We start from the raw sequence: 45,174 nt of genomic DNA, 5'->3' as shown, positions 1-45,174 counted from the left end.
CCGACCTGGTGCAGGAGATCGCCGCCGCCTCGGAAGAGCAGACCACCGGTGTCAGCCAGATCAACACCGCCATGAGTCAGTTGAGCGAGATCACCCAGCAGTCGGCCTCCTCCTCCGAGGAACTGGCCGCCACCGCCGAGGAGATGAGCGGTCAGGCCGAGCAACTGCAACAGCTGATGGACTTCTTCAAGGTCGGCTCCTCGAGCAAGGCCAGCCATGAAGCCGTAGCCAAAGGCAAGGTCGGCGTGATCCGCAAGGCCCCCCGCCGCGGCGTGGAAACCCGTGATGACGACATGTTCGACGACACCGTTCCCGCCGGGTTCGTCCGTTTCCAGCATTGATCCAACCTTTCGATCCCGTGACCGGGGCACCCGCCCGTGCCCCCAGGAGCGCAGCATGTCCAGCTTCCTCAGCCGCTGCGGCGACGCCGCCCTGCCGGATGCCCCCCAGCAGTACCTGACCTTCACCCTGGCCGGGGAAGTCTTCGCCGTCGGCACCCGCAGCGTGCGCGAAATCATCGAGTGCACCAGCCTGACCCCCGTCCCCATGATGCCGTCGTGTGTGCTCGGGGTGCTCAATCTGCGCGGCGGCGTGGTACCGATCATGGATCTGCGCCAGCGCTTCGGTGCCGGACAGACCACCCTCAACCGGCGCAGTTGCATCGTGATCCTGGAGGTGGAACGTGACGACCTGCACCAGGTGATGGGCATCGTCGTCGAGGCGGTCAACGCCGTCATCGAGATCGATACCCAGGACATGGAGCCCGCTCCCAGCTTCGGCGCCCACATCCGCACCGACTTCATCCACGGCATGGCCAAGCTCGATGGCCGCCTGGTGGTGATGCTGGACATCGGCCGGGTGCTGTCCCTGGATGACCTGCAGCGTCTGGCCGAGGCCGGCCAGGCCGGCAACATGCCGCTGTCTGCCTGACGGGAGTTCGCCATGATCGACCTCAGCCTCTCCACCCCCGAATTCCACCAGTTCCGTGCCATGATCCACGAAATCGCCGGCATCGCCATGTCCGAGGCCAAGCGCCAGTTGATCGCCGGTCGGCTGAGCAAGCGCCTTCGCCACTTTGGCCTGGGCAGCTACGGCGACTACTACCGCTTGTTGATGAAAGACAAGGACGAGTTGCAGATTGCGGTCGACCTGCTCACCACCAATGAGACCTACTTCTTCCGCGAGCCCAAGCATTTCGACTTTCTGCGCGAAAAACTGAGCACTGAGCTGCAACGTGGCAGCGGTCCGTTGCGTATCTGGAGTGCGGCCTGCTCCAGCGGAGAAGAACCCTACACCCTGGCCCTGCTGTTGGCCGACACGGTTCGCAGCCGGCCCTGGGAAATCCTGGCCTCGGATATCAGCACCCGCATCCTGGACAAGGCCCGCGCCGGTCTCTACCCCCTGGAGGATGCCAAAGGCATTCCAGGCGAGCTGCGCCAGCGCTTCTGCCTGCAGGGCACCGGACGCAACGAGGGCCTGTTCACCCTGGAACCGGCGCTGAAGCAGCGCGTGCAGTTCCGCCAGATCAACCTCAACGACAGGCTGCCGGAAGTCGGTACATTCGACGTGATCTTCCTGCGCAACGTGATGATCTACTTCGACGCCGACACCAAGCGCCAGGTGGTGCAGCGCTTACGCGCGCGCCTGCGTCCGGGCGGTTACTTGCTGATCAGTCATTCGGAGAGCCTCAACGGCATCAGCGATGAGCTGCAGTCCGTACGTCCTTCGATCTACCGGAGGTCCCATGCGTGAGCCCAAGGACAGCATCACCCTGCGCCAGCCCCATCCTCAACAAGTTGCCAGTCGGCATGACGAGGACCGCTCATCATGAAGAACATCAAGGTGATGATCGTTGACGACTCGGCCGTCGTGCGCCAGGTACTGACCGCCAGCCTGTCAGGCCACAACGGCATCGAGGTGATCGGTGCCGCCGCCGACCCGCTGTTCGCTCTGGAGCGGATGAACCGGAACTGGCCGGACGTGCTGGTGCTGGATGTGGAAATGCCGCGCATGGACGGCATTTCCTTTCTGAAGAAGCTGATGGCCGAACGGCCCACGCCGGTGGTGATCTGCTCGACCCTGACCGAAAAGGGCGCCGCCACCACCATGGAGGCCCTGGCGGCCGGCGCGGTCGCCATCGTCACCAAGCCCCAGGGCAACCTGCGCCAGTTCCTGGTCGATGCCACCGAAGAGCTGGTAACGGCCATCAAGGCGGCGTCCCAGGCGAGCCTGAAGCGAATTGCCATTAACGCGCCCACCCCGGCCACCGTCCCCCCCAAACTCACAGCCGACGCGATCCTGCCCGACAATGGTGCGGCGGCCATGACCCGCACGACCGAACGCATCGTCGCCCTCGGCACTTCCACCGGTGGCACCCAGGCCCTGGAATACGTGCTCACCGCTCTGCCCCGGGTCTGTGCCGGTATCGTCATCGTCCAGCACATGCCGGAGAAATTCACCGCCGCCTTTGCGGCACGCCTGGACAGTCTGTGCCAGATCGAAGTGCGCGAGGCGCGCCACGGTGACCGTGTGGTGCCCGGCCGCGCGCTGATCGCCCCCGGCGGCCGCCACATGCTGCTCAAACGAAGCGGCGCACAGTATGTGGTGGATATCGTCGACGGCCCTCCGGTATCCCGACATAAACCCTCCGTCGATGTCCTGTTCCGCTCCGTTGCCCGTTCCGCCGGCGCCAATGCCACCGGCATCATCATGACCGGCATGGGCGACGACGGCGCGCGCGGGCTGCGGGAGATGTACGACGCCGGTGCCTACACCCTCGGTCAGGACGAAGCGTCCTGCGTGGTCTATGGCATGCCCAAGGAAGCCCGAAAGCTGGACGCGGTGCACCGGGAGATCCCCCTGGAGCAGATCCCGGCCTATATCCTGAAGGGTAACCGTGCCTGAGTTCACAGGCCGGCGCCGCGTAAAGATCAGCGTCCCTGCCCGGCAGGGACGCTGAACACTGCCAGGGGTGAGGCGCGCCCGCCCTCACGACGGCCCGTTCACTTGTGCAGAATCGCCTGGTGGATGTCCTGCAAGGCCATGATCCGCTGCGCGGCATTGAGCTTGATGGCTTCCTTGGGCATCCCGAATACCACGCAGCTGGCCTCATCCTGGGCCACCGTCGTGGCGCCGGCGTCGAGCATTTCCTTGAGGCCCCGCGCCCCGTCGTCGCCCATGCCGGTCATGATGATGCCGGTGGCGTTCTTGCCGGCGAACTTGGCCACGGAACGAAACAACACATCCACCGACGGGCGATGGCGGTTGACCAGCGGGCCGTCGATGACCTGGGCATGATAGAAGGCACCGCTGCGGGTCACCATCAGGTGCTTGCCGCCCGGGGCGATCAGCGCCAGGCCGGGCAGGATACGGTCGTTGTTGCGGGCTTCGCGCACTTCGATCTGGCACAGGCTATTGAGGCGCTCGGCGAAGGACGCGGTGAATTTTTCCGGCATGTGTTGCACCACCACCATGCCCGGGCACACTCTCGGCAACGCTGTCAGTACGGTTTCCAGGGCCTGGGTACCGCCGGTGGAAGTGCCGATGGCGACGATACGCTCGGTGGTCTGGGCCATGGCGTGACCGGTGGCGGCAGGCAGAATGGCGTCCGCCGTGAGCCTGCTGGGGGGGATCGGCGCGGGCGCTGCCGGAGCGCTGCGCTTGCCCAGGTTCCTGACGTTGGCGTTCGCCGCCGCGCGAATCGCCGCGACCAGTTCGCCCGCCGAGTCGATCAGGAAGCTCTTCAAACCGGTGGTCGGCTTGGTGATGATCTCCACGGCACCGGCCGACAGCGCCTGCAGGGAAGTTTCCGCCCCCTTCTGGGTCAGGGACGAACAGATCACCACTGGCGTCGGCCGTTCGCTCATGATCTTGCGCAGGAAGGTGATGCCGTCCATGCGCGGCATTTCCACATCCAGCACGATCACATCCGGCCATTGCCGGGTGAGCTTTTCCATGGCGAAAATCGGGTCGGAGGCGGCTCCCATGACCTGGATGTCCGGCGTGTCGTTGAGGATCGTCAGCAGCACCTGCCGCACCACGGCCGAATCATCGACCAGCAACACACTGATTTTTCTGTTAGGCATGCTCTAGAGGGTTCCCATTGGTTGGTGCCGGACCCAGACGTTGCCGTTCCACAGGTCGAACATGATCGTGCGGTAGCCGGTACTGCCCATGTCCTGGGCAGCCAGATGCAACCGATGCTGCTCGGCCAGTTCCAGCGCCGCGCGGATATTCAGACGCGCCACGTCCTGCGTCGACACGGCGCGGCGCTGCTCGGGAAACATCTCGCCACCGCCGAACAGCTTGACCTGATAATCCTGCGGCGTGGTGCCGTGGGCGCGGGCGTGACGCAACAGCAGCTCGACCGCCTCATCGGCATATCGGCCGTCCAGGCACTGGTCGCGGCGCAAGCGTGCTGGCAGCATGAAATGGCACATGCCGCCGATCAGCCGTTGCGGGTGCCAGAACGTGAACGCCACGCACGACCCCAGCAAGGTCCGCAGGCGCGTCGTCCGGGAGGCAAAACTGACCTGCCCTGGCGCCAATATCACTTCACTCACATCTACGGGCTTTTTCATGGTTTTCGATAAATCGACGGAGCCACCAGCTTGAGCGTGTCATTCACGCCGTGGAGGCTTTCCGAATGGCTGATGATGAAGTAACCACCGGACTTCAGGCGCGGCAGCAGGCGGGCCACCACTTGGCTCTTGGTCTTCTGGTCAAAGTAGATCATGACGTTGCGCAGGAAAATCACCTCGAACTCGCCCAGCTCGGGCAGATTGTCGTTGAGGTTGACCTGGACGAAACTGACCCGGTTGCGCAGCGGCTTGTCGATCAGGAAGGTGCCCTCCTGGCGACCGACGCCCTTGAGGCAGTACTTGGTCAGCAGCGGCGTGGGCAAGGTACCGGCGCGCTCCATGGGGTAATGCCCGGTGCGCGCACGGGCCAGCACCTGGGTGCTGATATCCGATCCGACGACCTCCCAGGGCGTGGTGCCCAGGTGTTCGGCCAGGGTCATGGCCAGGCTGTAGGGTTCCTCGCCGGAGGAGCTGGCCGCGCTCCACACGCGAAACACCTTGCCTGGCACGGCCCTGGGCAGGACCTGTTGGCGCAGGAAGTCGAAGTGCTTGGGTTCGCGGAAAAAATAGGTTTCATTGGTGGTCAGCAGGTCCAGCGCGACCTGCCGCTCGCCCTTGTGCTGATCGCTCATGATCAGCTTGAAGTACTCCCCGTAGCTCTCCAGTTCGAAGTGCTTGAGGCGTTTGAACAGGCGCCCGGCCACCAGCGCCTTCTTGGCTATCGACAGATTGATACCGGCCGCACGGTACAACCAGGATTGGAACTGGCCGAACTCACGATCATCCAGAGAAGCAGTGTCTGACATGTTCGAACCTTAACGCACGTCCAGGTCGAGCCCCGGCGCCTGGGCGACCTCGGCGAGGCTGGACATTTCGTCAATGGACAACACCTTGTCCACGGCCAGCACGATCACGAACTTGCCGTCGACCTTGGCCATGCCGCTGATGAAATCGGCGCGAATCCGGGCACCGAAGTTGGGCGGCGGCTCGATCTGGTCGGCCGGTATTTCCTGCACCGCGGAAACCGTATCCACCAGCAGCCCGATGTCCTGGGGCTCACCCTCTTCGCTGCGGGCCTCGATGATGATGACGCAGGAACGCCGGGTGATCGTCGAGGTTGCCCGGCCAAAGCGGGCCGACAGGTCAACCACCGGCACCACGGCGCCGCGCAGGTTGATCACGCCACGCACGAAGGCCGGCATCATCGGCACCACGGTCAGGCTGCCGTACTCGATGATTTCCTTGATGCCCAGAATGCCGAGGGCGAACATCTCGCCGCCGAGAATGAAGGTCAGGTATTGCGCATCCTCACTTGTCGCGACCGTGGTTTGACGGGTCGTCATGACTGTACCCATGTCGTTCTCCCTTTGAGCCCGCACCGATCCTGGAATCAGAAGCGGGTGAATTCCGATTCGTCCAACGCACCTGTCGTTTCCTGGGCGAACGCCTTGCGCGAGGCCGGTGCCACCGGGCGTGGTGCCGGGCGATCAGGCTTGCCGCCGACGCCCTCCACGCCGCGACCGGATACGGCCTTGGGCGTGGCATCGAGGACGAAGAAGCTCATGGCCAGCTGCAACTGCTCGGCCTGGCTGCTCATTTCCTCTGCGGTGGCGGCCAGTTCCTCGCTGCTCGAAGCATTCTGCTGGGTGACCTGGTTGAGCTGGGTCATCGCCATGTTGATCTGCGAGACACCCGCGGCCTGTTCTTCGGAGGCGGCGCTGATCTCCTGCACCAGGTCGGAGGTCTTGGTGATCGACGGAACCATCTCGTCGAGCAGCTTGCCGGCCTTCTCGGCCATCTCCACGCTGCTGGAGGACAGTTCGCCGATTTCCTGGGCGGCCACTTGGCTGCGCTCGGCCAGTTTGCGCACCTCGGCCGCCACGACCGCGAAGCCCTTGCCGTGCTCGCCGGCACGCGCCGCCTCGATGGCGGCGTTGAGTGCGAGCAGATTGGTCTGATAGGCGATGTCATCGATGATGCTGATGCGCTGGGCGATTTTCTTCATCGCCACCACGGTCTGCTGCACCGAGTCGCCGCCTTCGGTGGCCTCCTTGGCGGCCTTGCTGGCCATGCCGTCGGTGACCTTGGCGTTCTCGGTGTTCTGGTTGATGCTGGCGCTCATCTGCTCCACCGAGGCACTGGTTTCCTCGACGCTGGCCGCCTGCTCGCTGGTGGCCTGGCTCATCGACTGCGCGGTGGCGCTGACCTGCTCCGAGGCACTGGCCAGGTTGTCGGCGGCGTTGCGCACCTCGCCGATGATCTGCGCCAGCTTGCCGACCATGTTACGCATGGCGTTGAGCACCATGCCGGTCTCGTCCTTCGCGCCCGGCTCGATATGTGCGTTGAGGTTGCCATCGGCCAGTTGTTCGGCGGCGGCCGCGGCATGGCGCAAGGGTCGCGAGATGATGCGGGCGATGAGCAGTGCCAGCCCCAGGCCGACCACCAGCGCGACGATCAGGGCCGAGACGATCGACAGGCGCGAGCTCTCGTACAACGCCGAGCCCCTGTCACCCGCCGCCGTGGCACCCGCGTCGTTGAGCTCGATCATTTTCTGCAACCGGCTGGTCAGCTCGTCAAAATGCACCTTGGACTCGCCGCGCAGCACCCCACGCGCCTGGGCCTCCTCATTCTGCCGGGACAGTTCGAAGAGTTTCTGGCTGCCCACCAGGTAAGTGCTCCAGGCGCTCTTGACGCTATCGAGAAGCTCACGGTCTTCGTCGTTCGAGAGCAGTTTCTCGTAGGTGTCGAGCCGGGTTTCGAACTGCTGGCGCGCCTCGACGGCCTCGCGCTCCGCCTGGGCCTTTTCCTCGGCGACCTCAGTGGAGAGGTGACGGTTTTCCTTCAGGCGATAGTTGGCCGCAAAAAAGCGCATGCCGGACGCCGCACGCATGGAAGGCATCCAGTTGCCCCGGATCTCCTGGGCCGCCTGGTTGACACTGCCAAGCTGGATGATGGCGAAGGCTCCCATGGCCGCGGTCAGCGCCAGGACCACCAGGAACGAGCTGATCAGCTTGATGGAAATCTTGAGATTGTAAAACCATTTCATCGGGGAACCTCCATGGAATGCAAATACGTCAGCGACCAACGACAGGAGACGATTGCGGGGTCTGGGCCTTGCGGGCTTCCAGTTGCACGATTTGGTTGAGCAGCGCCGGTATGTCCAGGATCAGGGCCACCGCGCCGCTGCCCAGGATGGTCGAGCCGCTGATGCCACGCAGTGCGCCGAAAAGCTTGCCCAGGGGTTTGATCACGATCTGGAACTCGCCGAGCAGTTCGTCCACCACCAGGCCGGCCTTGTGTTCGGCATAGCGCACTACCACCACGTTCTGCCGCCTGGCGGCGGGACCTTCGTGCCGGAAGTGATCGCGCAGGTCCACCAGCGGCAGCACCTCGCCGCGCAGCCCCAGATACCCGCGGTCACGACTGGACTGGCGCTGGTGTTCGTCCAGCTCGATGCATTCCTGGACCATGTCCAGCGGAATCACGTAAGTCGCGTGGTCGATGCCCACCAGGAAGCCATTGATGATCGCCAGGGTCAGCGGCAGGCGAATGCGCACCACGGTGCCCTGGCCGGGACGGCTGTCCAGGTCGACCGTGCCGCGCAACAGCGAGATATTGCGCTTGACCACGTCCATGCCCACGCCACGCCCGGACAGATTGGTCACCGCCTCGGCCGTGGAGAAACCGGCTTCGAAGATCAGGTTGTAGATTTCCTGGTCGGTGAGCACCGCGCCACTGGCGACCAGCCCGCGTTCCTGGGCCTTGGCCAGGATGCGCTCGCGGTTCAGGCCGGCGCCGTCGTCGGCGATCTCGATGACGATGCTTCCCGAATCGTGATAGGCATTGAGGCTCAGGTGGCCCTTGCCCGGCTTGCCGGCGGCACGCCGGGCCTCGGCACTTTCGATGCCATGGTCCATGGCATTGCGCAGCAGGTGCATGAGCGGATCGCCGATCTTCTCCACCACCGTCTTGTCCAGCTCGGTTTCCGCGCCATTGATGATCAGCTCGATGTCCTTGCCCAGCTCCTGGCTGACATCGCGCACCACACGCCGGAAGCGATTGAACGTGTCGCCGATCGGGATCATGCGCAGGTGCAGCGCGCCATCGAGGATCTCCTCCACCAACCCGGACACGCTCGACGTGGCCTCCTGCAGGGAGTCGTTGTCGCAGGAGCGGGCCAGCAGGCTCGCGCCGGCGCTGGCGATCACCAGCTCGCCGACCAGGCTGATCAACTCGTCGAGCTTGTCGGCATTGACCCGCACATAGTTGCCATCCCGGGGTTTGGCTTCGCTGGTCGACGGCAACCGCTGCGCGGCGGCCATCGCGGCCGGTGGCTCCGGCAGCGTCACCAGGTCGGTGCTCTGGCCCGCGTCGCTGCCTGGGGCGGATTCGACCGCGCTGATGTGCACTTCGCACTCGTCACGCACGAAGTCGAAGACTTCATTGAGGGTGGCATGGCTGGCGCTCGAACGCAGGTCGATTTCGAAACCCAGGTAACAGCTTTCCGGATCCCAGCTTTCCAGGGCCGGGAGGCTATCGGTCAGGGTGGTCACCTGGACCATCTGTCCCAGGGTTTCGAGGTAGCGCAGGAACGACAGCGGGTCCATGCCATTGCGGAACACGTCCACGCCAAAGCGCAGGGAGAGGTGCCACAACACCTCGTCCCAGGTGTCCGGATCGGCCTCGGCAGCGGCGGCTTCAACGCCGTCGCCGGCCTCGGCAGGCGCCTGGTAGACACTGAGCGCCGCCCGCAAGGCCGCCTCCCTCTCCAGCGCGGCCGGCCCGAGCGCTTCGCCACGATTGGCGACCACTTCGATCAGTTCGAGCATATGGTCGCCGCACTTGAGCAACACCGCGATCAGTGCGGCGTCCACCGCCACGCTGTCATCGCGCAGACGGTCGAGCACATCCTCGACGATATGGGTAAAGCTGACGATAGGCGTCAGGCCGAACAGTCCGGCAGAGCCCTTGATGGTGTGCGCAGCGCGGAAAATCGCGCCGATCGCGTCCTGGTCGCCGGGCTCGTTTTCCAGTTGCAGCAGGGATTGCTCCATGGCCTGCAACAGTTCCCGCGCCTCCACAATGAAGGTCTGCTGTGCCTGATCGAGATTGATGCTCACCTGGGACGTTCCTTGTCGATCAATAAACGGTCGCGGCGCCGGCTACAGGGCGCCGCTGCGACAGAGTTGAAGCGTTTGCGTGACCGTCTGGCTCTTGCCGGTCAGGCTCAGTGCCGTGCCGGCCAGGCCTGCTTCACGCTCTATCACCGCCAGCAACTGCAGCCCGGCGCCGTCCATCTCGGTCACCTGCGACAGGTCCAGTTCCAGACGTGGCGCCACTCCCATCTGCGGCAACAGCGCGGCCGCCAGCTCGGCGACGGTGTAGATCGTCAGCTCGCCGTCAATGCCGACACGGAGCGTGTCGTCGACAGTTTCACGGGTGACGGACATGGCAATCTCCTGGTGTCCGGGTATCAGGGCAGGATCAGTTTGGAAACCGCCGCCAGCATCTGGGCCGGCTGGAACGGCTTGACCACCCAGGCCTTGGCCCCTGCGGCCTGGCCTTCGGCCTTCTTCGACTCCTGCGACTCCGTGGTCAGCATGATGATAGGCGTGAACTTGTAGTTGGCCAGTTTCTTCACCTCCTTGACGAAGGTGATGCCGTCCATGTTCGGCATGTTCACGTCGCTGATGATCAGGTGCACCTTCTGCCCGGTGAGCTTGCTCAGCGCGTCCTTGCCATCGCTCGCCTCGATCACGTCGTAACCGGCCCCCTTCAGGGCAATGCCGACCACCTGCCGCACACTGCTGGAATCGTCGACCACTAATACATTCTTCGCCATGATGATGGGCTCCTAGAAAAAGGTGATGTCTTGTGAAGTCTGGTGGGTGGCGACCGCGCCATGGTGGGTGCGCCGCTGCTCGTCGGTGGCGTAGGTCGACTCCATGCGCGCCAGCCATTGCCGGACATCGATGCTCTCGGCACGGTCCGGCGACTCGCTGACCTGCAACAGGTGGTCGTGCAAGGCGTTGATGTTGTCGCGCACGTGACTGAGTATCTGGCTGACCCGGTCCTGGAACTGCAGGTTGACCAGCACATCGGTCAACTCGTCGCGAATCCCGTAGCTTTCCTGCTTGAGCAGGTCGGCGGAGTCGGCCAGCCGCCCGGTGATGTTCTGGAAGCGCTCGAGTACGAGTTGAATGCTCTGCTCGGACTCGCCGACCGAATGGCTGTCCTGGTCGGCACTGCTGGATGCGGCCTCCACCAGTTGGGTGATGGCGTTATTGATGATGTCGACCTTGGCCGACATCTGCTGGCCGGTTTCGCTCGACTTGCTCGACAGATTGCGCACCGCATCGGCCACCACGGCAAAGCCGCGGCCGGCTTCACCGGCACGGGCCGCTTCGATGGCGGCGTTCAGGGCCAACAGGTTGGTTTGCGCGGCAATCGCCGCGACGTCGGCGGCCATGGTGCGCAACTCGCCGGTGTAGGCCGTGAGCCCGCGCACCTGGCCGAGCATCTGGTCACGGCTGGTCTGGGTGGCCTTGAGCGAGTCGATCACCTGGCTCAGTTCGCTGTCGCTGCGTGCCAGGACCTTGAGCGCGCCGTCCGCCGCCTGCCCATCCAGTTCGCCGGCAGCCTGCTGCGAAGCCTGCACCGTTTCCTCCAGGCGTGTGGCGATGCCACTGAAACGATTGACCAGGCTGACAATGGCTTCTTCGGTCTGCTGGCGCGAGCTTTCCACCTGCTTGGCCCAGATCGGCATGGCACCGAGCAACACCTCATCGAGCCGCGCCCGCGAGGCCAGAAGGTCTAGCTCGGCTTGGGTGCCGCCCTGCTCAGCCAGGCCCGGGGCACTGGAACGACGCATCACCTCGCGCAAAGAGCCGGCACTCCAGGCACAGGCCCCGAACCCGATCAGCACCAGCACCGCGCAAGCCGCCAGGTTGGCCGGGGACGTCGATTGCAGCAGTATCCAGCTGACGGCAGGTACCACCGGAATGAACGCGAACCAGCGAAAACGCGGATGACCCGAAACGGAACCAAGGCTGGACTGAGGTGGAGTCATGAGTTCGATCCTTGAATATCACTGCCGATGTAGACAACATAGGAGTTATCTGTGAGATATGCCTCAACTTTAGATTGTTCCCTCTACCTTCCGTCCGGTTTATGACCGATAGATGGCACGGTCGGCTGAACCCGGATACGGAATCGCGCTTTGCGACCGCGACGGCCAAGGGCAGGAAAACGGCGCCCATGGGGTCGTCGCGGCATCGGCCAGCCGACCGAGCGAATGTCCTGTCAGGGCATCCAGCATGGACAGAATGCCAGTAACCGGCTCGACTCAGGCTGTAGTAGCGTTATCCGGTCAACCATCATCAGGTGAGGGATCGAAAGATGGCCATGGCACTCATGGGTGACTCGGACGAGTGGAATCTGAGTTACGAATTCGACGCGACCGTACCGGTCTCCGGCATCTATCTCTGTACCGGCTGCGGCAAGGAGCTGACCGCCCGCAAGGGTGACCACTTCCCTCCCCGGAACCAGCACCGGCACTCGGACCAGAAAGTTGGCGTGCACTGGCGCCTGGTGGTCAAGACGGCGGTGAACTAGCCAGGTACCTGTGTCCATAATTCCAGACCTTAAGATATGACCGGTCAACCGGCGAAGTCGACCGAAAATCCAGCAGATCGCGAAGCGTTCGAGGATTGGAGGCGGACTATGACCCTCCGGGGCTGAACACCTGATAAGACCCATCAACTCCCGCCTACGCGAACGGGTCGACGTGTTTCCCCACGGCAGTTGGCTCATTGAAAATAAATCTTTCCCCGTTTCGAGCCGGCCGTTGTCGAGGCTTGCGTCAGGGAATCGGGAGCGCCGCAATGAACGGCGATCCACGGGCCGCGCCAGGCAGCGAGGGCGGCAGCCTTATCAACGATGAGCCCGTGCCGCTGGATCAGCCGGGGCCGTCACTCGCGGCGGCGAGCAGCGGTACCAACACATCGCTGATGGGCGTCGGAACGCCTCGGGCCCGGCCGCGACGCGCGATGATACCGTTGCGGATATCCCATTCGAGTGGCCGACCGGCTTCACGATCGGTGAGGATGGAAGTGCTCATGTCGGCGGGGGAGGCCTGGAACTGCTCGAGAATTTCCTGTGGCACCTCATCGCCCAGTTCGGCCCCTTCGGCGCGAGCCACGGCAAGGCACTCGCGCAGATAGTCCAGGGCAAGCCTGGCAATGTCGGACCGGGCGAACATGCCCAGCCGACGATGCGTGAGTGCCATGAGTCCGGCCGCCGCGTTCTGCATCAGCTTGCGCCAGGCCAGAGATTTGAAGTCCGAGGCCAGGTCCACCGCGCACCGGGTGCCTTGCAGCGCCCGTGCCACCACGCCGGAAGCCGGTGCGTCAGGCAGGCTGATGCGCACGTCGCCGCGCAAGCGGACCGAACCGTCGGATTGCGCCTGGGCAGGGAACCACACGACAGCGGGAACGACGCATGCCTGTGAGCAATGCGGCATGACGCTCTCCAACTGCTCGACCCCATTCTGCAGAACACACACGACGGTTTGCGGACCGCTCAATGCCGCAAGCCATTGTGCAGCCGCCGCCGTTTGAGTCGTCTTGACGGCAAGAAAGACCAGGTCGACCGTTCGCTGCATCGGTGCCGGATCCGTCCGGACCGGACCGGGCACGACGATAAGCCGATCGCCATCGTGCAGCGTCAGGCTGTCGTGGGGCGTGCGGCCACACAGCAACGGTGTGCGACCCACTTCATGCAGCGTAGCGGCGATCGTGGTACCGATCGCACCGGGCCCCAGGACAGCGACGCTTGTTTGACCTGTTGCATTCATTGAATACGGACTCCTTCGAGTTCGAAGCCGGGCAGCGGCTCATGCGCTGATTGTGCGGTCAACCGTAAAACTGTAACCTATTACCTATGAATGAACATAATGGTAATTACATTACAGTCGACACCGAACGATTGGGGCAATTGATCGGAAGCATTCAGGCGCGCAGTGGCGGTCTCGCCGCCAGCGAGGCGAAGGTCGTCGCGGTGCTGCTCGCCGACCCTTTGTTCGTCGGTGCAAGCACGACTGCACAGGTTGCCGCCCGTGCTGGCGTATCGCCGCCGAGCGTGATTCGCGCGGTACGGGCGATCGGGTTCGGCGGGTTCACCGAACTCAAGATAGAGATCGCCCGTGCCCGCGGCACCACCAGGTTCTTCGCCCCGCCCGAGGCACTCGCCGCGGACGCGACATCGGCCGCCGTGCTGGAAACGTCCATCCGCGCCGGCACCGATGCCCTGACCGCACTCGCCGGAGCCATCGAACCCGCGGCGCTCGACAAGGCCGTCAATATGCTCCTGTCTGGGCGCCAGGTGATAGCATTCGGAGCCGGCCCCTCTTCCACGGTCGCCGCCGACGCCTTTTTCCGCCTGCGCGCAGTCGGCATCACCACCATCAGCATCCCGGACCACCTGTCGGCGATGATCGCCACGCGCCTCCTGGGCCCGGGAGATGTCGTCATCGTCGTCAGTTCGACCGGACGCACCTCATCCACGCTCGCTATCGCCGATGCGGCGGCCTCTGCCGGGGCCTCGCTCATCGCCATCACCAACCAGTACGGCACGCCCCTGGCGACCCTCGCGGATATCGCGCTGGTGGTCGGCGGTGCGCCACTGCCGGCGCAGATGGCCGCCGCAGGAAGCAGGCTGGCCCAACTCGTGGTCATTGACGCATTGGTCGCGGGCATTGCCCTGCGCGATCCCGAGCGGAGCCGTCGGGCAGAGCGGGCAGGCATCGACCTGCCCGATATCGACTGATGAGTCCCGGTAATGTCGGACTCGTCCTCATGGCTGCGGCCGCTCATGCGCTGTGGAACATCGCCTCCAAATACAAGCGCGAAGACACCTATCTATTCGTCTGGGCCTATACCTGCGCCTCGGCGCTGCTCTGCGTGCCGATTGGGATTGCGCTCATGGTCAAGGGCGAGCAGGCGCCCGACTGGCGACTCGTGGTCGGTTCCGCCGTCTCGGCGGCATTGCACATCGCCTACTCCCTTATCCTGCAGGCCGGTTACGCGCGCGCAGAGTTGGGGGTGGTCTATTCTGTCGCCCGCGGCACAGGGCCCATGCTGACGATGCTGTTCGCGGTTCTCCTGCTGGGGGAACGGCTCACCGCAGTGGCGATGTTCGGAGCGCTGCTCATCGTCGCGGGCATACTCGTCGTTGTCGGCAACCTCTTCAGACGCGCAGGCAACTCTCCGCTACCGGGAGTGCTCTGGGGCGCAGCGACAGGTGCCACCATTGCCTGCTACACCCTCTGGGACAGCTATTCGGTCACCTCGTGGCACCTGGCGCCGCTGAGCTATTACGCCGGCACACTGCTGCTGCAAAGCCTGCTGCTGACCCCCATCGCGCTGCGCCGCCGGCAGCGGATCCCTGCCGTCCTGCGTGCCGACGCGGTGCCGATCCTCATCGTCGCCATACTCTCACCGCTGGCCTACGTCCTCGTTCTCACGGCCATGCTGAGCGCGCCGGTGGCCCTTGTCGCGCCTTTGCGCGAGTCATCCATTGTCATCGGCTCTTTCCTCGCGTACTGGCTCTTTCGTGAGGGCCACCTCGCGCGCCGCGTCACCGGGGCAGCGATCGTGCTGGCCGGGATCGTGGCGATCAGCCTTTGATGCAAGCCCGACGATGCCTTGCCCACATCTGCACCCCGGTCTGTATCAGCGCCAGCAACTCATGAGCGACGGAATGCACGACCGACGGTGATCATGATCGAGCAGATCATCATCACGCCAGCCAGCATGAAGGTCAGGCGCATTCCTGAGGCGATCGCCGAAGCGCTGGCTTGAGCGAACGCTTGCGTTCCGACACCGAACGAAAAGACAGTCCCCATCACGGATGCCCCCGCGATCAGGCCGACATTGCGCGACAGGCTGAGCAGCCCCGACACGGTGCCGTGCCGATCCTTGGGCACGTCTGCCAATGTGGTGGTGTTGTTGGCCGCCTGAAAAAGCTGGTAGCCCGGCGTCAGGATGATAAGGGAGATCAGGTAGCCCGCAACGCCGATCATGTCCGGCAAAAATGTGAGCATGAAAGCCCCCGCGGCCAACAGGATCAATCCCACCACCCGTGCCCGGCCATTGCCCCACGCATCAACGAGACGTCCCGACGGAACCCCGCTGAAGATCGAGATCACGGGGCCGATGGCCATGACGAAGCCGACCTGAGCCGCTTTCAGACCCAGACCGAAGCCCAGATAAAAAGGCCCCACCACCAGCGTCGTCATCATCACGGCGGCCACCAAACCATTGACCAGCAGGTTAGGCATCAGGCGCCAGCCCAACACCGACCACACGCTTGCAGAAGGGGTAGCGCCCCTGCCGGTGCCGCCCGGCAGCGTCACGGCAGCCAGAGTCAAGGCGATACCCGCCAGCGGAAATTGGACCCAGAAGATACCGCGCCATCCGGCGACCTCGATCAAGAGCCCGCCGAATGAGGGGCCGAGGGCCGTGCCGAGCGCCGAGACGGTACCGAGCAGGCCCATGGCACGCCCCATGCGCGCCTCACTGGCCGTCTGGCGCATCAACGCCATGGCGAGCGTCATCAGGAAGGCGGCGCCGATCCCCTGGAGCGCCCTCGCGCCGATCAGCAGCCACAGGTTGGGCGCGACACCGCACAGTACCGAGGCAATGCCGAATACCGTCAACCCCACCATGAGCATCGGTTTAAGCCCGTGGCGGTCTCCCAGCCGACCGGCGATCACCACGGAGATTGTCAGGGTCGCCAGATAGGCGACGACCACCGACTGCACCTGGGCAAAGGGTGCCGAAAACACTTCGGCCAACGTGGGCAGAGCGATGTTGGCGATACTGGTGCCGAGCGAGGTCAGCAGCATCGACAAGGCCAGTGTGAACGTGATGCCCGTTTGTGTTCGGGTCGGTGGGAGCGATTGCGCCAGCTTCATCCGCTTGTCCTCTTTCCAGAATTTCAGATTGGGCGTAGCTTGCAACTTCAAGTCGACTTGAGGTCAAGCATGAAACTTCTGGATATTGGAGAGGTGTCGGCCAAGAGCGGGGTCAAGCCCTCGGCACTACGCTATTACGAAGAAACCGGGCTGATCGCGTCCATCGCACGGCATGGACTGCGCAGGCAGTTTTCACCCGAGGTGCTGTTGCAACTCAAGCTGATTTCGATGGGCAAATCCGCGGGCTTCTCGCTGGAAGAGATTGCCGGCATGTTCGGCAAGGATCGCCTGCCGGCTCTCTCGCGTCCGCTGCTCCATCACAAGGCGGACGCGATCGACCGCCAGATCCGCGAACTGACGGCACTGCGCGACACCCTCCGCCACGTTGCCGACTGCCCGGCTCCGTCGCACCTGGAATGCCCCACGTTCCGGCGACTGATAGAGATGAGCGGCAAGCGCGATATCAAGCATGCGAAGAAGAAAGAGGTCGCCCGAAGCTTGGCACGGGCCTGATGGTCACCGACTCCGTGCGTGCCTGCCCGACCGGCCAGCGCCCGCATCCGACCAGCCGACGTAGCGGCACATCGGGGCAGCCGCGCTGTGCCGCTCAGGCCTGGACACGCCATTTTTTGTTCCACGATCGCCCTTCTCCACCTGAAAAGCACTCCCTTCCAATCCAGTTTCCTGGCAGCGAAATCTGCGCCGATTTGCAACCGTGTCCTCACCACTGCGTGAGGACACCTGCATGCTTGTTTGCACCACCCGGCCATTGGCCGGTATTTTAACCATCGCCCTCCCACTGACGGCGGTCACCCTTGGCGGGTGTATCGCCTCAGGGCCCGATGCCCCAGTCTCCCCGTCGCCACCAGCACAAGCGGCGCGGTCAGCACCAGCGCTATCGTCCCACGACCCAGTCCGCCGATTACAACCTGGCCTCTCGCCCGCACTTCGGGTCGGGCGGTACACCCTGGCCAATACGTCCCCTCGCGCCGATCAACTGGACCTGCTGAACCAGGTGATCGATATCCGCATCCCCGATCAGGTGAATCCCACCGTCCATGACGCGATGAACTACGTCCTTCGCCGGTCGGGGTATCAGTTGTGTGCGGGAATTGGCTCTGGAACAGACGGTGTGCAAGGGCTGTACGCGCACCCGCTGCCCGCCGCGCACTATCGTCTGGGGCCCATCAGTATCCGTAATGCCCTCCTGGCATTGGCGGGCCCCGCCTGGCAGATGGAGGTCGACGAACGTGCCCGGCGTGTCTGCTTTGCGGCGCACAGTGACGACAGGGTGCGTTTGCCGACGGTGGCGGCGCCCACCTCGGTGAATGCGGTCACATTCCCGGTGCCTTCGCCAGCAGGAGATCGGCCATGAGGCGCCCCTCTCGGCAGACGATGATTCTGGGGGCCGCCGCGGTGCTGTGGGTGGGCTGTTCGGCATTCTTCGTCGGCAGACTCTCGACGCTCGATGCGCTGGTGAGGTCGCAGCCCTCGGCCGTTCAGGTGCAGGCTCTGCAGGCGCAATTGCAAACCGTTGAAACCGAACTGGAACGCGTGCGGCCATTGAACGATGTCCTTAAAGAAGATTTCCAACGCACCGAGCAATCAATCCTCAAGCGGCTGACCGTACTCGAAACCACTGCCGATACCGTCGAGAGCCTCACCTCAGGCCTTGCCGCCATAGCCACCCAAGTGAAACACACCGAAGCCGCCATGCTGGTGCTCAAGGCCACTCTGGAGAAATGTTCCTCCGGCTGCTCGCTGGCCTCAGATTCTGCGGCTGTATCGGGTGCCTCCGCTGCCCCTGCACCCCGCGCCAAAGCCCAACCCCAAAAGCCCGCCCCACGCAAACCGACTCGCCCCCCCTTCACCCTCGTCGGCCTTGAGTCACGTGCAAGCGAGCTATTTCTGGCAGTGGCCCCGACTGGCCAATACCTGCTCAAGGACGTGCATTTGCTACGCCCCGGCATGCAGTTCCAGGGCTGGAGCCTGAGCGCGCTGGATGTCGCACAGGCCCGCTGGGTAAGACCGGACGGTACTGTCACTTCAACATCGGCGCCTTGAGGATGCCTCCATGAGCCCCCATTCGTTCTGGTTACTCTTGAGCAGTGCTGCCCTGCTGCTACCCGCGGCAGTGCACGCCGAACCGACTTTCCGCGCCACGGTCGAACACGCCTCCCGGCAGGACAGCCAGATGCCCCCACTCGACCAACAGCGAGCCGCTGACTGGGGGTTGCAGCAGGAGGAATGGCAGCGCTATCGCCGACTGATGGAAGGGCCGCTGGGGGTCTACTCTCCCAACCTGGACCCCTTGACCGCGCTGGGCATCGAAGCGCGAGACGCGGCCGAGCAGGAGCGCTACGCGCAGAAGCAGGTGCAAGCCGAGTATGCCCGCCTGCGGAAACTGATGGATTACCAACGCGCCTACGATCAGGCGTACAAGCGCTTGTACGCCGATCGGTTGCCGGTGAACCTGATCGGCGCCCAGCCCGCGCCCCTGGCCTCAGCGGTGCGAAGCCCCCATCGACTGAACGTGTTCGTGACCACCGGATGCAAAGACTGCCCGGCCAAGATCAGGCAGCTCCAGGGCGAGGGCCAGCCCTTCGATCTCTTCCTGATCGACGCCCAGGGCAGCGACAGCCTGATTCGTGAATGGGCCAGCAAGGCAGGCATCGATCCGGAGAAGGTCCGACATCGGCAGATCACCCTCAATCACGACGCTGGGCACTGGGCCCGCCTGGGTGACAAAGGAACCTTCCCGGCCGTCATGCGCTCGGTCAACGGCCAGTGGAGAAGGCAATGACCCTGAGCCACACGCCTGGCCGCCGGCATCATCTGTATTTGCGCGCGCTACTGATTGCAGGTGGCCTGCTTTCCCTGCCCGCCGCCGCGTCATCGCTACCCCTGGCCTATCAGTGGGCCACGCAGGGCACGCCGGTACCTCCCCAGGTGCTCTATGCACTGGCCCAGCAGGAAAGCGGTGCCTGGCTACGCGGCCGACTGGTCCCCTGGCCCTGGACCCTGAATGTCGCAGGCCAGGGCCAACGCTTTGCCGATCGGCAGTCAGCGTGTACGGCCCTGCTGCTGGCCATCAGCGACGTGGGCGCCAAACGGGTGGATGCTGGCCTGGGTCAGATCAACCTGGGCTGGAACGGTCAGTACTTCACCCACCCCTGCCAGGCGCTGGATCCCTATCGCAACCTGAGGGTCGCCACGACGCTGCTGCTGACCCACAAACACGCCGATATCGGCTGGGAAACCACCGCCGGTCGTTATCACCGCCCTGCCGGTGGCGAACCCGCCGAACGTTATCGCCAGACCTTTGCTCGCCACCTGGCGCGTCTCTCCCCGGAAACGTCTCAAGGAACGACCAGCCCATGAAATCCCTCTCGTTGTCGAGTGCAGCCGCGCTGTTCCTCTGCCACGCGGCCATGGCTGAACTCACGGTTGTGCAGGATCTGGGAGGCACCTCCGCGCTGGCGTATTACCGCTCGCTCAACTTACCCCTCAAGGACGCGCCGACCGGCGCCATAAGCGTTGCGCCCAGGCGGGTAAAACCCTACAGCGAGGCGGACATGCTGCCGGTCAGGTCCCCTTCCATGAGCCCGGGACGCGTCGCTCCAAGGGCACACAGCCTTCCTGGACTGCAAACGATTTTCCTGGTGGGCGATGACCCGTTGTCGCGACAGTGGCTGCGAGAACGCGTCGAAGTACTGCGCGACCTCAAGGCCATGGGCCTGGTGATCAATGTACAACGCCCACAGGCACTGACCGAGTTGCGCCAGTTGGGTGAAGGGTTGCAAATGGCCCCGGTCGCCGCCGATGACCTGGCCCATCGACTGGCGATCACGCATTACCCGGTGCTGGTGACCGCCACCGGCTTGGAGCAGTGACCATGGCTGGCTTCAGCACTCAGCAGCAGGGGCCGACCCTGAGGTGACGCTCAACCGAGGGCACGCCAGTCATGACGAGCACCACGCAAACAGCCAGAGACCAGCCACCACGGCGTGAAAAAGGGCTCATAGGCAAAGTCCTGGGACTGCCCTTTGCCCTGCTCGGCCTCTTGCTGACGGCGTTGTTCTTCAGCGTGCTGAGCGAATGGATCGGTCTGTTTTTCTTCTGGCCGGAAGAAGGTTGGCACCACTCACGCGACATGCTCAACAGCGAGCTGGACTGGGTCTCGGTGTCCTTCACCCAAAGCCTGCTGCTCGATCGACCGGCGCACACTCTTCAATGGGTCGTCGCCCAGGCCTATGAGTGGGGTTTTGAGAAAACCGGACTGATCGGCTGGATCAAGCACGCGACAGAACTGGCCCAATCGAGCAACCACTCGACCAGCGCCCCGCAACACTACCTGGGCAGGGCCTACGAACAGGTCGAGGACTATGGCCTGGCAGCGGTCTATGCCGTGCTGACGTTGCTGGTGCGGGTAACGATCCTGGTGCTGACACTCCCTCTGGTGCTGACCGCCGTGCTCATCGGCGCAGGGGATGGTCTGGTGCGCAGGGATCTACGGCGTTTCGGTGCCGGGCGGGAGTCGGGGTTCATTTACCACCGGGCCAGGCAGTTGATCCTGCCCGTGGCGGTAGCGCCCTGGATTATCTACCCAGCCCTGCCGATCACGGTGAATCCGATGCTGGTGATACTGCCGGGGGCCCTGGCCTTGGGGCTGGTGGTGAGCATTACCGTGGGCAGTTTCAAGAAATACCTGTAATGAGCCTCGTGGCATCCTTCAGATCAGGGAGTCGCATGCTCATTTTCATAGAAAGCCGATCGTAGGCGGGCAGCACGCAAAAATGGAAAACTGAGCGGTCCAATCCAGTTTTCCTGCTGTCACTCCCCTGCTCCTACGGCACGCTCGTCGAACATTCTTCGAGCGGAACGCCCCGATGCCTGCTGCCTTTCCCCCCCGACGATACCTCGTGCTACCCCTGGCCTTTGGCCTCAACGCGTCCTTGGCACAGGCCGAGACCACGGCCCAGGAGCGTGCGCGCCTGAGCACACTGCTGCGTCAGCTCGACACGATATCCCGCCAGGTCAACACCCACGCGGCGCTGCCCATCGATGAACAGGCACGCTTTCACTTTGACTATCAACGCCTGGCCGGCGACCTGGAGCTGATTCACCAAGGCATCGAGCGCTATCTCACGCCCTTGCGCGCCCAGCCCCGGGCGCTGCCGGAATTGACCGGTCACTACACCCGGTCCACCGAGGCCGTGCAATGAGCATGACGGCCCAGCAGCTTACGGCCTTTCAAACCATGGGCGGTTTCACCCCTGCTCAGTCCACCACCCTGCTCACCGGACTGGTCCTGACCATCGCCCTGGTGTTTGCCGCCTGGGCCATTGGCAGCGCTTACCGCGGCTGGGCCCGTGGGCAGCTACCTCAGGGCAGGTTGGCGGAGATCTCGATCAAGGTCGCCCTGATCTACCTGCTCCTCACCCTGCTTCTGCTCAAGTGATTTTCCCCACCACCTGTTGTGCCATGGAGGCATCCGATGAACATCCTCTCCCAATTCAAGTCACGCTTTAACGCCTTCACTCGCCCGGTCATCAGTCTGGGCCTGTTCACCAGCCAGGTGCTCCGGCCCTCACGCAGCCACGCAGCGCTGCCACAACTGGAGGCGCCCAGCCGTCCGGGCACCGGCATCATCCAGACCCTGCAGAACTATGCATTTGACATCGTCGCGCTGATCGCGCTGCTCATCGCGGCCGCTTCATTCTGCGGTGTGGCCTACCACGCCTACACCACCTACTCCGAGGTACAGAACGGCAAGAAGACCTGGGGCCAGTTCGGTCTCACCTGCGGCGTGGGCGCCGCGCTGCTGGTGATCAGTATCTGGCTGCTGACCAAGGGCGCGGGGGTGCTGTAAGGAGAAACCGCCATGACCCACGACGCCGACCACTATCTGCCCGACGGAACCATTCGGTTTCTGCCCTCTCGCCTCAACCACCAGCCGGTCATTGTGCTGGGGCTCACCGCTGACGAAATGTGGCTCACCGTGATTGCCACCGCCTGCGCGGGCGCTTGCCTGGGCACCGCTGCCGCCATCGGTTTGCAGAGCATCGCCCTGGTCCCCACGGGGATCGTGCTGAGCATTGCCACCGGCCTGCTGGCCGGCGGCAAGCTGCTGCGCGTGCACAAACGCGGCAAGCCGCAGACCTGGCTGTACCGCCATCTGCAATGGCGTCTGACAATCGCCTGGCCAGCGTTGGCTTCCAGGGCCGGCGCAGCCAGCCTGGTGACGCGCTCGGGGCTCTGGAGCACCCGTCGGAGCCCTGGGTCATGAGCCGCTTCAAGAATGAGGTGAGCCGACTGCACGCCCATGTCACGTCCCTGCGGATCGGCTGCGCGGTGTTGCTGGGCACCACGCTGCTGGCGGGACTGGGCTGGTGGGATGCCCCGCGCAACATGACCATCAACCTCCCGCCTGATCTGCGTTCAGGCAGCACCCGAAAATGGTGGGAGGTGCCGCCGGAGTCGGTCTACACCTTCGGGCTGTACATCTTCCAGCAGCTCAATCGCTGGCCGGTGGATGGGGAGAAGGACTATCCCTCGGCCATTCATCGACTGTCCCCCTACCTGACACCCCACTGCAAATTCCAGCTGGAACAGGATGCCGAGAAACGTCAACTCGCCGGCGAACTGCGCAACCGGACTCGCGGGGTATTCGAACTGCCGGACCGTAACTACGGCCGCTCTCCCGAGCTGCGAGTCCAGATACAGGGGCGCGACCAATGGCTGCTGAACCTGGACCTTGCCACCGAGGAGTTCTTTGGTTCGGAACGGATCAAGCAGACCTTCGTGCGCTATCCCATCAAAGTCGTACGCCGCGATGTGGACCCGCAGTCGAATCCTTTCGGCCTGGCCATAGACTGCTTTGACAGCGCTCCCAAGCGCCTTGACTCGGGCTCGTCAGACGCCGCCGCGAGCCAGCAGGAAGGAGACGATTGATGTCGCGATCACTGTGCCTGCCTGCACTCTGGCTGGCCTGCCACACCGCGCAGGCCGTGGAGCTGATGACCTGGGACCGACTTCCCCTGAACGTACCGCTGCAGGTCGGCCAGGAACGGGTGCTGTTCATCGACCAGAACGTTCGGGTCGGCGTGCCCCGGGCCCTGGGCGACAAACTGCGTATCCAGAGCACCGGCGGTACGCTGTACTTGCGCGCCCATGCCGCGATCGAGCCCACCCGCCTGCAATTGCAGGATGTGCAGAGCGGCGAAATCATCCTGATCGATATTGCCGCCAGCGACGCCTCGGACGCGACCGCCCTTGAACCTGTCCGAATCGTCAAGGCTGCGCCCAAACCCAAGCGGTACGCCGAGGCGGGAACACCGCACACGAACACCCCCTCGCCGCCTCCTGCACCGCAGCGGGAAACACCCCTACCGGTCGTCCTGACCCGCTACGCCGCCCAGAATCTCTACGCACCGCTGCGCACGCTGGAAGCCCTGCCCGGCGTGGTCTCGCTGCAGGTACCGCGCCCTCCCGATCTGTCCGGCCTCCTGCCCGGCCAGCCACTGGCGGTCCAACTGCTGGGCGCCTGGCAACTGGACGATCACATCGTCAGCGCCGTGCGCCTGCAAAACCGCTCCGCGACCACCCTGCACCTCGACCCGCGGCACCTGCAGGGCGACTTCATCAGCGCGGCCTTTCAGCACCCGTATCTGGGGCCCGCCCACCGACCCAGCGACACCACGGTGGCGTACCTGGTCACACGCGGACGCAACCTGGTGCAATCGCTGCTGCCCGGCGTCAAGGCGTACGACACACCTCCTCACGCCGACGTTGTAGAGGAGCGTCCTCATGAAAAGTAATGCCCTGCTCAAGTGGCTGTTCCTGCCCCTGGTTGCGCTGGTGCTTTTGGGGCTGATCAAGGCCTGCAGCGACCCTCGAAGCGCATCTGGCCGATCCGATCCCGGCGATTACCGCCTGACGCCGGAAGAAATGAAGCAGTTGGGCCTCGATGGCGATACCCCCCATGACACCGTGGCCACCCTGGTCGCGCAGACCAAGGCCATGCGCGAGGAACTCAGGGCCCTACTCTCGGAAAACAAGGACCAGAAAGAGGAAAACGCCCGCCTGCGACTTCGCGAAAACGATGTCGAGCAACGTATCCAGAAGGCCCTGAGCAGCGAACGGGAGCGAACGCAGAACGACGGCCGGCAGGATCTGAGCCCGCAGCAGAGACAAAGCCTGCTGGATGACCTCAGGCAGAAGCTCTCGACCGAGTTTATCGGCCAGCCGAATACAGACTTGCCCGTCGGCCTGGGTCTTGAGCCGGGCGACGGTGCGCAGTTCTCCGCAGATGAACACGACCTGGTCTGGACCGAGCCTCAGGACGCGACCGCCGTCGACGCCAGCGGCAAGCCCGTCCCCAGCGGCTCTGGCCAGTCGACCCAAGGCCTGAGCTTTCCCAACGCCTTCAGCGGCGCCCCTCCAGGTCAACGTCCACTCAAGGACACTCCCGACACAGACGGGCGTGCTCGCCAGACCGGCGAACGGCAGCAGCCCGTCAGGTCGGTCTACACCCTGCCGGAAAACAGCACCCTCACCGGTTCCATCGCCATGACGGCACTCATCGGGCGAGTCCCCGTGGACGGCGTGGTCAACGACCCCTATCCGTTCAAGGTGCTGATCGGTCCGGATAACCTCATCGCCAATGGTATCGACCTGCCGGATGTGGCCGGCGCGGTGCTCAGCGGTACCGCCGCGGGTGACTGGACCCTGTCCTGCGTGCGCGGCCAGATCGTGAGTCTGACCTTCGTGTTCAACGATGGGCGCGTCCGCACCCTCCCCGCTGCCCAGAAGCTGACCGGCCGCCAGGGCAACAGCGCCAGTGGCAGTAGCGCTTCGGGCACGATCCAGGGCGGTATCGGCTGGCTCAGCGACCCCTATGGTGTGCCGTGCATTGCCGGTGAACGGCGCTCCAATGCCCAGCAGTACCTGGGCACCAAGAGCCTGATCACCGCTGCCGGCGCGGGCGTGACCAAGCTGCTTGAAGCCGACCAGCCTGAGGTCAGCAACGTGATCACACCAGGCGGCAGTTCTGTCCAGGCCGGCCCCTCGGCGCTCAACAGCATCCTCTCGGGGGGCGTGAAAGACATCGGTGACTGGGTCAACAAGCTCTATGGCCAAGCCTTTGCCGCGGTCTACGTGCAACCCGGCGCCCTGGTGGCCGTGCACCTGGATCGGCAGTTGGAGATCGATTACGAACCCGAAGGCCGCCTGGTGCGGTACAGCGCAGGACAATCCCATGTCAGTACCCTCGATTAAAGCTTTGCCCGGACTGCTGCTGAGCACGCTGCTGGTCAGTGGCTGCACCACCGACAAGGAACAGATGCTGCCCCACGGCCCGCATACCATGGTCGATATCTGGGACGGCCGGTCCGCAGAAACTGGTCAGAGGGCCGTGCCCCACCGTCTTGAACAGGCGCGCTTGTCGCTGCGCCGCCCCCTCGATGACAACACCGACCAGCCGGCCTACACCCGAACGGCCCAGAACGAGACTCACAGCCAGTTCAAGCGCCTGCCCAATCCGGACCTGGTCATGTACGTCTTCCCCCATCTGGCCGGTACGGACCCGGTCCCCGTGCCCGGCTACAGCACGGTATTTCCCTTTTACCAGCGGGTGCAGTACGCCCTGCCGGGCGAACGCACGGAGGATTACTGATGCGCTTGAGAAAAAATGCCCTCCCAGCGCCAAGCCAGAGCGCCAGCAACCCCTTGAGAAAACCTGCCACCGTGAACGATGAACAGGCCCTCTACCATCCGCTACCCAGCTTCGTGGACCTGCTGCCCTGGGTCGAATACCTCCCTGAAACCCAGTGCCTGCTGCTGGAGGACGGCGAGTCGGTGGCGGCTTTCTTCGAACTGACCTCCATCGGGACCGAGGGGCGCGAGGCCAGTTGGCTGCGCACGGTGCGTGATGCCCTGGAAAACGCCCTGCAAGACAGCTTCGATGAACTCGAGGAGCAGCCATGGGTGCTGCAGCTTTACGCCCAGGATGAAACCGACTGGTCCGGCTACCTGCAAACCCTGAGCGACTACGTTCAGCCTCGCGCCCGGGGCAGCACCTTCACCGACAGCTACCTGAAGATGTTCGGCCAGCACCTGGAAGCGCTTTCGCAGCCCGGCGGGCTGTTCGAAGACACCGTGGTCACGCAACTGCCCTGGCGCGGCCAGAGTCGCAAGGTCCGCCTGGTGGTGTACCGGCGCAGCAAGGACAACCCCGCACAGCGCGGCCAGAACAGCGAACAGGCCCTGAACAACCGTTGTGAACGTCTGGTCGGTGGCCTGGGCAACGCCGGCGTCAAAGCCCGACGCCTGAGCGGCCGGCAGATTCACCAGTGGCTGCTGCGCTGGTTCAACCCCAAACCGGGCCTGCTGGGCGACACCCCGGAAGATCGCAAACGCTTCTACCAGCAGGCCGACTATCCACCTGAGGACGGTGAAGAGGAACTGCCCCTGGCCAGCGGTACCGATTTTGCCCAACGTCTGTTCCTCGAACAGCCTCGCTCGGATGCCAACCTCGGGCTCTGGTACTTCGATGACATGCCACACCGGGTGGTGATGCTCGACCGCCTGCGCAATGCACCGCTGACTGGGCACCTGACCGGCGAGACGTCCAAGGGCGGTGATGCGATCAACACCCTCTTCGACCAGATGCCCGAAGACACGGTGCTGTGCATCACGCTGGTGATCACCCCCCAAGACACGCTTGAGGGTCACCTGAACCTGTTGGCCAAGAAATCCGTCGGCGACACCCTGGCCTCCGAGCAGGCCCGGGACGACGTGCATTTGGCCCGCGCGCACCTGGGCAGCGCCCACAAGCTGTACCGCGGGTCGGTGGCGTTCTACCTGCGCGGCCAGGACATCGAGGCGTTGGACAAGCGCACCCTGCAGCTCCACAACGTGATGCTCAACGCGGGCCTGCAGCCAGTGCGTGATGAGCATGAGGTGGCGCCGCTCAACAGCTACCTGCGCTGGCTGCCCTGTGTGTTCAATCCGGGGATGCGGCATAGCCAATGGTACACCCAGCTGATGTTCGCCCAGCATGTGGCCAATCTCGCGCCGGTCTGGGGGCGCAGCGAAGGCACCGGGCACCCGGGCTTCACCTTCTTCAACCGCGGTGGCGGGCTGTTGACCTTCGATCCCTTCAACCGCCTCGACCGGCAGATGAACGCCCACCTGTTTCTGTTCGGGCCCACCGGTGCCGGCAAATCGGCCACCCTCAACAACCTGCTCAACCAGGTCACGGCCCTATACCGGCCCCGGCTGTTTATCGCCGAGGCCGGCAACAGCTTCGGGCTGTTCGCCGATTTCGCCCGTAGCCGGGGTCTGACGGTCAATCGTGTCAAGCTGGCGCCAGGGTCAGGCGTGAGCCTGGCCCCCTTTGCCGACGCCTACCGCCTGGTCAATGCGCCTACCCGGGCCGACCTGCCGGAGACCGACGAGCTGGAGAGCTCCGAGGAGACCCAGGAGGATGAGCGCGATGTTCTGGGTGAGCTGGAAATCACGGCGCGCCTGATGATCACCGGTGGCGAGGAGAAGGAAGAACAGCGTCTGACCCGTGCCGATCGCAGCTTGATACGCCAGAGCATCATCAACGCGGCCGGCACCTGTACGGCCCGGAGCAGAACCGTGCTGACCCAGGATGTGCGCGACGCCCTGCGCGCCATGGGCCAGGACCTGGAGATGCCTGAATCACGCCGCCTGCGACTGCTGGAAATGGCCGATGCCATGGACATGTTCTGCCAGGGTGCCGACGGCGACCTGTTCAACCGCGACGGCACGCCCTGGCCGGAAGCCGACATCACCCTGGTGGACCTGGGCACTTACGCCCGCGAGGGCTACAACGCTCAGTTGTCGATCGCCTACATCTCGCTGATCAACACGGTGAACAACATCGCCGAGCGCGACCAGATGCTCGGCCGGCCGATCATCAACGTCACCGACGAAGGCCATATCATCACCAGGAATCCGCTGCTGTCGCCCTACGTGGTGAAGATCACCAAGATGTGGCGCAAGCTCGGCGCCTGGTTCTGGCTCGCGACCCAGAACGTCGACGACCTGCCCAAGGCCGCCGAGCCGATGCTGAACATGATCGAATGGTGGATCTGCCTGAACATGCCACCGGACGAGGTGAACAAGATTGCGCGGTTCAGGTCCCTGACCGATGCGCAGAAAACCTTGATGCTGTCGGCCAGGAAGGAGTCGGGGAAATTCACCGAAGGGGTGATCCTGTCCAAATCGATGGAGGTGCTGTTTCGCGCGGTGCCGCCGAGCCTCTATCTGACCATGGCCATGACCGAACCGGAAGAGAAAGCCGAGCGCTTCGAGCTGATGAAAACCCAGGGGCTCAGCGAGCTGGAAGCGGCCATGGCCGTGGCGCGCCGCATAGACAAGGCCCGCGGGATTTCCAATACCACGATACTCAAGGGTAACGCCTGACTGCACGCACGACGGGTCGTTCTTACAGCTTGATTGGGGTCTTTTAGGTCCGCCTGCCGGTCTTCTCGATCATTTCATCTATCGCCACCGCCAGCAGCCCCGACACCATCTCTTCGAAGTTCGTGGAAGTTTTGCTGAATACACAAATCGGCAACGTGCCCGGCAGAAAAACAAGCCCCCATGTGGTCACCCGCTCAGGATATATCGCAGAGCACGCAAGCGCCGCTCTGCCTCGTGAAAACGTGCAGCCGCAATCCAGTTTCCAGACTGCTGTCGCTCAACACTTATCGCAGTATCGAGGTTTCTCTGACTCGGAACCCTGGCATGTATCGATCCCCCCTCCTTCGGTTGCTCAGCCCTCTGACCCTACTCCCTATGGCTTCTCACTGCCTGGCCGAAACCTGGGTCGTCTCCGACACGGCTCATCCCGTTGAAGTGCCGGCAGGCATCCGGCTGATCCAACTGGATCGTCTTGATCAGTTGGAGGTCAGCCTGTTCGAGAATCTGCCCAAAGATCCTGCACAAGCGCAGGAGGCCTTCGCGCAGATCATGACCGCCGAGAGCGCTACGGCCATCAGCCAAGCCCATCAGGACATTCTCGATGCCTGGGCCCTGAGAGTCGACAAAATCCCCGCAGTCATTGTCGATCAGCAGTACGTGGTGTACGGTGATCCCGATCTGGAGCGTGCGCTGGCGACCATCGACCAGTATCGGATGGCACAGCGATGAGCCGCCGTTCGCCACGCCGATCGATCAAGGCCTGGGTATCGGGGCTGCTCGCCCTTCCCCATTGCACCCTGAGCCTGGCCCTGAATACGGCCACCATCGTCCCCACGGTGTCCTCACCCGATTGCCTGGAGTACCAGGTCGTCGGGGTGTGCTACTGGCTGCGCTGCACCAACTTCGGCTGCAGCGTCAAAACCTCCGCGAAGGTTCGGCATTACGTGCCGGATGCGGTGGTTTCCAGCTACTCCACGACCGGCATGAATCCCTGGACGGAAGTTCGTGCCATGAGCAGCCCGATCTCCGGCGCCCAGGGCGGTGGCAGTGGCACCACTAACAGCACGGGAGAAAACGGTCTCTCGGTGTTCAAGAACGTCGATGTAATCGGCCATCCCGGCATCGTTGCCTTCAATGCCTTTGCCAGTGGGTCGGGCTACACCTGCGAAGGGGCCGGCACGCCCTACACACCCAACTTTCTCAGCACCCTGGACCTGCTCGGCTGGCGTCATGGCATTCCAGAGAGCGTGTTCCCACAGTCGCTGATCCCCGGCCTGCGCGAAATCGGCAGCCGGCTCTCGATGAACCTGTGGGGCAACGTCTACCCTCGCAGTGGGTTCCTGCACCAGCCGGATGACTACAAGGCCTCGGCGGTGATGGCCCAACGCGCGGGCGATATCGTGACCCGCCCTGGGCAGGTGCATGTCTACCGGCCGCTGCTGGCGCCGGCCAAACCCGGTTACTGGCCCGCCGGCGAGTTGCGTGAGTCCGACACCCTGACGGGCAAGTGGCAGCAACTGGCGCCAACAGCCAGTGCATCCTGCTCAACCTTTCCAGAACCGGGCTTTCACCAGCAGGCGCCGGATGGCGCCTATGCCTGGTCGCTCTGGCGCCCCTACAGCTGCTGCAAGCAGGAAGGACAGACCTTTCTGGGCAGTACCGGCGGTCAATGACCTCCGGCACCGGGCAATCGCGCCTCTCATCCCTCTTCGTAATGGAGCCTCTTTCATGACTCGGATGTCATCGTTTTCTCACCCCGGCCCCAGATCCTGTTCACTCTTGATCATGGCACTGGCCAGCCTGCCGCTGTTGGCCTCACCGCCCGAGTTCGGCAGCAGCGGCAGTGCCATGGACGACAACGTGCTGTACCACATCGGTGGCGGCAGCGCCGTGAACATGGGCCGTGCCGGTGACATGCAGAGCATCGGGGTGGGCGTGGGCTGGAACACCAACCTGGTGTGCGCAAAGATGGACCTGAACACCACGCTGCATAATCAGCTCAACGGCCTCACCGACGGTTTCCAGAACATCATGGGTGAGCTGATTCAGAATGCAACGGGGGCTGTCGCCTCGCTGCCGGCGCTGATCATCCAGCGGGCCGACCCGGGTCTGTACAACCTGCTCACCAACGGCATCCTGCAGGCGCGACTGGACTTCGATCGCTCCAAGGCCAACTGCCGCGAGATGGCCGAACGCATGATGAACGTGGCCGGCAACCAGAGCGGTTGGAGCACACTCGCCGAGGGCCAGGCGCTCAAGGAAGCCATGGCCCAGAACCAGGATGCCGTGGCGGTCACCGCCCAGGCCGAGGCGGACAGCGGCAACGCGGGAGTGCCCTGGGTGGGCGGGGAAAAGTCCGGGGGCAAGCAGCAGGACCCCATCAGGGTGGTCAGGGATGTGACCAAGGCCGGCTACAACCTGCTCAATGGTCGCAAGGCCACGGATGACAGTCGTATCGACCCCAAGGCCTGCAACAGCGGCCTGTTGTGCAAGACCTGGAAGTCACCCGATGAAGCCGCCGGATTTGCCAACCGCGTGCTGGGGGAAGACGAGCAGCAAACCTGTGAGAACTGCACCAAGAGCACCGCCACCGCGGGTGTGGGCCTGACGCCGCTGATTCAGGAGGAGTACGAACTTAAGCTCAAGGCGCTGAAGGCATTGATCGACGGTAGCCAGACCACCACGCCGGAAAATCTCGCCGCCGCGGGCAGCAACTCGATGCCCATCACCCGGGGCGTCATCACTGCGCTACGTGACGAACCTGATCAGGAGCTGTTGGCCCAACGCCTGGCTTCGGAAATCGCCGTCACCAGCATTCTGGAGAAAGCCCTGTTGCTGCAGCGCACACTGCTCGCCGGCAAGAAGGAGCCCAATGTGTCCGCGAGCGGCCTCGCCGCCGCGACCATCGACGTCGAGCGCGAGGCCCTGCAGCAGGAAATCGCCAACCTGCTCACCGACCTGGAAATGCGCCGTTCGCTGACCAGCAACTCCCCCACAGCAATCATTGCCCGGCACCAGCAGCGCAAGGACAACTCGCGCTCGATCTTCGAGGGCGATCCGGATGCCGACCGGTTGGAGTCGCTGGAAAAAGCGGCCAAGGGCAATGGCGGCAAGCCGCCGCGCTCCTGAGCTGAATCTGCGCGAACGCTTACCGTATCTGATACCGCACGGCAGCCCCTGGCTTGGGTTCGAAAGCGGGCACCGTGCGCTGCTCAAGCGGCCGGCCCTTGGCATCCCAAATCAAGGTGTCCGATGGGTACTCGTCCTTTCGGGTCATGATGTCGATCTGCTTGGCAATCACCTCCGAACTTGCCGGCACTTCCGGGTTCCATTCGAAGACGCCAACGCTACCGTAGAACACAGCCGGCGCGTCGACATCGAGGCGCCGGTCGGGGCACATGACCAAACCGCGCTCAAGCATGACCCGCAACGCGCCGACAGGCACCGCCTTCACCGTAGGCATGGTGCGCTCGGTGCTGTGGCCCGGGCAGACATTGGCCGCGCGAGTCACCATATCCTCGACCACTTGACGGTCGGATTGGGCCTGCGCCGAAATGGCAACGGCACACAGGGCGAGCACTACAACATTTGACTTCCAAGACATGCGAAACCTCCTATGGAAAAATACCTCAAGGTTGCGGACTCCTCACCTGCAAGAGCAGCCCATTGCCAGAGGCATACCTGAAGACTATCACGGCGGTCAGGCTGTTCCACTTGCCGCCTGATAGGTCTGGCGCTGACTGCGCAGAGCGCCTTTGCCCCCTATGAGACAGGCGGTTCAGGTTAGGGTTCTGTCAGTCGTGACAGACACGACCACCCGTGATCGCCCCCCAACAGCCGCGGCACTGTCATGGCAGCGGCCCATCGAACTGCAAAGAACCATCGATGCGGTCGTGGCTCAGCCGACTCAGTATGGATGGGTGGCTAAAAGTCAGATTTATGCAAACCGGGTGCGATGGCGCTACTCGAAGAAGACGCACCCGGCGATGGCATCATTTGCCGGGACGGCGATAACGCTCGACCACGGGCATCGATCCAGTCGCAGATTGTCTGGTTGATCACCGGGTTCCTGGCAGGGGCATTTCACAACTGACGACTGACTCCATTGACGGTTGGCACCTGGCGAGTACCGACCAGCCAACACCCTTACCCATGAGTGAAATTTTCTAGAAAACCCCGATCGCTTGTTTTGCGCCTGATTGCGGTGAAGGACATTGGCTGCAGACCGAACAGAATCTGGTGACTTTTTATCTTCGACACAGACCGCTATACAGGCCGAAGCAATGCAACGCTTCGTATCAGGCGTTTTCCGAGGACTTAATGAAGTCGATGAAGGCGCGCAATGGCGATGGCAGATAGCGGCGGCCTGGGTAGTAGAGAAAAGGCCCGGAAAAACTCTGCCACCACGACTCCAGTACCGGCTCCAATACACCACTTTCCAGGTGGGGACGTAGCCAGTCCTCGAACAGGTAGATGATGCCCAGCCCGTCGATGGCGGCTTGCACCGCGAGGTCCACAGCACCACCGATGCGCACCAGTAGGGGTCCGCTGGGCTCGACACTGATGGTCTCGCCATTGCGCTCATAGTCCCACGACGGCATCACGCCGCTGGGGAATTTGCCGCGCAGACAGGCATGCTGCAGCAGCTCGCTCGGGTGCAGCGGGCGGCCGCGGGCATTGAGATAGGCCGGTGAAGCCGCTGTTGCAAAGCGCTGCAGACGCGGACCTATGGGCACGGCAATCATGTCCTGTTCCAGGCGTTCGTCGTAACGAATCCCGGCGTCACAGCCCGCCGCCAGCACGTCGACAAAGCTGTCCTCGGCGATCACCTCCAGACGAATGTCGGGATAGGTTTGCAGGAACGGGGTGATGATCGACGGCAGCACCAACCTGGCGGCGCTCAAGGGTACGTTGAGCCTCAACGTTCCGGAAGGTCGATCACGAAAGTCATTGACCACATCAAGTGCGGACTCCACCTCGCCCAGCGCTGGCACAATGCGCTCCATCAACCGCGCCCCAGCCTCGGTGGGCATCACGCTGCGAGTGGTGCGGTTCAGTAGACGAACGCCCAGTCCGGCCTCCATACGTCGCACGGCATCGCTGAGGCTTGAGGCCGACCTGCCGCTGGCTCTCGCCCCTTCGCGAAAACCGCCGGCCTTGACCACCGCCACGAAGGCCAGCAAATCCTGAATATCCGCCGCCACTGTTCTGCCTCCCGTACAACCCGTACCGATTACATCGAATTATCAGCATAGTGGTCAAGACCTATAGTGACCCTCACTCCCCCACTGATTGAGGCAGATTTCATGAGCAATACTCACCGCGCCCGCACGTTCCTACTCGGTGACCGGACCGTTAACCGCCTGGGCTATGGCGCCATGCAGCTAGCAGGCCCGCAAGTGTTCGGCCCACCCAAGGACCGCGCGACGGCACTGGCGGTCCTGCGGGCAGCAGTGACCGCCGGGGTGAACCACATCGACACCGCAGACTTCTATGGCCCCCACATCACCAACCAACTGCTCCGAGAAGCCTTGCATCCCTATTCCGACAACTTGGTGATCGCCACCAAGGTCGGCGCGGTACGCGGCACCGATGCCTCATGGAATCCCGCACACACCCCGGCCGAATTGACCCGTGCGGTACATGAAAACCTGCGTAACCTCGGCGTCGAGGTACTGGATGTGGTGAATTACCGTGCCTGGGGCACGGCGCACGCCCCTGATGAGTCCTCTATCGAAGAAGGCTTCAGCACCCTGGCCGATCTACAACGTCAGGGCCTGATCCGTCACCTGGGCCTGAGCAATGTATCAGCCAAGCAAGTAAAGCAGGCGCAGGACATCGCTCCGGTGGTATGCGTGCAGAACCACTACAACCTCTCCCACCGCAACGACGAAGCACTCATCAGCGAACTGGCGCACCAAGGTATCGCCTACGTACCGTTTTTTCCGCTGGGCGGATTCACGCCACTACAGTCGGCCACCCTGTCCAGCGTCGCGGGACGCCTCGACTCCTCAGCCTTGCGCGTAGCTCTGGCCTGGCTGCTGCAGCGCGCTCCTAACATTCTGCTGATCCCTGGCACGTCATCGGTAGCGCACCTGAAGGAAAACCTGAGCGCCGACGAGCTAAACATCCCGGACGAATTGATGAGAGAACTGGAGGACCTGGCGTAGGACGCCCAAGATAGCGGACTCAGTTGAGCCCCCATGAAATAGCCCAGGGAAACATGGCAGCCTTCTGACTCCTTCAGGTCATTAACGACCATTGATTTTTTACAAGATCGGAAGGCAGGCATCTCTTTCCTTCTAATCGTGCATAGGCGGACTGGATAAAGATGGCGATAATTGCCTCTTGATCCACGATCCCGGTCGCGCCGATGTCCGAACAACCCAACCCAAACCATGCGGAACCCGCCACCACCGCCCCGCCCCGGCGCTTCCGACGGCCACGCTGGCTGGAGTGGCGACAACGCCTGGCGTTTTGGGTCGGCGCTCTGCTTGTGGGCCTGGTGGCGCTGGCCTTCGCCTGGCTGGCGGACCAGTCCTTCGCCCTGTTCAAGCGCATGCTCGGCGTCGCCTCCTGGCTGCCGCTGCTAGTCACCCCGGCGGGCTTTGCCCTCTTGGCCTGGATCACCCAGCGCTGGCTCGTTCAGGCCAAGGGCAGCGGCATTCCACAAGTAATTGCCGCACTGGACTCACCCTCGCGGCGCTTGCGCGCCAGGGTGCTAGCGTTGCCGGTAGCCGCCGTGCGAATGCTCTTCACCCTGGCCGCGCTGCTGGTCGGTGGCTCGGTGGGCCGCGAAGGACCCACGGTGCACGTCGGCGCCGCCGTCATCTACGCCTTCGGTCGGCGTCTGGGCCTGCACGGCAGGCGCACCATCGCAGGACTGATTCTCGCTGGCGCCGCAGCCGGCATCGCTGCCGCATTCAACACCCCGCTGGCGGGTATCGTCTTCGCCATCGAGGAGCTCAGCCGCACCTTCGAACAACGTTTCAGTGGCCTGGTGCTCACAGCGGTTCTAATCGGCGGATCCGTCACCCTCGGCCTGATGGGCCATTACTCGTACTTCGGCGAGATCGGCGGCAGCCTGCCGGCCGGCTGGGGCTGGAGCGAAGTGCCAGCCTGCGCCCTGCTCGGCGGCCTGCTGGGCGGGCTCTACGTCAAACTGGTACTTCCCACCCAGGCCGGTTGGCTTGGCCGCATGTGCCGGCTGCGCGAACGCTTCCCGGTACCCTTCGCCGCAGCCTGCGGCCTGTCGCTGGCACTGCTGGGGCTGGCCTGCGGCAACCATGTGTTTGGCACCGGTTACGAAGAAACCCGCGCTCTGCTCGAAGGCCACCCGATGACCGACCAGAACTTCCTGCTGTGGAAGTTCCTGGCCAACGTGGTGTCCTATCTCTCCGGAATTCCTGGCGGCCTCTTCTCGCCCTCGCTGAGCATAGGCGCGGCCTTCGCACCGCTGCTGTCCTTGCTGCCCAACCTCAACCCACAGACCTGTGCGTTGTTGGGCATGGGCGCCTACCTCGCTGGCGTGACTCGCTCGCCACTGACCGCCTCGGTGATCGTGCTGGAACTCTCCCACAGTCCCGACCTGGTCATCCCCATGCTGGCCGCCACGGTCATGGCCGCCACCATCTCCGGCTGGATCGCCCCGGTCTCGCTGTACCACGCGCTGGCCCGCCAGGTGCTAGACAAAATCGCACCGAACAGCCCCTGATCGGTGCATCGTGATCTCGGTGGTGGTCGATGAACCCATACGCGGCGGCAAATGCCCAGTCCAGTTTATCGAAGAGGCGCTGCAACAAATCCATGCGCTCTACTCCCTGGGCGTGAAAATGAAAAAGCCCCAGCAGGTGCTGAGGCTTGGTGAACTGTAGAAAGCCAAAAGCCCAACTCAGGGTTGGGCTTTGCTCGCGGAAAAAACGCAAAATAATGCGAAATCCATAGGCAGGTACCGCAGGTGTCAACTGGCTATTTTGAGACTTCGCAATCTTCGAACATCGGTATTTTGGCGACGTCGCCATTGCCGGTGCAGACTACCGAAATTTGCGCACCTTTCTTGAGCGATGCGAGAGAGGCCACGTCCGATTTTTCGAATTTGAACTGCGGCCCCAGATACGGGTTAGTGCCCGCAAGTACAAGATACGGTTTCCCGAGGAAATCAGTATTGATATCGGTGATGCGCCCGGTCACCTTCACGCGCTTGCCCTTGTACTGCATATCAGCAGCAACAGTGTTGTCTTCGTAATCTTGGGAGACTTTCGCCGACGTGTAAGCCTTAAGCGGTTCTGCCGGGACCGGCTGCTTAGGAGCCGAACCTTGTGTACTGGATTGGGCCGCCCTTTCCTTGTAGGTGTCGTAACTGGTTTTTGAAATCGAGCCCATGCCAATCAACGAGAAAAGACACAGAGCCATCCAGACGAAGCCGACAATGCGAGCGAAAGTCGAGTGCCCCTTTCTCAGCAGCATCCAGCCAAACAACAAGGGAAAGAAAAGAATTCCAAGCCCTAGAATAAACCCCACTTGCCGCTTTTGCGGAGCCGCCATTGCAACTGCTTCGTTCATTTCGCTCTCCATGGCGATAAAATTTGGCGGTATTCTAAACCACTTATATCAAATTGCCACCACCTTTACCCAAGCCCCAAAAGGCCGGCCTGGCTGATGTTACGCACAAAAACTCAGGCAATAAAAAACCCAGCTCGATGACCGGGTTCTATTCGGCACTCCTCAACACGCGCAGGAATGACAGGATGGAAAAATAATGCAACATGGCGACATGCCGCTACGAGCCGAATGGCATTTACTTGACGTCTAAGCACCTGAGCTGAAAGCGAAAAATGAAGAAGAGCCGATCTTGGTCAGCCCCCCTACCCTGGGTAGTTCTGCCGCGCATGCAACACGCTCACAATCTCGACCCGATCTACGGCGATCCGGTAAACAATCATGTAGAACTATCAACGGCATTCGCCCAAGCTCTGGCCGCTTATTTCAAGAAAAACAAAAAGCCCCGTAGACCAAAGATCAACGGGGCTTTGAATAGTGGAGGCCGAGGTCGGAATCGAACCGGCGTAGATGGATTTGCAATCCACTGCATAACCATTTTGCTACTCGGCCTCAGGGTCGAATCGAGCGCCCTTGCAAGATTGACTTGCCGCAACTCCTTGATTCTTCAGCGATCGCTACGTTGCCGTCCGTGCTGATGGCGCGCATTATGTCCTAGTTACATGACACTGGCAACCCCCTGAATTCTAAATATTTTTTATTTTTTCAGATCAGCCTCACACGTTTACCGCTCAGCCAATTGCACCAGCCGCGCCGCCAGGGCCTTGGCCTGAATCGCCACATCGGTCACCGCCGTGCTCTCCCACCATATCCCCCGCAATGGCGGGCCCATGGCAAACAGCCGGGACGAGGTTTCACCCTCGGCATCCACCACCGCACCACCAGAATCAGCCGCAATCCCCAAGGCCAATGGCCCCGGCCGGATCAACCCACGCGCCAGCAGTCGCTGCGGCAATGGCCGATCGACACGACGCCAGTCGTATTCGATACCGGTGGAGTTGATCAGGCCTACACCGCTGACCGTCACGGTCTGCGCTTCACCCCGTGGCCGGAGGGTGATGCTGACCTGCCCATCGCGCACTTCGCCCAAGCCCTTGAGCGACGCCGCCTCGATGGTCAGCCGCCCTTCCCTGTGCAGGCGCTCCACCAGTTCGGCACTCAACGGCGGCGAGCGGTGGTGGTGGCTCTCCCACCAAGGCCGCACATGCCGTACGAACTGGCGACGCTGAACGTCGGTGGCCTGGCTCCACAGCCGGCCGATATGGGCGCGCACCGTGTCCAACGGTGCTTGCCAGTCGATACCGGCGTCGATCGCCTCGGCACATTGCCGGCGCACTTCGCACAGCAGTTGCAGCGGGCTGCGGATGCCATGGTCGGCAGCCAGGAAATCGACCCAGGTCGGCGGCTGGCGGCGGACATGGGGCAGCAGGCCGTGGCGGGAGAAGACCCGGATCGGCCCACGATGGCCGGCCTGCTCCAGGGAAACCACGGCATCGACCATGGTCAGGCCGGAGCCGATGATCAGGATCGTTCCCTGAGGGTCGAGACGCGACATGGCGGTCACGTCCCAGGGGTCGACAGCAGCGGCGTTGAGGCCGCTGGATTGTTTCTGACGGGTGCGCGCAGCCGGGAACATGCCGGTCGCCAGTACCGCGTGGGCGGCCTGCAGTTGCTGACCGTCGGCCAGCGTCAGGCGTACGCTGTCGCTGTCCGCCTGCAGGTCGACCACCTCACCGTGCACATGCTCGGCCGTCGAGCCCCAGGCGGCACCCTGCTCCCGCGCTTCGGCCAGGCGCTGCTGGACGTAGAGGCCGAAGAGGCCCCGAGGCATGAACAGTTCGCTGACCGGCACGTGTTGCTGGTCCGATTCGGGCCAGCCGCCGTCGGCGATATAGGCCTCGAGCCACTGGGTCAGGTCGTCGGGCTTGTCCGGGTCGACGCTCATGCGTGCCGCGTTGCCGTTCAGGGTGTGGCCCAGCTCCGTGGCGCTGTAGGCCTCGCCACGACCGAGTTCGGCACGTGGCTCGATGACCAGCACCCGACGCCGTCCCGGCAGGCGCAGCAACTGTACCGCCAGCATGGTCCCGCTCAAGCCACCGCCGACGATCGCTATGTCGGCCTGCCCCGCTACCGGCGGGATGGCGTGTGTCGCCTGTCCGCTCAGGATTTCACTCATTCTTCGTTCTCTTGTCAGTGCCTGCCCAGGTAGAAATCCTGCAGGTCGCCCCGGGCCAGCAGCTCGTCCGACGTACCGCTGAGCACCACCCGGCCGGTGTCGAGGACATGGCCGCGGGTGGCGTATTTCAGCGCTACGTTAATGTTTTGTTCGGCAATCAGGAAGCTGACGTTCTGCTCACGGTTGAGCTGGGCGACGATCTCGTAGATCTCTTCCACGATAATAGGCGCCAGGCCCATGGATGGCTCGTCGAGCAAGACCAAAGTCGGCCGGGTCATCAGGGCCCGACCGATGGCGACCATCTGCTGTTCGCCGCCGGAGGTGAGCCCGGCCTGGGTCTTGCGCTTGGTTTTCAGGCGCGGGAACCAGGCGTACAGCCGCTCCAGATCATTCTGCAGTTCGCGCCGGCTCAGGCCGCGAACGAAGCCACCACTGCGCAGATTGTCCTCCACGGTCAGTTGGCCGAACACGTGCCGGCCCTCCAGCACGTGCACCAGGCCATCACGCACGCGCTGGTTGGGCTCCACCGTCAGGCTGTTCAGCCCCTGGAAGTGGATACTGCCACGGGTGACCTGCGCACGCTCGGCCCGCACCAGCCCGGAGATGGCCTTGAGGGTGGTGCTCTTGCCGGCACCGTTGGCCCCGAGCAAGGCGACGATGCCGCCACGCGGCACGCTCAGGGACACGCCGGATACCGCGAGGATGCTGCGGTCGTAGATCACCTCGATGTCATCGACCTGCAACAGCGGCGCCGCGCCCGTTTCAATCGCCGGTTGGCCCATGGTTCATTCGCCTGCCGCGCAGGTGCGCGGGGTCAGGTTCTTTTCCTTGGCGAAGGCCGCCGACTTCTCGTCGATCAAGGGGCGCAGCAGCGTGCGGTCGGCGACGATCCAGTCGCTGACCAGGCTCCAGTGCGCGCCATCCCATTGCTGCACCCGGGCCGAGCCGCCGCCCTCGTGGTCGCTGCAGGACAGCTTGAGGTTCTGCATCAGCCCGTAGAAACCCATGGCCTTGAGCCGTGCGTCGTCGATATCCAGATGCTCCAGGCCCCAACGGCCTTCCTCGCCATGCAGCGGCCGCTTGCCGAACTTGCCCTGGCCGGTGCGAATCGCTTCCACGGCGATGGCGGCGTTCACCAGGCCGGAGTTGTAGTAGACGCTGCCGAAGTTGTTCAGATCCTTGAGGTCGCTCTTGCCCTTGTCGAGTATGTATTGCTTGAGGCGCTTGTGGATTTCGAAGTCGCTGCCCGCCGGGTACGGAGTCAGGGCCAGATAACCCTTGGCTGCGGCGCCGGCCGGCAGCACGTCTTCGCTGGAGCTGGCCCAGATGTCGCCGACGATATGGTCGACCGGGAAGCCGAAGCGCGCGGCGGTCTTGACCGCCACCGGGGTCGAGACGCCCCAGGTGCGCAGGAACACCCAGTCCGGATTGAGCTGACGGACCTGGCGCCATTGCGCCGACTGTTCGTTGCCCGGGTCGGCGACCGGGATCTGGATGTTCTCGAAACCGTACTTCTCGGCCAGCAGCTTCAACGGGCCGAGGGTTTCACGACCGTAGGCCGAGTCGTGGTAGACGGTGGCGATCTTCTTGCCCTTGAGCTTGTCGAAGCCGCCTTCGCGCTGGGCGATGTAGTTCACCAGGGTCGAGGCTTCGCTGTAGAAGGTCAGCATCACCGGGAAGTTGTAGGGGAAGACCTTTCCGTCGGTGGCTTCGGTACGGCCGTAGCCGAGGGTGATCAGCGGGATCTTGTCGACCTCCGCGCGCTCGCTCAGGGCATAGGCCGCCGGCGCGCCGTTGGGCTGGTAGACCGCCACCGGCGCGCCATCCAGGCCGCTCTTGAAGCGCTCGTAGCACTCGATGCCCTTCTCGGCCGTCCATTCGGTCTCGCATTCCCGCCACACCAGCTTGACGCCGTTGATGCCGCCCTCGACCTCGTTGATGTAGTTGAGGTAGTCGATCATCCCCGCCCACACCTGCACGCCGCTGGAGGCGTAGGCGCCGACCCGGTAGGTGGCCAACGGGAAGAACTGCTGGTCCGGCGAGGCCTGGGCCAGTGGCGCCGCCGCGCCCAAAATGGTCAAGGCCAAAGCCGTGGCGGTCAGTGAACGTTTGAAAAGTGCACGCATGGTCGAATCGTTCTCCAGGGATGGCGGGTCGGGAAGTCAGAAGCGCAGCGGCCAGTGGCGCAGCCGGTCGCGGGTATTGCCCAGCAGGCGGATCAGCCCTTCCGGCTCCTTGACCAGGAACAGGATGATCAGCACGCCGAAGATGATTTTCTGCAGGTTCTGCAACTGCCCGGCATCCACCGCGCCGCCCAGCAGGGCCTGGCCGAGATGACTGAGCAGGATCGGCAACAGGCTGATGAAGGCCGCGCCGATGAAGTTGCCGGCGATGCTGCCCATGCCGCCGATAATGATGATGAAGAGGATCTGGAAGGAGCGGTTGATGTCGAAACTGCCGGCGCTGGCGGTGCCCAGGTAGGCGAAAGCCCACAGCGCCCCGGCGATACCGAGGTAGAATGAGCTGAAGGCGAACGCCAGGCGCTTGTAGCGCGCCACCGGGATACCGATCACCGCCGCGGCGGTGTCCATGTCGCGGATCGCCATCCAGTTGCGCCCGGTCTGGCTGTTCACCAGGTTGCGCGCGGTCCAGGTCAGCAGCAGCACCGTCACCAACGTCAGCAGGTAGCGCCCCAGCGGCGTGTTCAGGTCATGGCCGAACAGGCTCAGGCTCGGTGCGGAGATGGTCCCGGAGGAGCCGTAGTTGTAGAACCAGGGAAACTTGACGAACAGCCACTCCAGGAAGAACTGCGCCGCCAGGGTGGTGACCATCAGGTAGAAGCCCTTGATCCGCGAGCTGGGCAGGCCGAACAGCAGCCCCACCAGCGCACTGATCACCCCGCCGCCGAGCAGCGCCAGGGGCAGGCCCAGTTCCGGCAGGCGCAACAGGAAGCCGTAGGTGGCAAAGGCCCCCACTGCCATGAAGCCCGCCGCGCCGACCGAAGTCTGCCCGGCATAGCCGGTCAGCAGGTTGAGCCCCAGGCCCGCCAGGGACAGCACCAGGAACGGAATCAGGATCGCGCTGAGCCAGTAGTCGTTGCCCACCAGCGGGACCACGCCGAAGGCCAGCACCAGCAGGCCGACCAGGGTCCACGGCAGGCGCCGCTGGACCAGCACCCAGGGTGCCGTTTCAGTGATGACAGGAACAGACATGCTTCAGACTCGCTCGATGGCCCGCTCGCCGAACAGGCCGGCCGGGCGTATGTAAAGGAAGACCAGTGCCAGGACATAGGCGAACCAGGGGGTGATGCCGCCGCCGATCAGCGGGCCGATATAAACCTCGGCGAGGTTCTCGGCGGCGCCGACGATCAGCCCGCCGACGATCGCCCCGCCAATCGAGGTGAAGCCGCCGATGATCAGCACCGGCAGCGCCTTGAGCACCACCAGCGACAGCGAGAACTGCACGCCCTGGCGCGCGCCCCAGAGCAGCCCCGCCACCAGGCCGACGACGCCGGCCACGGCCCAGACGATCTGCCAGATGCGGTTGAGGTGGATACCGATGGACAGCGCCGCCTGGGTGTCGTCGGCCACCGCCCGCAACGAGATGCCGATGCGGGTCTTGTTGAACAGCAGCGCCAAAACCACCACCAGCACCACGGCGGTGGCGGCGGCAATCAGATCGAACTGGCTGAGCATCACACCATGGACGAACAGCGGCACATCATCGATGCCCAGGTCCAGCGCCCGCACCTGCGAGCCCATCAGCCCCTGGGCCAGCCCCTCGACGATGAAGGACAGGCCGAGGGTGGCCATGAACAGGGTGATCTGCGAGCGGTTGACCAGCGGCCGCAGCACCAGGCGCTCGATCAGCAGTGCGCCGATCACCATCACCACGACAGTCAGCAGCAGGGCCAGGGCAAACGGCACGCCGTGCTCGTGCAGGCTGACGAAGGTCAGCGCGGCGAACAGCAGCATCGAGCCCTGGGCGAAGTTGAACACGCCGCTGGCCTTGTAGATCAGCACGAAGCCGATGGCGACCAGCGAATACAGGGTGCCGGCGAGCAGCCCGCCGAGCAGGGTTTCCAGGAAGAAGGCCATCAGTGTGCGGCTCCCAGGTAAGCGGCGATCACGTCCGGGTTGGTCTGCACCTCGGCCGGCGTGCCGTCGCCGACCTTGCGCCCGTAGTCGAGCACCACCACGTGGTCGGACAGGCCCATCACCACGCCCATGTCATGTTCGATCAGCACCACGGTGGTGCCGAGGTCGCGGTTGACGTCGGCGATGAACCGGGCCATTTCCTGCTTTTCCTCGGCGTTCATCCCGGCCATCGGCTCATCCAGCAGCAACAGCGTGGGCCCGGCGATCAGCGCCCTGCCCAACTCGACGCGCTTCTGCAGGCCATAGGACAGGTTGCCCACCGGCACCTCGCGCAGGGCCTGCAACGCCAGCAACTGCAGGATGTGCTGGGCCTTGCGCCGAAACGCCTCGGCCTCGCGCCGTGCCCGTGGCAGGCCCAGGGCCTGTTCGAGAAAATGGCTGCGCTGGTAGCGCGACAGGCCGGTGAGCAGGTTGTCGATCACGCTCATCTTTTTGAACAGCGCGTTGTTCTGGAAAGTGCGCCCGATGCCCCGGCGCGCCGCGTCCAGCGGGTCAATACGACGAAAGCGCTGCCGCTCGAAGACGATCTCGCCGCTGTCGAAGCGGTAGACACCGTTCAGCAGGTTGAGCAGCGAACTCTTGCCGGCGCCGTTGGGCCCGATCAGCGCGCAGATCTCGCCACGGCGGACCTCGAATGACAGTTGGTTGATGGCTTTCACGCCCTTGAACGACAGGGATATGTCCCGCACCTGCAAAATCGGCTCGGCCACACTCATGCGCTTTTCCGTCCCGGGGCCTGGAGCCGCCATTGGTTGAAGGTGGCCGGCAGCTTCGCGGGCTGACTCGGCTGCCAGATGTATTGCAGGCGCTGGAACCCCAGCAGCCGGCGCACCCGTTGCTTGAGCAGGCGCGCGATGAGGCGTTCGGGATGGGCCAGCGACCATTCGCACAGGCGGCGACGCCAGGTGCCAGGGGCCGCCAGGCGCTGCTCGATCTCGTCGGCCAGGGTCTGCAGGCGCTCGGGGGAAAGCAGCAGCCCGGAGGGCGCCACCTCGCGGCGATCGCGACTGGCACTGTCGCGGCTCTCGGTGAACGCCAGGCTATGGCCGCTGTTCAGCCACTGGTCAAGCACCACCGCCAGGCCGCCCGGCCAATCGGTCCCCTCCTCGCTCCAGAGTTGCGGCTGCGCCAGCGGCGCCCGCCACAGCACGATCGGGCGCGGTGCCTGGTTGTCACCACAAAGGCTGGCAAAGGCCAGCACGGCCTGGCGCGGCAACCCCGGTAGCCGGCCGGGCAGTTGGTTGGCGATCAGCACGCCGGGAGCGCTGTCCG

Annotated in this window: 48 protein-coding genes, 1 tRNA gene and 2 pseudogenes; 29 read left to right on the top strand and 22 right to left on the bottom strand. The window is 63.7% G+C overall.

What is annotated here, in order from left to right; translation table 11 throughout:
- The 4 genes and pseudogenes from K675_RS32425 to K675_RS0119130 form a co-directional block, all read left to right on the top strand.
- A pseudogene (locus K675_RS32425) lies at positions 1–341 on the top strand (methyl-accepting chemotaxis protein); the annotation flags it as partial.
- A 55-nt stretch (positions 342–396) separates the two neighbouring features.
- Positions 397–930 (top strand): chemotaxis protein CheW, encoded by a 534-nt coding sequence (locus tag K675_RS0119140; RefSeq protein ID WP_017905099.1) that lies wholly within the window; start codon positions 397–399, stop codon positions 928–930.
- Positions 931–942: 12 nt separating this feature from the next.
- Entirely contained in the window at positions 943–1,752 is an 810-nt protein-coding gene (locus tag K675_RS0119135) for a CheR family methyltransferase (RefSeq protein WP_017905098.1), read from the top strand.
- Positions 1,753–1,827: 75 nt separating this feature from the next.
- A complete protein-coding gene (locus K675_RS0119130) occupies positions 1,828–2,904 on the top strand; it encodes a protein-glutamate methylesterase/protein-glutamine glutaminase (protein ID WP_017905097.1) in 1,077 nt (358 codons plus the stop codon).
- A 98-nt stretch (positions 2,905–3,002) separates the two neighbouring features.
- Here the strand turns inward: K675_RS0119130 and K675_RS0119125 are convergent, their stop codons facing one another.
- The 9 genes from K675_RS0119125 to K675_RS34215 are packed head-to-tail and all read right to left on the bottom strand — an operon-like array spanning position 3,003 to position 11,100.
- Positions 3,003–4,085: a protein-glutamate methylesterase/protein-glutamine glutaminase gene (locus K675_RS0119125; RefSeq protein WP_026145346.1), complete on the bottom strand. Its 1,083-nt coding sequence runs from the start codon at positions 4,083–4,085 to the stop codon at positions 3,003–3,005.
- 3 nt (positions 4,086–4,088) lie between these two features.
- Positions 4,089–4,580 (bottom strand): chemoreceptor glutamine deamidase CheD, encoded by a 492-nt coding sequence (gene cheD / locus K675_RS0119120; protein WP_026145345.1) that lies wholly within the window; start codon positions 4,578–4,580, stop codon positions 4,089–4,091.
- Complete coding sequence (locus K675_RS0119115; RefSeq protein ID WP_017905094.1) at positions 4,577–5,386, bottom strand: CheR family methyltransferase; 810 nt, start codon at positions 5,384–5,386, stop codon at positions 4,577–4,579. The genes cheD and K675_RS0119115 overlap by 4 nt, the downstream gene beginning before the upstream one ends.
- A 9-nt stretch (positions 5,387–5,395) precedes the next feature.
- Positions 5,396–5,935: a chemotaxis protein CheW gene (locus K675_RS0119110; RefSeq protein ID WP_017905093.1), complete on the bottom strand. Its 540-nt coding sequence runs from the start codon at positions 5,933–5,935 to the stop codon at positions 5,396–5,398.
- Positions 5,936–5,970: 35 nt separating this feature from the next.
- Positions 5,971–7,626 carry a methyl-accepting chemotaxis protein gene (locus tag K675_RS0119105; protein WP_017905092.1) on the bottom strand — a complete coding sequence of 552 codons (1,656 nt, stop codon included), beginning with the start codon at positions 7,624–7,626 and terminating at the stop codon, positions 5,971–5,973.
- A gap of 28 nt (positions 7,627–7,654) precedes the next feature.
- The gene (locus K675_RS0119100; RefSeq protein ID WP_017905091.1) at positions 7,655–9,700 is read right to left on the bottom strand and encodes a chemotaxis protein CheA; all 2,046 of its coding nucleotides are present in this window, start codon (positions 9,698–9,700) and stop codon (positions 7,655–7,657) included.
- Between the two features lie 42 nt (positions 9,701–9,742).
- Entirely contained in the window at positions 9,743–10,030 is a 288-nt protein-coding gene (locus K675_RS0119095; protein ID WP_017905090.1) for an STAS domain-containing protein, read from the bottom strand.
- Positions 10,031–10,053: 23 nt separating this feature from the next.
- On the bottom strand, positions 10,054–10,422 hold the full coding sequence (locus tag K675_RS0119090) for a response regulator (protein ID WP_017905089.1): 369 nt from the start codon (positions 10,420–10,422) through the stop codon (positions 10,054–10,056).
- A 12-nt stretch (positions 10,423–10,434) separates the two neighbouring features.
- Entirely contained in the window at positions 10,435–11,100 is a 666-nt protein-coding gene (locus tag K675_RS34215) for a methyl-accepting chemotaxis protein (RefSeq protein ID WP_420066345.1), read from the bottom strand.
- Positions 11,101–11,978: 878 nt separating this feature from the next.
- On the opposite strand from K675_RS34215, the gene K675_RS0119080 reads away from it, so the two are divergent.
- Complete coding sequence (locus K675_RS0119080) at positions 11,979–12,194, top strand: hypothetical protein (protein ID WP_017905087.1); 216 nt, start codon at positions 11,979–11,981, stop codon at positions 12,192–12,194.
- 343 nt (positions 12,195–12,537) lie between these two features.
- Here the strand turns inward: K675_RS0119080 and K675_RS0119075 are convergent, their stop codons facing one another.
- Positions 12,538–13,434: an oxidoreductase gene (locus tag K675_RS0119075; protein ID WP_020481070.1), complete on the bottom strand. Its 897-nt coding sequence runs from the start codon at positions 13,432–13,434 to the stop codon at positions 12,538–12,540.
- 86 nt (positions 13,435–13,520) lie between these two features.
- On the opposite strand from K675_RS0119075, the gene K675_RS0119070 reads away from it, so the two are divergent.
- Both K675_RS0119070 and K675_RS0119065 read left to right on the top strand, forming a co-directional pair.
- Positions 13,521–14,405, top strand: coding sequence for a MurR/RpiR family transcriptional regulator (locus K675_RS0119070; protein ID WP_026145343.1), 885 nt, complete (start codon positions 13,521–13,523; stop codon positions 14,403–14,405).
- Between the two features lie 29 nt (positions 14,406–14,434).
- Positions 14,435–15,265 (top strand): DMT family transporter, encoded by an 831-nt coding sequence (locus tag K675_RS0119065; protein WP_232434450.1) that lies wholly within the window; start codon positions 14,435–14,437, stop codon positions 15,263–15,265.
- 59 nt (positions 15,266–15,324) lie between these two features.
- Here K675_RS0119065 and K675_RS0119060 read toward each other — a convergent pair whose 3' ends face one another.
- Entirely contained in the window at positions 15,325–16,605 is a 1,281-nt protein-coding gene (locus K675_RS0119060) for an MFS transporter (RefSeq protein ID WP_332308414.1), read from the bottom strand.
- An 18-nt stretch (positions 16,606–16,623) separates the two neighbouring features.
- On the opposite strand from K675_RS0119060, the gene K675_RS0119055 reads away from it, so the two are divergent.
- The 19 genes from K675_RS0119055 to K675_RS0118960 all read left to right on the top strand — a co-directional run bounded on the left by K675_RS0119055 (position 16,624) and on the right by K675_RS0118960 (position 32,139).
- Positions 16,624–17,067 carry a helix-turn-helix domain-containing protein gene (locus K675_RS0119055; RefSeq protein ID WP_017905082.1) on the top strand — a complete coding sequence of 148 codons (444 nt, stop codon included), beginning with the start codon at positions 16,624–16,626 and terminating at the stop codon, positions 17,065–17,067.
- Positions 17,068–17,299: 232 nt separating this feature from the next.
- Positions 17,300–17,929 carry a PilL N-terminal domain-containing protein gene (locus K675_RS32420; protein ID WP_080635371.1) on the top strand — a complete coding sequence of 210 codons (630 nt, stop codon included), beginning with the start codon at positions 17,300–17,302 and terminating at the stop codon, positions 17,927–17,929.
- The gene (locus K675_RS0119045) at positions 17,926–18,618 is read left to right on the top strand and encodes a hypothetical protein (protein ID WP_017905080.1); all 693 of its coding nucleotides are present in this window, start codon (positions 17,926–17,928) and stop codon (positions 18,616–18,618) included. The genes K675_RS32420 and K675_RS0119045 overlap by 4 nt, the downstream gene beginning before the upstream one ends.
- 10 nt (positions 18,619–18,628) lie before the next feature.
- Positions 18,629–19,357: a TIGR03759 family integrating conjugative element protein gene (locus tag K675_RS0119040; RefSeq protein WP_017905079.1), complete on the top strand. Its 729-nt coding sequence runs from the start codon at positions 18,629–18,631 to the stop codon at positions 19,355–19,357.
- Complete coding sequence (locus K675_RS0119035; protein ID WP_017905078.1) at positions 19,354–19,935, top strand: hypothetical protein; 582 nt, start codon at positions 19,354–19,356, stop codon at positions 19,933–19,935. Before K675_RS0119040 ends, K675_RS0119035 begins: the two co-directional genes overlap by 4 nt.
- Positions 19,932–20,447: an integrating conjugative element protein gene (locus tag K675_RS0119030; RefSeq protein WP_026145342.1), complete on the top strand. Its 516-nt coding sequence runs from the start codon at positions 19,932–19,934 to the stop codon at positions 20,445–20,447. The genes K675_RS0119035 and K675_RS0119030 overlap by 4 nt, the downstream gene beginning before the upstream one ends.
- Before the next feature lie 71 nt (positions 20,448–20,518).
- Positions 20,519–21,268, top strand: a complete 750-nt coding sequence (locus K675_RS0119025; RefSeq protein WP_026145341.1) for a TIGR03747 family integrating conjugative element membrane protein — start codon at positions 20,519–20,521, stop codon at positions 21,266–21,268.
- Positions 21,269–21,443: 175 nt separating this feature from the next.
- Positions 21,444–21,779 (top strand): RAQPRD family integrative conjugative element protein, encoded by a 336-nt coding sequence (locus tag K675_RS0119020; RefSeq protein WP_080635370.1) that lies wholly within the window; start codon positions 21,444–21,446, stop codon positions 21,777–21,779.
- Positions 21,776–22,015, top strand: coding sequence for a TIGR03758 family integrating conjugative element protein (locus K675_RS0119015; RefSeq protein ID WP_017905074.1), 240 nt, complete (start codon positions 21,776–21,778; stop codon positions 22,013–22,015). Before K675_RS0119020 ends, K675_RS0119015 begins: the two co-directional genes overlap by 4 nt.
- A gap of 36 nt (positions 22,016–22,051) precedes the next feature.
- Positions 22,052–22,426, top strand: coding sequence for a TIGR03745 family integrating conjugative element membrane protein (locus K675_RS0119010; RefSeq protein WP_017905073.1), 375 nt, complete (start codon positions 22,052–22,054; stop codon positions 22,424–22,426).
- Between the two features lie 12 nt (positions 22,427–22,438).
- A complete protein-coding gene (locus tag K675_RS0119005) occupies positions 22,439–22,843 on the top strand; it encodes a TIGR03750 family conjugal transfer protein (RefSeq protein WP_017905072.1) in 405 nt (134 codons plus the stop codon).
- Complete coding sequence (locus K675_RS0119000) at positions 22,840–23,508, top strand: PFL_4703 family integrating conjugative element protein (protein ID WP_017905071.1); 669 nt, start codon at positions 22,840–22,842, stop codon at positions 23,506–23,508. Before K675_RS0119005 ends, K675_RS0119000 begins: the two co-directional genes overlap by 4 nt.
- A complete protein-coding gene (locus tag K675_RS0118995) occupies positions 23,508–24,374 on the top strand; it encodes a TIGR03749 family integrating conjugative element protein (protein ID WP_017905070.1) in 867 nt (288 codons plus the stop codon). The genes K675_RS0119000 and K675_RS0118995 overlap by 1 nt, the downstream gene beginning before the upstream one ends.
- Positions 24,364–25,833, top strand: coding sequence for a TIGR03752 family integrating conjugative element protein (locus K675_RS0118990; RefSeq protein ID WP_017905069.1), 1,470 nt, complete (start codon positions 24,364–24,366; stop codon positions 25,831–25,833). Before K675_RS0118995 ends, K675_RS0118990 begins: the two co-directional genes overlap by 11 nt.
- Positions 25,814–26,230 (top strand): TIGR03751 family conjugal transfer lipoprotein, encoded by a 417-nt coding sequence (locus K675_RS0118985; RefSeq protein ID WP_026145339.1) that lies wholly within the window; start codon positions 25,814–25,816, stop codon positions 26,228–26,230. Before K675_RS0118990 ends, K675_RS0118985 begins: the two co-directional genes overlap by 20 nt.
- Positions 26,230–29,010: a conjugative transfer ATPase gene (locus K675_RS0118980; RefSeq protein WP_085986961.1), complete on the top strand. Its 2,781-nt coding sequence runs from the start codon at positions 26,230–26,232 to the stop codon at positions 29,008–29,010. The genes K675_RS0118985 and K675_RS0118980 overlap by 1 nt, the downstream gene beginning before the upstream one ends.
- Positions 29,011–29,334: 324 nt before the next feature.
- Positions 29,335–29,739, top strand: a complete 405-nt coding sequence (locus K675_RS0118970) for a TIGR03757 family integrating conjugative element protein (RefSeq protein WP_017905066.1) — start codon at positions 29,335–29,337, stop codon at positions 29,737–29,739.
- Entirely contained in the window at positions 29,736–30,683 is a 948-nt protein-coding gene (locus tag K675_RS0118965) for a TIGR03756 family integrating conjugative element protein (RefSeq protein WP_017905065.1), read from the top strand. Before K675_RS0118970 ends, K675_RS0118965 begins: the two co-directional genes overlap by 4 nt.
- Before the next feature lie 55 nt (positions 30,684–30,738).
- Complete coding sequence (locus K675_RS0118960) at positions 30,739–32,139, top strand: integrating conjugative element protein (RefSeq protein WP_080635369.1); 1,401 nt, start codon at positions 30,739–30,741, stop codon at positions 32,137–32,139.
- 19 nt (positions 32,140–32,158) lie between these two features.
- Here the strand turns inward: K675_RS0118960 and K675_RS0118955 are convergent, their stop codons facing one another.
- Together K675_RS0118955 and K675_RS0118950 are read right to left on the bottom strand one after the other, a co-directional pair.
- Complete coding sequence (locus K675_RS0118955) at positions 32,159–32,614, bottom strand: hypothetical protein (protein ID WP_017905063.1); 456 nt, start codon at positions 32,612–32,614, stop codon at positions 32,159–32,161.
- Between the two features lie 694 nt (positions 32,615–33,308).
- Entirely contained in the window at positions 33,309–34,214 is a 906-nt protein-coding gene (locus K675_RS0118950) for a LysR family transcriptional regulator (protein WP_017905062.1), read from the bottom strand.
- 102 nt (positions 34,215–34,316) lie between these two features.
- On the opposite strand from K675_RS0118950, the gene K675_RS0118945 reads away from it, so the two are divergent.
- From K675_RS0118945 to K675_RS33100, 3 genes are all read left to right on the top strand, one after another.
- Positions 34,317–35,180, top strand: a complete 864-nt coding sequence (locus K675_RS0118945; protein WP_017905061.1) for an aldo/keto reductase family oxidoreductase — start codon at positions 34,317–34,319, stop codon at positions 35,178–35,180.
- 203 nt (positions 35,181–35,383) lie between these two features.
- Positions 35,384–36,724 carry a chloride channel protein gene (locus K675_RS0118940; protein ID WP_017905060.1) on the top strand — a complete coding sequence of 447 codons (1,341 nt, stop codon included), beginning with the start codon at positions 35,384–35,386 and terminating at the stop codon, positions 36,722–36,724.
- Positions 36,725–36,734: 10 nt separating this feature from the next.
- Positions 36,735–36,884 carry a hypothetical protein gene (locus tag K675_RS33100; protein ID WP_017905059.1) on the top strand — a complete coding sequence of 50 codons (150 nt, stop codon included), beginning with the start codon at positions 36,735–36,737 and terminating at the stop codon, positions 36,882–36,884.
- A 94-nt stretch (positions 36,885–36,978) separates the two neighbouring features.
- On the opposite strand, the gene K675_RS30985 is transcribed toward K675_RS33100, so the two are convergent.
- From K675_RS30985 to K675_RS0118890, 9 genes and pseudogenes are all read right to left on the bottom strand, one after another.
- Positions 36,979–37,572, bottom strand: a complete 594-nt coding sequence (locus K675_RS30985; RefSeq protein ID WP_017905058.1) for an OB-fold protein — start codon at positions 37,570–37,572, stop codon at positions 36,979–36,981.
- Between the two features lie 475 nt (positions 37,573–38,047).
- Positions 38,048–38,121: transfer RNA gene (locus K675_RS0118925), tRNA-Cys, on the bottom strand.
- 172 nt (positions 38,122–38,293) lie between these two features.
- A complete protein-coding gene (locus tag K675_RS0118920) occupies positions 38,294–39,745 on the bottom strand; it encodes an FAD/NAD(P)-binding protein (protein ID WP_017905057.1) in 1,452 nt (483 codons plus the stop codon).
- Positions 39,746–39,759: 14 nt separating this feature from the next.
- On the bottom strand, positions 39,760–40,527 hold the full coding sequence (locus K675_RS0118915; RefSeq protein WP_017905056.1) for an ABC transporter ATP-binding protein: 768 nt from the start codon (positions 40,525–40,527) through the stop codon (positions 39,760–39,762).
- 3 nt (positions 40,528–40,530) lie between these two features.
- The gene (locus K675_RS0118910) at positions 40,531–41,871 is read right to left on the bottom strand and encodes an ABC transporter substrate-binding protein (protein ID WP_017905055.1); all 1,341 of its coding nucleotides are present in this window, start codon (positions 41,869–41,871) and stop codon (positions 40,531–40,533) included.
- Positions 41,872–41,907: 36 nt separating this feature from the next.
- Entirely contained in the window at positions 41,908–42,957 is a 1,050-nt protein-coding gene (locus tag K675_RS0118905) for a branched-chain amino acid ABC transporter permease (RefSeq protein WP_026145338.1), read from the bottom strand.
- A gap of 3 nt (positions 42,958–42,960) precedes the next feature.
- Positions 42,961–43,842, bottom strand: coding sequence for a branched-chain amino acid ABC transporter permease (locus tag K675_RS0118900; protein ID WP_017905053.1), 882 nt, complete (start codon positions 43,840–43,842; stop codon positions 42,961–42,963).
- A complete protein-coding gene (locus K675_RS0118895; RefSeq protein WP_017905052.1) occupies positions 43,842–44,618 on the bottom strand; it encodes an ABC transporter ATP-binding protein in 777 nt (258 codons plus the stop codon). Before K675_RS0118895 ends, K675_RS0118900 begins: the two co-directional genes overlap by 1 nt.
- Positions 44,615–45,174 (bottom strand): annotated as a pseudogene (locus K675_RS0118890) (AMP-binding protein); the annotation flags it as partial. The pseudogene K675_RS0118890 and the gene K675_RS0118895, both read right to left, overlap by 4 nt.

It is taken from the genome of Pseudomonas fuscovaginae SE-1, assembly GCF_000364705.1.
Taxonomy (GTDB): Bacteria; Pseudomonadota; Gammaproteobacteria; order Pseudomonadales; family Pseudomonadaceae; genus Aquipseudomonas; species Aquipseudomonas fuscovaginae_A.
Note: the sequence above shows the minus strand (reverse complement) of the source record. Positions and strands in the feature narration are given on the sequence as shown.

Bases quoted from the DNA above. Each gene is read 5' to 3' on its own strand.
- K675_RS0119140 (WP_017905099.1), top strand. From the start codon at position 397: ATGTCCAGCTTCCTCAGCCGCTGCGGCGACGCCGCCCTGCCGGATGCC.
- K675_RS0119135 (WP_017905098.1), top strand. From the start codon at position 943: ATGATCGACCTCAGCCTCTCCACCCCCGAATTCCACCAGTTCCGTGCC.
- K675_RS0119130 (WP_017905097.1), top strand. From the start codon at position 1,828: ATGAAGAACATCAAGGTGATGATCGTTGACGACTCGGCCGTCGTGCGC.
- K675_RS0119125 (WP_026145346.1), bottom strand. From the start codon at position 4,085: ATGCCTAACAGAAAAATCAGTGTGTTGCTGGTCGATGATTCGGCCGTG.
- cheD (WP_026145345.1), bottom strand. From the start codon at position 4,580: ATGAAAAAGCCCGTAGATGTGAGTGAAGTGATATTGGCGCCAGGGCAG.
- K675_RS0119115 (WP_017905094.1), bottom strand. From the start codon at position 5,386: ATGTCAGACACTGCTTCTCTGGATGATCGTGAGTTCGGCCAGTTCCAA.
- K675_RS0119110 (WP_017905093.1), bottom strand. From the start codon at position 5,935: ATGGGTACAGTCATGACGACCCGTCAAACCACGGTCGCGACAAGTGAG.
- K675_RS0119105 (WP_017905092.1), bottom strand. From the start codon at position 7,626: ATGAAATGGTTTTACAATCTCAAGATTTCCATCAAGCTGATCAGCTCG.
- K675_RS0119095 (WP_017905090.1), bottom strand. From the start codon at position 10,030: ATGTCCGTCACCCGTGAAACTGTCGACGACACGCTCCGTGTCGGCATT.
- K675_RS0119090 (WP_017905089.1), bottom strand. From the start codon at position 10,422: ATGGCGAAGAATGTATTAGTGGTCGACGATTCCAGCAGTGTGCGGCAG.
- K675_RS34215 (WP_420066345.1), bottom strand. From the start codon at position 11,100: ATGCTCGGCCAGGTGCGCGGGCTCACGGCCTACACCGGCGAGTTGCGC.
- K675_RS0119080 (WP_017905087.1), top strand. From the start codon at position 11,979: ATGGCCATGGCACTCATGGGTGACTCGGACGAGTGGAATCTGAGTTAC.
- K675_RS0119075 (WP_020481070.1), bottom strand. From the start codon at position 13,434: ATGAATGCAACAGGTCAAACAAGCGTCGCTGTCCTGGGGCCCGGTGCG.
- K675_RS0119070 (WP_026145343.1), top strand. From the start codon at position 13,521: ATGAATGAACATAATGGTAATTACATTACAGTCGACACCGAACGATTG.
- K675_RS0119065 (WP_232434450.1), top strand. From the start codon at position 14,435: ATGGCTGCGGCCGCTCATGCGCTGTGGAACATCGCCTCCAAATACAAG.
- K675_RS0119055 (WP_017905082.1), top strand. From the start codon at position 16,624: ATGAAACTTCTGGATATTGGAGAGGTGTCGGCCAAGAGCGGGGTCAAG.
- K675_RS32420 (WP_080635371.1), top strand. From the start codon at position 17,300: ATGCTTGTTTGCACCACCCGGCCATTGGCCGGTATTTTAACCATCGCC.
- K675_RS0119045 (WP_017905080.1), top strand. From the start codon at position 17,926: ATGAGGCGCCCCTCTCGGCAGACGATGATTCTGGGGGCCGCCGCGGTG.
- K675_RS0119040 (WP_017905079.1), top strand. From the start codon at position 18,629: ATGAGCCCCCATTCGTTCTGGTTACTCTTGAGCAGTGCTGCCCTGCTG.
- K675_RS0119035 (WP_017905078.1), top strand. From the start codon at position 19,354: ATGACCCTGAGCCACACGCCTGGCCGCCGGCATCATCTGTATTTGCGC.
- K675_RS0119030 (WP_026145342.1), top strand. From the start codon at position 19,932: ATGAAATCCCTCTCGTTGTCGAGTGCAGCCGCGCTGTTCCTCTGCCAC.
- K675_RS0119025 (WP_026145341.1), top strand. From the start codon at position 20,519: ATGACGAGCACCACGCAAACAGCCAGAGACCAGCCACCACGGCGTGAA.
- K675_RS0119020 (WP_080635370.1), top strand. From the start codon at position 21,444: ATGCCTGCTGCCTTTCCCCCCCGACGATACCTCGTGCTACCCCTGGCC.
- K675_RS0119015 (WP_017905074.1), top strand. From the start codon at position 21,776: ATGAGCATGACGGCCCAGCAGCTTACGGCCTTTCAAACCATGGGCGGT.
- K675_RS0119010 (WP_017905073.1), top strand. From the start codon at position 22,052: ATGAACATCCTCTCCCAATTCAAGTCACGCTTTAACGCCTTCACTCGC.
- K675_RS0119005 (WP_017905072.1), top strand. From the start codon at position 22,439: ATGACCCACGACGCCGACCACTATCTGCCCGACGGAACCATTCGGTTT.
- K675_RS0119000 (WP_017905071.1), top strand. From the start codon at position 22,840: ATGAGCCGCTTCAAGAATGAGGTGAGCCGACTGCACGCCCATGTCACG.
- K675_RS0118995 (WP_017905070.1), top strand. From the start codon at position 23,508: ATGTCGCGATCACTGTGCCTGCCTGCACTCTGGCTGGCCTGCCACACC.
- K675_RS0118990 (WP_017905069.1), top strand. From the start codon at position 24,364: ATGAAAAGTAATGCCCTGCTCAAGTGGCTGTTCCTGCCCCTGGTTGCG.
- K675_RS0118985 (WP_026145339.1), top strand. From the start codon at position 25,814: ATGTCAGTACCCTCGATTAAAGCTTTGCCCGGACTGCTGCTGAGCACG.
- K675_RS0118980 (WP_085986961.1), top strand. From the start codon at position 26,230: ATGCGCTTGAGAAAAAATGCCCTCCCAGCGCCAAGCCAGAGCGCCAGC.
- K675_RS0118970 (WP_017905066.1), top strand. From the start codon at position 29,335: ATGTATCGATCCCCCCTCCTTCGGTTGCTCAGCCCTCTGACCCTACTC.
- K675_RS0118965 (WP_017905065.1), top strand. From the start codon at position 29,736: ATGAGCCGCCGTTCGCCACGCCGATCGATCAAGGCCTGGGTATCGGGG.
- K675_RS0118960 (WP_080635369.1), top strand. From the start codon at position 30,739: ATGACTCGGATGTCATCGTTTTCTCACCCCGGCCCCAGATCCTGTTCA.
- K675_RS0118955 (WP_017905063.1), bottom strand. From the start codon at position 32,614: ATGTCTTGGAAGTCAAATGTTGTAGTGCTCGCCCTGTGTGCCGTTGCC.
- K675_RS0118945 (WP_017905061.1), top strand. From the start codon at position 34,317: ATGAGCAATACTCACCGCGCCCGCACGTTCCTACTCGGTGACCGGACC.
- K675_RS0118940 (WP_017905060.1), top strand. From the start codon at position 35,384: ATGTCCGAACAACCCAACCCAAACCATGCGGAACCCGCCACCACCGCC.
- K675_RS30985 (WP_017905058.1), bottom strand. From the start codon at position 37,572: ATGAACGAAGCAGTTGCAATGGCGGCTCCGCAAAAGCGGCAAGTGGGG.
- K675_RS0118920 (WP_017905057.1), bottom strand. From the start codon at position 39,745: ATGAGTGAAATCCTGAGCGGACAGGCGACACACGCCATCCCGCCGGTA.
- K675_RS0118915 (WP_017905056.1), bottom strand. From the start codon at position 40,527: ATGGGCCAACCGGCGATTGAAACGGGCGCGGCGCCGCTGTTGCAGGTC.
- K675_RS0118910 (WP_017905055.1), bottom strand. From the start codon at position 41,871: ATGCGTGCACTTTTCAAACGTTCACTGACCGCCACGGCTTTGGCCTTG.
- K675_RS0118905 (WP_026145338.1), bottom strand. From the start codon at position 42,957: ATGTCTGTTCCTGTCATCACTGAAACGGCACCCTGGGTGCTGGTCCAG.
- K675_RS0118900 (WP_017905053.1), bottom strand. From the start codon at position 43,842: ATGGCCTTCTTCCTGGAAACCCTGCTCGGCGGGCTGCTCGCCGGCACC.
- K675_RS0118895 (WP_017905052.1), bottom strand. From the start codon at position 44,618: ATGAGTGTGGCCGAGCCGATTTTGCAGGTGCGGGACATATCCCTGTCG.